The organism is Mycolicibacter kumamotonensis (assembly GCF_002086285.1).
GTDB classification, from domain to species: Bacteria; Actinomycetota; Actinomycetes; order Mycobacteriales; family Mycobacteriaceae; genus Mycobacterium; species Mycobacterium kumamotonense.
The window spans coordinates 57,672-112,291 of record NZ_MVHU01000013.1 but is presented as its reverse complement, the minus strand read 5'-3'; the positions used below and the strand labels follow the sequence as shown (position 1 = coordinate 112,291).

The window sequence follows — 54,620 nt, the reverse complement described above, 5'->3', positions numbered from 1 at the left end:
ACCCTGCACTCACCAAGGGTCCCAGGCACCGCCAACCACAAGGCGAAGCCACGCGGGATTATTCAGCAGAGTCCTAGCGGGCGGCCAGCTCGGCGACTCGGCGGACCGCGGCCTCCAGCGCGTAGTCGGCGTCGGCGGCGGCGCCCTTGACGTCGGCGTTGAGCCCGGCCACCAGCCGCACCGCGGCGGCCACGGACTCCCGCGACCAATAGCGGGATTGTTTCTGCGCCTTCTGCACCCGCCAGGGCGGCATACCCAATTCGCCGGCAAGTCGGTAGGGGTCGCCGGACTTGGGGCCGACCCGGGCGATGGTATGGATCGCCTCGGCCAGCGCGTCGGCGAGCACCACGTGCGGTTCGCCGCGGATCATCGCCCAGCGCAGCGCCTCGGTGGCGCCTTCGACGTCGCCGACCACGGCCCGATCGGCGACATCGAAGCCTTTCACCTCGGCTTTCCCGCTGTGATAGCGGCGCACCGCCAGGGCGTCGACGTGGCCGCCGGTGTCGGCGACCAGCTGCGAACAGGCTGAGGCCAGCTCACGGATGTCGGAGCCCACCGCGTCCAGCAACGCCGTCACGCAGGCATCGTCCACCCGCACCTTGAGCCGGCGGAATTCGGCACGAACGAAATCGGCGCGTTCGCCGGGCTTGCTGATGCGGGCGCACGGGTGCTCCTCGGCGCCGAGTTCTCGCAGCTGCCCGACCAGCGCCTTGGCTCGCCCGGCGCCGGAGTGCACCACCACCAGCACGGTGCCCGCCGGGACATCGGCGGCCGTCGACGCGATCAGGGTCGCGGCATCTTTGCCGGCTTCACCGGCGGCTTCCAGCACCACCACACGTTCGTCGGCGAACAGTGACGGGCTCAGCAGCGCGGCGAGCTCACCCGCCTCGACCTCGCCGGCCCGCAGTCGGTCCACCGGGATGTCGGTGCTGCCTGCCTGAGTCCGAACCGCCGCCAGTACCTGCGCCACCGCCCGCTCGACCAGCAGTTCCTCATCACCGAGGATCAGGTGCAGCGGCGAAACCGGTGGGCTCACCCGCCAATCGTGTCACGCAGCCCCGACATCCGCCCAGCCGGTCAGCACCTCCGAGACCGACCAGGCCAGCACGCACAGCGCCAGTGCGGCCAGCACCCGCCGGCAGCACCGCCACCGCCAACAGGCCACGATCAGCACCCCGAGGCCGCCCACGCCGAACACCCCGGCCACCCCCGCGGGCACGGGCACGGCGGCCGCCGGGACCCCGCCGGTCCAGTGCGCGACGTGGCAGACCCACCACAGTTCGGGCCCGGTGAAGCGGATCAACAGTTCGGCGGCCGCCGGCCACCAGCCGCACAGCACGGCCGCCGCGCTGCCCAGCACGGTGATCGGCGCCACCAGCACCGCCACCGCAAGGTTGGCGAGCGTGCTGACCAGGCTGAGCCGACCGGAGATGCCGGCGATCAGCGGCGCGGTGACCAAGTTGGCGGCCCAGGCCACGGCGACCGCGGCGGCCAACGGTTTCGGCCACCCGCGGGCCACCAGACGCGCCGACCACACCGGCGCGATCACCACCAGCGCTGCGGTGGCTACCACCGACAACGCGAATCCGACATCGACAGCCAGGTGCGGGGCCAGTGCCAGCAGCACCAACACGCTGGCGGCCAGGCTCGGAATCGCCTGCCGGCGGCGCGCCGAAAGCACCCCCAGCAGCGCGATCGCCCCCATCACCGCCGCCCGCAATACGCTGGCCGTCGGTTGTACGACGATCACGAACGCCACCAACGCCATCCCGGCCAGCACCGCCGCGGCCCGGGGCCCGACCAGTCGCGCCGAGAACAGCACCGCACCGCAGACGATCGTCACGTTGGCACCCGAGACCGCCATCAGATGTGTGAGGCCCGCGGCCCGAAACTCTCGGCCCGTGGCGGCGGTGATCGCCGAGGTGTCCCCGAGGACCAGGGCGGGCAGCATCCGCGCCTGCTCGCCGGGCAGCACTCGCCCGGCGGCGGCGGCAAACCGGGTGCGAACCTGATGGGCGGTGCGCGCGACGAGCCCGGGCCGGCCGCGCGTCGGCTCGCCGGCTGCGGTCAGCGTCGCGACCGTCAGATCACGCCGGGAGGGGCGGGCGATCTTGGCCCGAAACGCCATCGACTGGCCGACCATCACCTCGCCGTATTCCAGGCCGGACGCGAAAACCACCACCCGGCCTGAGGATTCGGCACCGTCGACACACTGCAGGGTGGCGCGGAACATCAGCCGCCGGGCACCGGCCGGCATCGGGCTTTCGCTCGGGGTGACCGTCACCGCCGCGGTGTGGCCGAACACCGCGGTGATCGGGTGCTCGAGGACCGACTCGGTGCGCAGCGCAACCGCCCACCCGAACCCCGCCCCCACCAACGACGCCGCTGCCAGGGCCGTACCGGCCACTCGCCAACCGGGCCGGCGCCTGCGTCCGGCGTACCGGCCCAGCGCAGCCGACAGGGCAGCCAGTGCTGCGCACAGCATCGCCAGGGTGCCGCCGATCCGCCACTGGATTCCCGCAGCGGTGACCAGCCAGCCGATCAGCGCGGCCGGCACCAGCCGGACATCCAGCCGGGCCGCCGACGGCTGGGCGGCCGCGGGCGGGGTCACCGTCAGACGCGGACCAGGGCACGCAGCTTCTCCAGCCGGGCCGGGCCGATTCCGTCGACGTCGCCGAGTTGGTCCACGGCGGTGAATTTGCCGTGAGCTTCGCGCCAGGCGACGATCGCGGCCGCGGTCACCGGTCCGACACCGGGCAGCGCGTCGAGCTGTTCGACAGTCGCGGTGTTGAGGTTGACCGCCTCGCCGGGTTTGGGCGCCGGGCCGGTTCCCGTCGGCGCGGTGCTGGTGCGAGGGGCTTCCGGCGCCGGCGGTGCCACGCCGACCGAGCTGCCGAGTATCGACGGGCCAGACGGCGGCGCCAGCCCGACCACGATCTGTTCGCCGTCGACCAACGGGCGGGCCAGGTTCAACCCGATCGTGTCGGCGCCGTCGAGGGCACCGCCGGCAGCCCTGAGGGCGTCGGCGATGCGGGAACCGGGCGCCAGCATAGCCAGCCCCGGCTTGTGCACCAACCCGACCACGCTGACCACCACCTGGTCGGCGCCGGTTGCCGCAACGGATTCGTCAGCGCGCGGGCTTGCGGTCGAAACCATCTCCACCGCAGGAAGATTGGCACTGCGTACCGGCGCGGGCCGGTCGCCGATCACGGTGAACACGGTGATGAGGACCGCGACCGCGGCGATCACCGCCAGAGCGATCGCGCCGGCCCGTCCCGGGTCGGCCCGCACCTTGGCGAGCAACCCGGCATCGGCGGTACCGTCGGGCAGCCAGCGCGGCAACAACGAATTGGGGTCGGCGTCGTCATCCGGTTCGGGTGCGTCGACGCCGCGGTCGGGCTCGGGCAGCAGGCCGAGGCGACGCTGCAGCCGCTCGCCGGGTAGTTCTGGGGCCATGGGCCGACGCTAAGGCCTCACCCCGGCAGTGGAGTCGGTCCGACGGCGGCCGCGGCCGGAACTGTGGATCAACGCGCGACTGTGCAGAAGTCGCTACGGGTTCAGCCACTCCCCGACGTCATGGGAGATGCCCGAGGACGGTGCATAGCGCACCTTCGTCGCGGTGACCCCCGCCGGCAGCGCGAACACGACGCAACCGGTGCTCGATGAACCCGCGGCGATCAGGAACCAGCCGTAACCGAAGTCCTGGCACTCGGTCACGGTGGCGAAATCTGCCTCATAGCGCTGGTCGTCGGAGCCGACCACCGAGACATCACTGTTGCTGTTGCCGACGATGGTCGTCGTCCCGGCGTTCTCGATCCGCAGCTTGGTCGCGATGTAGGTCTTGCCGGGTTCGCCCCAGCCGTTGGGGACGGTGGCCGGATTGATGACGTCGGTCAACGTCACCGCGATCTTCTGCCCGCCGATCCGCATCAGGTCCAACGTCTGGCCGATGTGCGCGGCCGGTCGGGCCGGCGCGCTCGGCTGCGCCGAAGCCGACGGCGCGGATCGGGATTCCTCGGCCGGCTCCGCCGAACACGACACCGCGCAAAACAGCAGGACACCCAGTGCGACGAGCGACCGTCTCATAACCCCTAGCGTACAAAAGCGCACGGTAGCGCCCGCGGCCGCGGGTTTCCGCGCAGTTTCCCGACCGGGACCGCACCCCGCAGCGGGTTCGGATTAGGGTGCATACCAACCGTGAGTTCACCCAACCAACCGGGAGGTCGACGTGAGACTGGCACTGACCGCCGAGGAGGCTGCGTTCCGCGATGAGATGCGCGCCTTCTTCACCACCGAGATCCCCGCGGACATCCGGGAGCGCGGCCGGGCGGGCCACTCGATCTTTCCCGACGACATCGTCGCCACCCAGAAGATCCTCAACGCCAACGGTCTGGCGGTGCCCAACTGGCCGGTGGAATGGGGCGGCAAGGACTGGACCCTGACCCAGCACCAGATCTGGCTCGACGAAATGCAATTGGCATCGGTGCCCGAGCCACTGACCTTCAACGCCAAGATGGTCGGCCCGGTGATCGCCGAGTTCGGTTCCCAGGCCATCAAGGAACGCTTCCTGCCGGCCACCGCCAACCTGGATATCTGGTGGTGTCAAGGGTTTTCCGAACCGGACGCCGGTTCCGACCTGGCGTCGCTGCGCACCACGGCGGTACGTGACGGCGACAGCTACATCGTCAACGGGCAGAAGACTTGGACCACGCTCGGACAGTACGCGGACTGGATCTTCTGCCTGGTGCGCACCGACCCGCAGGCGCCCAAGAAGCAGGCCGGCATCTCCTTCCTGTTGTTCGAGGTGAACACGCCGGGTGTCACCATGCGGCCGATCAAGCTCATCGACGGCGGCTATGAGGTCAACGAGGTCTTCTTCTCCGACGTGCGGGTGCCCGCCGATCAGCTGGTCGGCGAGGAGAACCACGGCTGGACCTATGCGAAGTTCCTGCTGGGCAATGAGCGCACCGGGATCGCCGGGGTGACCCGCACCAAGGTGCGGCTCGCCGAGGTCAAGGAACGCGCCAAGGCGCTCGGCGCACTCGATGACCCGTTGTTCGCGGCGCGGCTGGCCGAGGTCGAAAACGATTTGCTCGCACTGGAACTCACTCAGATGCGGGTGTCGAGTGACTCGGCCGACGGCAAGCCCAACCCGGCTTCGTCGGTGCTCAAGCTGCGCGGTAGCCAACTGCAGCAGGCCGTCACCGAATTGTTCGTCGAGGTCGCCGGTGCCGACGCGCTGCCGTTCGAGGCCGGTGAGGGCATCGCCTCGCCGGAGTGGGCGCAGCACGCCGCTCCGACCTACCTGAACTACCGCAAGACATCCATCTACGGCGGGAGCAACGAGGTGCAACGCACCATCATCGCGTCCACCATTCTGGGCCTGTAGGAGGTACGACGGTCATGGACTTTCAACTCAGCGACGAGCAGGTCCTGCTCCGCGACACCACGCGTTCGATGTTGTCGGGCTACGACACCGAGACCCGCAACAAGGTCGTCGACACCGATCCGGGCTACAACCCGCAAGTGTGGAAACAGCTGGCCGACACCGGGATTCTCGGCCTGGGATTCGACCCGCAGGAGTCCGGTCCGCTGGAGATCATGGTGGTGCTCACCGAGATCGGCCGCCGAGTGGCCCCTGAGCCCGTCGTGCACGGAGCGCTCGGGCCCGGTGCGCTGATCGCCGAACGCGGCGATGCCGAGCAGCGCAAACTGCTCGACGCGGTCGCCGAAGGCGATCAGATCCTGGCGTTCGCCCACACCGAGCCGGGTATGCGCGGCGAGACCGACAAGGTGACCACTACGGCGGTGCAGCAAGGCGATTCGTGGCTGTTGAGCGGGCGCAAGAACCCTGTGCTGGCCGGAGACCGCGCCGACACGCTGGTGGTCAGCGCCGCGCTGCCCGACGGTGGGACCGGGCTGTTCCTGATCGACGGAAGCGCCGAAGGATTGACCCGCCGGCCCTACCGGACCTTCGACGGCCGGCGCGGCGCCCAGATCGATTTGGACAAGACAGCGGGCACCCCGCTCGGTGAGTCCACCGACGCCACCGGTGCCATCGAGCACGCGATCATCCGCATCTCCTCGGCGCTATGCGCGGAGGCGGTCGGCGCGATGGAAGAGGCTCTGCGCCTGACCACCGAATACCTCAAGACGCGCAAGCAGTTCGGGGTCACGCTCAACACCTTCCAGACCCTGACCCAGCGCGCCGCCGACATGTACGTCTCGCTGGAGTTGGCCCGCAGCATGAGCCTGTACGCGGCCATGTCGATCTCCGACGGCAACCTCGACCCGGTGATCGCGGCCCGCGCCAAGCTGCAGATCGGCCGCTCGGGGCGGCACATCGCCCAGGAGGCCATCCAGTTGCACGGCGGGATCGGGATGACGTGGGAGTACCCGGTCGGCCACTACGCGGCCCGGCTCACCGCGATCGAGCACACCCTGGGCTCGTCGCAGGATCAGCTGCACGTGCTGATGCATAACCTGGACAGCTACGACCTGGCGAAGCTGTAGCCGCGTCAGAAGAAGAAGCCGAGCTGAGCCGGCACCGCGCTGGCGAACGCCGCATCGAGCCGCGGTGCCAGCCCGCCCTGGCAACGCAACCGGTTCGCTGCGGCCAGCGCCGATGCACGGTGGGTTCCCAGATAGAGGCTGCCCAGCACGTCGAGATCCAGTTCGGCGTCCGCGGGTGCGTCGCAGCGGGTGCACTGCGCCTGGCCGCCGCGGATTTCCAGCGCGAATCGGCCACCATCGCCGCGGAACCGGTCGGACACCTCCAGCACCACGCTCAGGTCTGCGGCGTAGCTGCGGGCCGCCAATGCGGCCGGGACGTCCATCAACCGCAGCCAGCCCTCGTCGGTGCGTGCGGTGGTGCGGGCCAACCGGGTGTCGGTCAACAGATAGGGCAGCGGATCGTCCGGGTAGGTGCCGATGACGACGGTCTGCATCAGATCCATGCCCAACAGCGCACGCCACAACGCGGCGTGCGCCTCCGGCGTGACGGCCCGCAGCTCCGTCACCCGCACCGTCGTGGGCTTCGTCCCGTGCACCCGGTACAGGGCGTAACCGTCGGGGTGCAGCAGCGCCATCCATGCGGTGCCGCCGTCGCGGTCGCCTTCCCGGTCGGCGAGCAGGTCGCCCCAGAGCGGGGTCGGGCGTACCAGCCCACCGGGGGTGCGCTCGCGGCAACGGTCGTAGATCGCGGCGAACTCGTCGCGGTGGTCACCGGCCCGGACCAGCCGGACGCCGCCGGGGTCGGGTGCGTCGGGGTGGAACACCGCGAACCGCCGGTCGATGGTCAGCTCCTGGTCGACGGTGGCCGGGCCGTAACCGAAGCGCCCGTAGATTCCGCCTTCGCTGGCAGTCAGCGCCGCCACCGGATACCCGGAATCTGCGATGCGCCGGTGCAATTCGACGTACATGGCGCGCAGCACGCCGCGCCGGCGGTGGGTGGGCGCAACGACCACGCCGCTGATGCCTGCGGCCGGCAGCACCGCCCCGCCGGGAACCGTGAGCCGCAAGTCGAGGTAGAAAGCCACGCCGATCACCTCGCCGCCTTCGCAGGCCACCACCGCTCCTTCGGACGGGACCAAGGTGCGAATGGCCTCGATCTGGTCCGGGTGGGTGAACGACCCGAAGCCGGCGGCCTCCAACAACAAGATCGCCGGCCAGTCGTCGTCCCTAGCGGTCCGCACGGTCACATCGGTCACGGAATTCGACGGTGCCACAACCGGCGGCACGCCGCATCCCAATAAGGTGTGCAGCCATGAGCACACCGCTGCGCGTCATCCAATGGACCACCGGCAACATCGGGCAGCGCTCGCTGCACGCCATCATCGGCCGTCCGGACATGGAACTGGTCGGTGTCTACGCCCACGGCAAGGACAAGGTCGGGGTGGACGCCGCCGAGTTGGCCGGCTGGCAGGAGCCGACCGGGGTCACCGCCACCGATGACATCGACGCCCTGATCGCACTCAAACCCGACGCGCGCTGTTACAACCCGCTGTGGCCGAGCATCGACGAGTTGGTCCGCCTGCTGGAAGCCGGGGTCAACGTGTGTTCCACGGCCGCCTGGATCACCGGCGGCAAGCAGACCCGTGAGGACCTCAAGCGCATCGAGGACGCCTGTCGGGCCGGGAACTCCACGATGTTCGGCAGCGGCGCGCACCCGGGCCTGACCAACATGGTCGGCATGGTGCTGTCGGGGGCGTGCGAACGCGTCGACGAGATCCGGATCACCGAATCGGTGGACTGCTCGACGTATGAGTCGGCGGCCACCATGGCGGCGATGGGATTCGGGCAGGCTCCGGCCACGCCCGGCCTGGCCGAAAGCGTCCGCCGGGAAAGCGAGGTGTTCGCCGAGTCCGCGGCCATGATGGCCGACGCGATCGGTGCGCAGCTGGACAAGATCACCTTCGACGTGCAGTTCACCGCCGCGACCGGCGACAGCGACCTGGGCTTCATGAAGATCCCGGCCGGAACCGTGGGCAGCGTGTTCGGCTATCACCGCGGCTGGGTCGGTGAGCGCAATGTGGTGAGCGTGGGATTCAACTGGATCATGGGCAGCCACGTCACCCCACCCAAGCCGGTGGCCCACGGCCATGTGATCCAGCTGTTCGGGCTGCCGAACATGCGCACCGTGATCAACTGCCTACCGCCGAAGGACTGGAGCGAGCCGAACCTCAACGGTCTGGGTTCGATCTACACGGCCATGCCGGTGACCAACGCGGTGCCGGCGGTGGTCGCGGCCGCGCCGGGAATCGTCACCCTGGCCGACCTGCCACCGATCACCGGCCGCAGCGTCGCAAGCTGAGCGAACCGATCACACCGGCCGGTTGGTGGTGACCGCCCCCGACGCAGCATCGATGGTGACGTCGCGCTCGACCAGGTCGGTGTCCCACACGTCGGCGTCCCACACCACGGTGCCGTTCATGTCGAGCAGACTCAGCTCGGTGATCGAGCCGTTGGGCACCTCGGCCAGCACCTTGTGCACCGCGGCCCGGTAATCCAGGTGGGCGCCGTCCACGTTGGCGCGACGCTTGGCCTTGTCGGCGTCGCTGTCATCGGTGACAGTGGGTCCTACCAGCACCGACACCCCGTCGGATCCGATCTTGAGTTGCCGTTCGGTGCCGTCGGAGGTGACCACTCGCGCCTTCCAGGCGTCGCCGTCGTTGGTCTGGCTCTCGATGAAGATCAGCACGCTGGCGGGTACCTGGGAAACGGCGAGGTCACCCGCACGCAGCAGGGTGTGCGGATCCGGCGGGGCCTCCGGGCGCGACCAGGACGCCCCCGGCGTGGTCGACTCCCCTGACTTCGCGCCGGACCTACCATTGCCGCTGCAACTGGCCAGTGCCAGTGCTACCACGACGACCACTGCGCCGAATCGGACGCCATTCACCAGTCCCTGCATCAGCGGCCATGCTACTGAAACCCCGGCGACGCTGCCGCCCGACCGGGCACGTAGCCGGTCGGCACGCCCGGCCCGGGCACCCCTTGCGATCCTTAGCCAAGCAAAGGTTATGCTGCCGGGGGCGAAATTCGTGGCAGCCTTCGACGGCTCCGGCCAGGCCGGAACAAACTGTCCGCTGTCGGCGTTCGACCGCACTATGGATCAGCAGAAGGCGGTGATATGAAACGAATCCCGATCACCGCCATACTCAAAAGGCACTGGATTCCACTGGTCTTCATCGTGGTCATCGTGATATCGACGGTGATCGTCACCCGGCTGCACAAGGTGTTCGCGTCCCAGGACCTCAATCCCCACGCCGGCGCCGGTATCGAGATCGTGCAGTTCAACCCCAAGTACGTCGCCTACGAGGCGTTCGGCCCGCCGGGCACCCGCGCCGACATCAACTACTGGGACGCCGAGGCCAACGTCCATCAGCTCAACGACGTGCCGCTGCCGTGGTCCTACACCGTCGTCACGGTGCTTCCCGCCGTGCAGGCCAACATGATCGTGCAGGGCAACACCGGTGAGATCGGCTGCCGGATCAAGATCGACGACCGGCTGCTCGACGAGCGACGCGCCTCCGGGCTCAACGCCCAGACCTTCTGCTTGGTGAAATCCGGATGATCAAACGTATCCGGGCGCAGCTCGACAAGAAGCAGGACCCGCACGTCAAACGGCCTTTTTTTGCGCACATGCTGCGCATCTTCGCGGTGCCGATCATCATCGTCTGGATCGTGTTCACCGTTCTGGTGAATGTGCTTGTGCCCCAGCTGGAGGTGATCTCCGAGGAGCACTCCGCGCCGCTGGCGCCGATAGACGCGCCGTCGATGATCGCCAGTCGGCTCGTCGGCGAGAACTTCCAGGAGTACAACTCCAACAGCACCGTGATGATGGTGGTGGTCGGCGAAGACGAGCTCGGCGAGGACGCTCACCACTACTACGACGAGATCGTCAAAAAGCTGGTCGCCGACAAAGAGCACGTCGAGCACGCGCAGGACTTCTGGAGTGACCGGCTGACCGCGGCGGGCGTGCAGAGCTCGGACGCCAAGGCCGCCTACATCATGCTGAACCTGGTCGGTAACCAGGGCATGACCGAAGCCAACGACTCGGTGGTGGCGGTCCGTAAGCACATCGACGACACCCCCGCCCCGCCCGGGGTGCAGGCCTACGTCGCCGGACCGGCAGCGCTGACCGCGGATCTTCGGCAGATCGGCGACGCCAGCCTGGTGAAGATCACCCTGTTCACCATCGCCGCGATCGCGATCATGCTGCTGATCGTCTTCCGGTCCATCGCGGCGATGCTGACCCAGCTCTTCCTGACGTTGCTGGAGCTGATCTGCGCCCGCGGCGTCGTCGCGGTCCTCGGGTTCAACAACGTGATGGGGCTGACCACATTCGCGGTCAACATCATGGTGATGCTCGCGATCGCCGCCGGCACCGATTACGGCATCTTCCTGATCGGCCGTTATCGCGAGGCCCGATTGGCCGGCGAAGATCGGGCCGACGCGTACTACACCACGGTGCGCAGTGTCACCCCCGTCGTGCTGGGGTCAGGACTCACCATCGCCGGGGCGTCGGCGGTGTTGTACTTCACCAGGCTGCCCTACTTCCACACCATGGGGATCCCGGTCTCGGTCGGCATGATCGTCGTGGTCTCCGCGGCGCTCACCCTGGGACCGGCCATGCTGGTCGTGGTCAGCAGCTTCGGGCTGCTGGACCCCAAAAAGGCCAAGCCGGGCGGGTTCTGGCGCCGCGCCGGAGTCTCGGTGGTGCGCTGGCCGGGTCCGATCGCGGTAGCCAGCCTGGCGATCATCATGGTCGGGCTGGTCGCCCTGCCGGGGTTCAAGCCCGGCTACGACGACCGCAAATACCTGCCGAAGGAAACTCCGGTCAACGTCAGCTATGCCGCTGCCGAGAAACACTTCTCGGCCGCGCGGATGGCCCCCGATATCACCATGGTGACCTCGGATCACGACATGCGAAACCCGGCGGACATGCTCGTGTTGGATCGGGTCGCCAAGAACATCATGCGGGTGCGCGGCATCGCCATGATCCAGGACATCACCCGCCCGTTGGGGATTCCGCTGCAGCACAGTTCGGTTCCCTTCCAGCTCAGTGCGTCCAATCAGCTGATGATCCAGAACATGAAGACGCTCAAGGACCGGATCAAGGACATCGACACGATCTCCCAGCAGCTCGACAAGGACATCGAGTTGCTGATCCAGATGTACGGCTACCTGCAGGAGGTCGACCGGACGTTCGACGACACCGCCGAGGTCACCGAACGCACCGTGGAGGTCTCCGACCGGATCCGCGACCACCTGGCCGACTTCGACGACCAGTTCCGGCCGCTGCGCAGCTACTTCTACTGGGAGCCGCACTGCTTCGACATCCCGATGTGCTGGGCGCTGCGGAGCACCTTCGACACCACCGACGGCGTCGACCAGCTCACCGAGCATCTGCACGAGCTGTCCGCCGACATCACCAAGACGGCGCGCCTGCTGCCGCAGGCGGTCGAGTTGCTCCCGGCCGTGGTCGACACCATGAAGATCATGCGCGGGCTGGTTCTGACCGTGCATTCCACCTTCTCGGCGTTCGTCGACCAAATGGAGGATCTGAGCAACACCCAGATCATGATGGGCCAGAGTTTCGACGACTCGAAGAACGACGATTTCTTCTACCTGCCCGCGGAAGCGTTCGATAACAAGGACTTCCAGACCGGGCTGCGGCTGTTCATGTCACCGGATGGCAAGTCGGCGCGCTTCTTCGTCACCCACCAGACCTATCCGGCCACCGAGGAGGGCATCGCCCGGGTGGAGCCCGAGCGTATCGCCGCCCAGGAGGCTCTCAAGCAGTCCTCGCTCTCGGATGCCAAGGTGTACGTCGGCGGGATGGCTGCGCTGTATGAAGACATGAGCAACGGCGCCAAATACGATCTGCTGATCGCGGTGGTGGCGTCGCTGACGCTGATCTTCCTGATCATGATGATGATCACCCGAAGCCTGGTGGCCGCGGCGGTGATCTTGGGCACCGCATCCAGTTCGATCGCCGCGTCCTTCGGTATCTCGGTGCTGATCTGGCAACACATCTTCGGCCAGCACATCTACTGGGTAACCCTGGTGCTGGCGGTGATCGTGCTACTGGCGGTCGGCTCGGACTACAACCTGCTGCTGGTCTCCCGGTTCGAGGAGGAGATTCACGCCGGGCTCAAGACCGGCTATATCCGGGCGATGGCCGGCAGCGGTGGCGTGGTGACCTCGGCCGGAATGGTGTTCGCCGCCACCATGGGCATCATGTTCTTCAGTGATCTCAAGGCGATCGGCATGTACGGCACCACCGTGGCGATCGGGTTGTTGCTCGACACCTTCGTGGTCCGCGCGTTCTTCATGCCGTCGATCGCGACCCTGCTGGGCAAGTGGTTCTGGTGGCCTCAGGTGGTCCGGCCGTGGGGGCCCAACAAGAACATCCGCGGGATCGCGGCACACACGCCACACGATGGGCCGTCCAGCGCCGACACCGACAGGTTCGCCGCACAGACGCCGTAGCGGTTCAGTTGGGCAGGGTCAGGCCCGGCTCCAAATCCACGCACACCGCCACCGCGCCTGCCCCGACATGTAGCGCCAACGTGGGGCCCAGGTCGGTGATGATGGCCGGATCGCAGGCCGGCAACCGCTCGGCCAGCGCACCGGCCACATCCTGCGCCCCTTGCGGATTGGCGACGTGATGCACGGCCAGCGCGGCCCGGCGGTCACCCACCACATCACAGACCCGGTCGATCATCGATGCGATGGCTTTGCTGACGGTGCGGATGCGTTGGGCCAGCACGAGTTTCCCGTCGTCCACGGCCAACAGCGGTTTGAGGGACAACGCGGTGCCCAGCCAGGCCGCCGCACTACCGATCCGGCCGCTGCGCCGCAGGTTGTCCAGCCGGTGCACGACAAGGTAGGCGCGACTGCGCTGCACCGCCGCATCCGCGGCGGCCGCCACCCCGTCCAGATCGGCGCCGCCGACGGCGGCTCGGGCGGCGGCCAGCGCTACGAACCCGGTACCCATCGCCGCAGATCGCGAGTCGATAACCCGCACACCTGACCCGATCTGGGCGGCGACATGCTCGGCCGCACCGAACGTGCCCGACAACGCCGCGGAGATGTGGATCGCCACCACACCGGCACCGTCGCTGTCCGCCAACCCGTTGCGGTAGGCGACGGTCAGTTCCTCCGGGTTGGAACCGGAGGTGCTGACGCCGTCGCGGGCGTAGAGATCCTCCGGCACGTCATCGATGCCGTCACGCAGGTCGGCGCCCTCGAGCAGAATGTGCAACGGCACCACCCGGATACCCCACCGCTCGCGCAGCTCGGCAGGCAGGCACGCCGACGAGTCGGTGACGACGACGACGGCCGGGCCGGTCATTCCGCCTGTCCGGTCACGCCGGCCTCGGCCAGCGCTTTGAGCATCAGTTCGGCGACGGCACGGTGCGCTTCGAAATTCCAGTGGATGCCATCGGGGTTCGCCCGCCCGCTCATGACCTCTTCACCCACCGCCAGCTTCAGGTCGACCAGCTCGACGTCGTGCCGCTGCGCCCACTGGGTGATCGCCCGCACCGTGGGCTCGCGCCCCTGGTGGGCGCGACCATAGGTCTCGGCGATGTGAACCGAAGGCAGGCAGGCCACAATCGGGATCCCAGGACGGTTGAAATCGATTGCTCCCCTAGTCATTTCCAGATAGTCGGCGGTCAGGTGCGGCGGCAGCGCGGCTCGGGCCAGCGGTGACAGCCGGGGCTGCAGCCAGCCGTATCCGTCGCGTATCCAGCGTCGCAGCCGGGGCGGGCGCACATACCGGATCAACTCGCGTAGCGCGGTCGGCCATACCGAGGGCAGCGAATCCATCCCGCTGGTGGCGATGATGACGGCCCCGGCCCGCGGCAGCGCAGCCCAGGCGCGCGGGTCCTGGGTGGCCGCCCACCACACGTCCCGGCTGGTCCAGCCGATCCGTCCGATCAGCTCGACGTCCCAGCCCAGCTGCGCGCCAACGATGTTCGGCCATATCCGCGGATCGTCGGCGGGCAACCCGCCGGTCGGCCCGTAGTACGACAGCGAATCAGCGAAGATCAGCAGCGTCCGGCGCGCTTTGGAGGACATCGGGGGCTCCGGGGATGATTCAGAATTCACAGCCGGCCACCTGCGCTGAAGCGTTCCAGACGTCCAGGCGCCATCGCACCTGGGCGAAGCCGCCGGCGTCGGATTCGTCATCGGAGTACCCGCTGAGCTGGGTCCAGCTGGCGTTGGCCATTCCGCCCAGCGCCGGCCAGTTCTCGACCGGAAGGCGTAGCAACGCCGCGGTCAGGGCGGCGATAAGGCCGCCGTGGGCGACCAGCACCGCCGGCCGGTCGCCGTTGTCGGCGCTCCCCCAGGTCGGCTCGTTGGCCACCAGCTCGGCGACCAGCGGTTCGCTGCGCGCGGCCACATCAACTCTGCTCTCTCCGCCGTGCGGAGCCCACCGGGCGTCGTCACGCCAGGCCAGCCGTGCACCCGGCGCCAGGGCGTCGACCTCCTCGTGGGTCAGGCCCTGCCAGTCACCCAGATGCGTTTCACGCAGGCGGGTGTCCACTCGGACCTGCAGACCGTTGTGCTCGGCCAACACTGTGGCGGTGTCGTATGCGCGCCACAGATCCGACGAGACGATCAACAGCGGGTGCCGCTTGCGCAGGACATCGGCCGCCGCGACCGCCTGCGCACGGCCCAGGTCGCTCAGAACGGTGTCCAGCTGACCCTGCATCCGGCTGTCGGCGTTGAACTCGGTCTGGCCGTGCCGCAACAGGATCAGTCGGCGGATCCTCACGAGGCATCCTCGGGCGCCGACTGACCGGCTGAGTCCGCTGAGTCTTCTAAGTCCACCGGCACCAGTGGGCAGTCCTTCCACAGCCGGTCCAGCGCGTAGAAGTCCCGCTCGTCCTGGTGCTGGATGTGCACCACGATGTCGACGTAGTCCAGCAACGTCCAGCGCCCCTCCCGGGTGCCTTCGCGGCGCGCCGGCTTGTACCCGGCCAGCCGCATCTTCTCCTCCACCTCGTCGACGATCGCGTTGACCTGGCGTTCGTTGGACGCCGAGGCGATGACGAAGCAGTCGGTGATGACCAGCTGGGCGGAGACATCGATCACGACGACGTCGGCGGCGAGCTTGGAGGCGGCGGCCGCCGCGGCCACCGTCGCCATGTCGATCGCTTCCGGGGTGGCGGTCATGTGTTGTTCCCGGCGGCCAGGCGGGTCGATTGGCCGACTGCCTTCTTCCCGCCGTCGTCGCCGCGGTAGAGCCTGCGCTTGGACACGTACTGCACGACGCCGTCGGGCATCAGGTACCACAGCGGTCGACGCTGCTCGGCACGCTGGCGGCAGTCGGTCGACGAGATTGCCAATGCCGGGATCTCCACCAGGGTCAACGCGTGCTCCTCCAGTTCGCCCAGCGCGCCGGTGATGTGGTCGTGCCGCAGCTCGAATCCGGGTCGGCTGACCCCCACGAAACGCGCCAGGTCGAACAGCTCCTCCCAGCCTTGCCAGGACAATATCGAGGCCAACGCGTCGGCCCCGGTGATGAAGTACAGCTCCGAATCGGGGTTCAGCGCGTGCAGGTCCCGCAAGGTGTCGCGAGTGTAGGTGGGGCCGGCGCGGTCGATGTCGACCCGGCTCACCGAAAAGCGGGGATTGGACGCGGTGGCGATCACCGTCATCAGGTACCGGTCTTCGGCCGCCGAGACGTGCCGGTCCTTTTGCCAGGGCTGTCCGCTGGGCACGAACACGACCTCGTCCAACGCGAACTTGTGGGCGACCTCGCTGGCTGCGACCAGATGGCCGTAGTGGATGGGATCGAAGGTCCCGCCCATCACCCCCAGCCGGCGTAGCCCGTCATGCATGGTTCGCCAGCTTACTGGACCAGCGGAAACGGTCGTCGCCAGCCGGTCACCGATAGCTCGGCGCGATTGCTGAGGCAAAACACCGCGCGATCGTGTAGAAGAGGGCTGTGGAAAATTTTCCGCCGGCACGGGGCGATGTCGCACGGGCGGCCAGGGACGCCATGCTGCGGCGTTTCTACACCCGGGCGCGGATCGGTGGCCAGATCGTGCTGCCCGCCGTCCCGAGCATGCTGGACGAATACGTCTCGATGTGCGACAAAGTGTTCGCCGGCCTGGGCAAGCGCTTCAACGACGCCGAGCTCGCCCATCTCCGCGAGGTGCTGGAGGGCCAACTTACCGCCGCCTACACGGCATCGCCACGCTCGAACATCATCATCTCCTACGAGGCTCCGATCGGTCCCACCCTCAGCTACACGATCCGCGCCGAATGGGCCTCGATCTCCGAGGCCTACGAGCGCTGGCTGGCGACACGGGAGCCACCGCTGTTCGGCACCGAACCCGACGCCCGGGTGTGGCAGCTGGCGTCCGAAGCGGGCGATCCGGCCGCTGTCCGCGTGCTCGAAATCGGCGCCGGCACCGGGCGTAACGCCTTGGCGCTGGCACGTCGCGGGCATCCTGTCGACGTGGTGGAGATGACCCCGAAGTTCGCCGAGATCCTTACCGGTGAGGCGGTCCGGGATGCGTTGGACGTGCGTGTCATCGTGCGGGACGTCTTCGTCGACGCCGACGACCTGCGCGACGACTACCAGCTGATCGTGCTCTCAGAGGTGGTGACCGATTTCCGGTCGACACACCAGGTGCGCAGCCTGTTCGAACTCGCCGCGCGCCGCCTGGAGCCCGGTGGGCGGTTGGTATTCAACGTGTTCCTGGCGCGTGAGGGCTACCACCCCGACGCGGCCGCGCGCGAATTGTGCCAGCAGGTGTACTCGAGCCTGTTCACCCGGGACGAAGTCTCCGCCGCGGCGGCAGGCCTACCGCTTGCGCTCCTTGCCGACGACTCGGTGTATGAGTACGAGCAGGCGCATCTGCCCGCCGGCGCCTGGCCACCCACCAGTTGGTACACCGACTGGGTCAGCGGACTCGATGCCTTCCGGACCACACGCGAACAGAGCCCGATCGAGTTGCGCTGGCTGGTCTTCGAGCGGACCCGCTGACCCGCCGGCGAGTAGCCGCCTTTAAGGCCTGGCGCGCATCGTATTTGACGCTCTCGTAACGATTTATTTGACGCTGGAAAAATCCTCGCCCCGAGGGAACCGCGGGTAACTTGGTTCACACGCAATTGTCCGGGGAGGTGGAAAATTTTGCGCACGACGGCTGAATCTTCTACCGCGTGGCCGTTCATTGGCCGCGACAGCGAGCTGCGTGAGTCGTTGGCGGCCCTCGAACCGGATTCGGGGTTTCAGGGCGTCGCACTGGTCGGCGATAGCGGGGTCGGCAAATCGACGCTGGCCCGTGCGCTAGGGGCCCGGCTCACCGCGGAGGGGCGCACCGTCCGATTCGTGCTGGGCACCCAGACCGGGCTTGATGTACCGCTGGGGGCGTTCTCCCGGTCGGTGACCGTCGATGTCGCCCACGAGCCGGCGGCGATGTTGGCGACGGCACACCAGAATTTCGCCGTCTTGGACAATCCGCTGATCGTCGTCGACGACGCTCAGCTGCTCGATCCGTTGTCGGCCACCCTGGTCTACCAGCTTGCCGCCGAAGGCACGGCGCAACTGATCCTGGTGGTCCGATCGGGCGAGAGGCTTCTCGATGCGGTGACCGCACTGCTCAAAGAACGGCTGCTGCGGAACATGCGTATCAACCCGTTCACCCGCGAACAGACCGGCGAGTTGGCACGCCGGGTCCTCGGTGGTGTGGTCAGCCCGCAAGTGATCAGCCGGCTGCACGACCGAAGCGGCGGAAGTCCACTGTATCTGCGCGGGCTGCTGCGGGGCGGGCGGCAGAACGGCGTCCTGGTGGAAGACGAGTACGGCTGGCAGCTCAAGGGTTCGCTGCACCCGGACCAGGAACTGTCGGTCCTGCTTGAGTTGCGACTCCAATCCCTCACTCCGGAACAACTGGAGGCACTAGAGATCCTGGCGACCGCCGAGTTGCTGGATTGGGAGGTCTTCCGCGAACTCTGTTCTCCGGAAGTCGTCTCCGAGTTGGAACATCAGCGACTGATTCACCTGGCTTCCGACGGCCGGGGAACGCTGGTGCAGGTGAACCATCCCATTCTCGGCGAAGCGGTGCTGGAGCGTGTCGGGGTGGTGCGCGCGCGCCGCCTCAACGGTGTGCTGTTCAATGCCTTCGACAAATATTTCCGCAAAGGCGGCCGACGCCTGCGGTTGCCTGACGTGCGTGGCAAGATCCGGATGGCCCAATTCATGATTCACAGTGACCTGGAACCCGACGTTGATCTGATCTTGGGCGCGGCGGTGAAGGCGGCGGCTATGTCCAACTTGGGTCACGCAGAAGAACTGGCCCGCTTCGTCTTTGACCGCGACGGCGGCTTGCCCGCAGCACTCGTTCTCGGGCACGCACTGTGTTGGCAGGGCCGGGGCGATGACGCCGAAAAGGTACTGACCGATGTCGCAATCGACGGCGTCGATGAATCATCGGTAGTCCAGTGGGCCTGTGTTCGCGCGTCTAACCTTTTTTGGAACTGCGGTGAAATCGATTCCGCGGGGCGGGTTCTTGCTGAGGTACGGGATCGTGCCCACTCGGAGGTGGGGGTCGAGCTGATCCACGCCCTCGAAACGGCCTTCGCGTTCTTCACCGGCGATCTCACCATGACGATGCGGTCCGAACCGCCGTTATGCGCGGAGGAATTGTCGCCGGCGGCAACGGCATTGCTTGCCCTGGCAACCGCGCACGCGCTGGCCAAAGCGGGGCGCTTCGATGAGGTCGCCAGGATCGCCGACATAGGTTTGCGGGCCGCCGCACGCGGTCGCGCGGGCACGATTCGGTTCAGCCTCGGTATCGCCGAAGTCATGGCGCTGGTCACCGCTGGTGACTACTGCAGGGCCGAGACGGTCGCTGAACGCTATGCCACCATGGCCGCCGGCGTGCCCGAACCGGATGCGATGGCCGGGGTACTGTTCGGCTTGGTGCACCTGGCACGGGGCCAATTGCCCTTGGCGTGTTCGGTGCTTGAGGATTCGGCGCCGGTGTTGTCGGGTGCTGCCCCTTCGATGTGGCCGATGCTGGCTTCCGCTTGGTCGGCCCAAGCCGAAGCGGCCCGGGGCAACGCTGTGTCGGCTTCGGTCGCACTACGGCATTGCGAAAACGCCTACGGGCCGCAAATCGCCGCATTCCAGCCGGAACTCGAGCTGGCCCGAGCTTGGGAACGGGCATCGCACGGCCAGACGTCTGAGGGGCGAGCCCACGCGCTGCGGGCGGCGCAGCGCGCCCGGCGATTCGGGATGCTCGCTGTGGAGTTGCGGGCGTTGCACACCGCGGTTCGATTCGGCGACCCGACACATGCGGATCGGTTGGCAGAGCTCGCCGAGACGTTGGCCACCCCGTTGGCGGAGGCGATTGCTGCCCACGCTCGCGGCCTGGCCGACCAGAACGGCGACCTGTTGAGCACCACGTCGGACAGATTCGCGGCCATGGGGGCGTTCGCATTCGCCGCCGATGCGGCGGCCCAGGCGTCGGCCGAGTACGCACGCAGCGGCCAACGCAGCAAGCAATTGGAGGCATCGACCCGAACCCAGTGGTTGGCCGGTCAGGGCGATATCCATACTCCGGCAGTCGCGGCGGCGGCCCAGCCCCTGCCGATAACCGCCCGCGAGCGCGAGATCGCGATGCTGGTCGCCGCGGGCCTGCCCAACCGTGAGATCGCCGCCCGGCTCTCGGTCTCGGTGCGCACCATCGATGGGCATCTGTACCGGATGTTCGCCAAACTCGGGATCGAGCGGCGCGACCAGCTGATCCGGCTGCTCAACTGCGTCCAGTCGGAGGCCTGAACCCGATACCGCCGGCACTCATGATGCGACCACGGTCGCCGGATTCGAGTTTCCGACGACCGTGGTCGTGTTGCCGGCCTCAGCCGACCATCATGCGGGCGGCGGCGGTGTGCCGTCAGGACCGGCCGCGCCGTTGTCACCCGGCGTGGCACCGGAACTGCCGCTGGAACCGTTTCCACCCCCGTCGGTCCCGGTTCCGCCCGTACCGCCGCCGCCGACCGCACCCCCGGCACCGCCCGAGCCGCCGTGACCGCCGACCCCGCCGAGCGCGGCGTTGACGGCGTCCCCACCGGCGCCACCGTCCCCGCCGTTGCCACCGTCTTGGCCGTCGCCGCCGTTGCCGCCCTTGCCGCCGCCGGTGCCGTTGACGCCCGCACCGCCGGTGCCCCCGGCACCGCCGCTACCTCCGGCGCCACCGGTGCTGCCGGTACCGCCGTCGCCACCGTTACCGGTGCCATAGGCGTCGCCGCCGTCACCGCCGGTGTTGGCGCCTCCGGCCGCACCGCCGTCACCGCCCCGACCGCCGTCACCGCCGAACCCGGTCCCGGCCGCGGCCGCACCACCGGTGCCGCCGTTACCGCCGTTACCCCCGGCGCCGGACTTCCCAGCGTCGCCGCCGGCCCCGCCGCTACCGGTCGAGGAGACCGTGGTGCCGGTGGTGTTACCGCCACCGCCGCCGGCACCTCCAGCGTTGCCGGCGCCGCCGCTGCCGCCAGCGCCGCCGGTGCCGGCCGCCTGCCCGCCGCCCCCGGCGTTGCCCTCGCCGCCGGTTCCGCCGTCACCGCCGAGCCCGCCGCTGCCGACGTTGCCGCCATTGCCGCCTGCACCGCCGTCACCGTTAACCGAATCGCCGCCGGTTCCGCCGTTGCCGGTAGGCGCGATAGGCACATAGCCGACGTTGCCGCCCTGGCCGCCGGCTCCGCCGGCGCCGGCGACCTGGCTGGCGGAGGCGTCGCCGCCGTTGCCGCCTTGGCCGCCGCCTGCTGCGATTCCGGAGTCACCGCCGTTACCGCCGGCACCACCGGTACCGGATCCCGCGGCGCTACCCCCGTTACCGCCGTCGCCGCCGAGACCGGCGAATCCGCCGGCGCCGCCCTGGCCGCCGTCAGCACCCGGGCTGAGTGCGGTGGCTGCGCCGCCGTTGCCGCCAGTGCCGCCGGTGGCCACACCGTTGCCGCCCTTTCCGCCGTTACCGCCTGCTCCGCCGTTACCGGTCGCGCCGAGGGCGTTGCCGCCATCACCGCCCTTCCCGCCGATTCCGCCGGCGTTGGTACCGCCGTCGCCGGCCGCGCCGGCCTGGTCGCCGCCGTTGCCGCCATTGCCGGCGACCGCGGCGCCGTTGCCGCCGTTGCCGCCGTTGCCGCCGGCCCCGCCGTCACCAGCGACGGAGTCGCCACCGGTACCGCCGTTGCCGCCATTGACGATTCCGATGACGTCCCCGTTGTTCAAGCCCAGACCGGCATTGCCGCCAGAGCCGGTGCCGGTGCCGTTTCCGCCGTCACCGCCGCTACCGAACTGACCGCCGTTACCGCCGAGGCCGCCCTGCCCGCCGGTTCCGGTGCCGTTGGCCTTGCCACCGGTACCGCCGGTACCGCCAGTACCACCATCACCGGAGCTGCCGCCTGAGCCGCCGTTGCCGTTGGCGTTGGTGGCGCTCGAGCCGTTGCCGGCGTCGCCGGCCTTCCCACCGTCACCACCGTCGCCGCCGGCACCGCCGTTGCCGGAGCCCAGTGCCTGACCGCCGGTGCCGCCACCGCCGCCGGCGCCGCCGTAACCGCTGTCACCGCCGTCCTGGCCGGGCCCGTTGGCACCGGAGTTGCCGTTGCTGCCGTTGCCGCCGAGACCGCCGACGCCACCGTTCCCGCCGGCGCCACCGTTGCCGGTGCCCGCGCCATCACCGCCGGTACCGCCGGCACCGGCAGCGCCGCCTGTGCCGCCGTTGTGTCCGGCGGTGCCGGCCGCGACCGGACCGCCGTTGCCGCCGGATCCGCCGTCACCGCCGTCACCGGCAGCGCCGCCATTGCCTTGGATACTGACGTCACCGCCGTCACCGCCGCCGCCGCCGGTGGCACCCAGCGCGCCATCCCCGGTGATCGAGTTGAAGCCGGTGTCGCCGCCGTTGCCGCCCTTGCCGCCGGACCCTCCGTTGCCGGTGGCGGTACCGCCGCCGGCACCACCGGTGCCCCCGGCGCCACCGAAGCCGCTCACGCCGCCGTCGCCGCCGGCACCGCCGTCCCCGCCGGCGCCGCCGTTGCCGGTGGTGGTAGCGCCGCCGGCACCGCCGTTAGCGCCGGGTCCGGCGTTGCCGGTGCCGAATCCGTGACCGCCGGATCCGCCGTCACCACCGTCACCGCCGTTGCCGACCACCGCGGTCCCGCCCTGGCCGCCGATGCTGCCGGCAGTACCGTTGCTGTTGCCCGCAGTGCCACTGCCGCCGTTACCGCCGTTGCCGCCGTTGCCGCCGTTGCCGGTCGTGGTGTTCCCGCCGGCACCGCCCGCCGCGCTGGCGCCGGCGACACCGCCGGCGCTGTTGCCGCCGGACCCGCCGTCACCGCCGTTGCCACCGTTACCGGTCACGGCGCCGCCGCCGGCACCACCGATTTTGCCGTCGCCACCGCCCGCGCCGCTGACGCCCCCGCCGCCGGACCCGCCGTCACCGCCGTTGCCGCCGTTACCGGTGCCGACGGTGCTCCCGCCGGCGCCGGCGCCACCGCCGTCACCACCGCTGCCACCGACGCCGGTACCCACCCCGCCGTCACCGCCGTCACCGCCGTTACCGGCGTTGCCGTGGATGCCCGACCAGGTGATGTTGCCGCCGGCGCCGCCGGTGCCACCGGCGCCACCGGTGCCCACGCCGCCGTTGCCGAAGCCGTCGCCGACGCCGCCTGCACCGGCGTCACCACCGTTGCCGGCGTTGCCCGGGTTGAACCCGTCGTTGTAGCCGCCGTCACCGCCGTCGCCGCCTTGGCCGCCGAGGGCACCACCAACGCCGCCGCCGCCGCCTGCGCCGCCGTTGCCGGCGTTGCCCAGCCCGAAGGTGTCGATGTAGCCGCCGTCACCGCCGTCACCGCCATTACCGCCGGTGGCCCCGCCGTTGTCGCTGGCGCCGTTGCCGCCGTCGCCGCCGTCGCCGGCGTCACCGGCGGTGGTGACGTGTCCGCCATTACCGCCGTTGCCGCCGTTGCCGCCGTTAGCGCCAGGTGTCGGTAGGCCTATGGCGCTGCCGCCGTCACCACCGTCACCGGCGTTGCCGATGTCGGTGCTGCCGCCGTTGCCGCCGTCACCACCGTTGGCGCCGTTGACACCGGTACCGCCGTTGGCGCCGTTGCCGCCGTTACCGTTTTGGCCCAGGGTGCCCCCGGCACCGCCGTCGCCGCCGTCGCCGCCGGCACCGGCGGTGTTACCGGTCCCGGAGTTGTTTGCGCCCACCGCGCCGTTACCGCCGTTACCGGCGACGTGCGAGACTCCGCCAGCGCTGCCATCGCTGCCGCCGTGCTGACCGTGGATACCGCCCGCACCGCCGGTCGTGCCGGCGTCCCCGCCGTGACCGCCGCTGCCGCCGTCACCACCCGGGGTGGCGTTGGTGGCACCGTCCCCACCGTTGCCGCCCGCGCCGGCATTCCCGCCGTTGCCGCCGTTGCCTCCGATCCCGAGCCCACCGGTGAGATTGGTGACCGGAATGCCGCCGCCATCACCGCCATGTCCACCGGCCCCGCCGATCCCGCCGTTGCCGCCGTTGCCGCCGTCATCGCCGGTCCCGGGCTGACCGTTGGCGCCGGTCCCGCCGGTGCCGCCGGTACCGCCGTCACCGCCGTTACCGCCGTGGCCGCCGGAACCGGCCAAGGTGCCGGCCAGACCACCGTTACCGCCGTCACCGCCGGTGCCCCCGGTACCGCCGTCCATGCCGTTGCCGTTGGAGAAGACCCCACCGGTCACGCCCTGGAACCCGTCACCGCCCTCGCCGCCGGTGCCGCCGTTGCCGTAGGTCCCACCCGTGCCGCCGTCACCGCCATGGCCGCCATTGAGATGTGCGGCGTTGCCGGCGGCGCCCGCACCACCGGCACCACCGTGTGCCAAGCCCGGTGTCGGCACGCCGCCGTCGGCGCCGTCATTACCGGCACTGCCGCCGACGCCGCCGGTTCCGGCCGCGCCGCCTTGACCGCCGCTACCGGCAACGGTGCCCGGCGTGCCGGCGTTACCACCCGCACCGCCCGACCCGTCGCCGTACTGCCCGTTGACACCCCAGATGCCGGCCGCGCCGTCGCCGCCGTTGCCGGCCGCGCCGGCATTACCGCCGGCACCGCCGTCACCGCCGTCGCCGTTGAGGCCGTCGCTGTACCCGGCGGCCTGAGCCTGGCCGCCGTTGCCGCCGGCACCACCGGCACCACCATCGGCGCCGTTACCGCCGGCACCACCGTTACCGCCGGCACCGTTGTTCACGCCGGCCACGCCCTGGGTGCCGGTGTTGCCCTGCATGCCGTCACCGCCGGCGCCGCCTTGACCGCCCGCACCGGCGTTGCCGCCATTGCCGGCTAGCGCGCCGCCCAGACCACCGTCGCCGCCGGCACCACCGGCACCACCGATCTGCCCTGCTGCACCATCTGCACCGTCGCCACCGGCACCACCGCTACCGCCGTTGCCCTTCGAGCCACCGTCACCGCCGTCACCGCCGGCCCCGCCAGCGGCGCCTGGAGTGGTCGGGCTGAAGCCGTCCTGACCATCACCACCGTTACCCCCGCCGGTTCCGTCCGCGCCGGCCGTCCCGGCCTTGCCACCGCCACCGGCGCCGGCCGCCCCACCGGCCCCGCCCTTACCGACCTCGCCGCCGTCACCGCCGTTACCGCCGTTGATGTGAGCGGCGGTGGCGAGCGCGCCGTCGCCGCCGTTGCCGGCCGAGCCACCCATACCGCCGCTGCCGCCGTTGCCGGCGTGGCCACCGAGGAAGTTCAGCCACCCGGTCGCGGCGCCGCCGGCACCACCGGCACCGCCGTTACCGCCGTCACCACCGTCTTGGCCGGCGCCATCGACACCGCCGCTGCCGGCGACACCCCACACGCCGTTGACGCCATCGGTACCGGCGATACCGGCACCGCCGTTGCCGCCGTCGCCACCGCTGCCGAAGATCGAGCCGCCGGCGCCGCCGTCACCGCCGTCCGCGCCAGCACCGCCGTCACCGCCGTTACCGCCGTCGCCCCAGAAGTTGGCGTCGCCGCCGTTGCCGCCGGCGATACCGGCCATCGTGCTGTCCCAGCCGTCACCACCATTGCCGAACAGCCAGCCACCGTCCTGGCCGTCCGGGTCCGCGGCCGTCCCGTCCGCGCCGTTGCAGATGAACCCGCAGCTGTCCGCGGACGCCCATGCCGCACCCAGCGGGTTGATCAGGTTGTTGTCCACCCAGTCGCCGAACTCGGTGCCGATCCAGTTGGTGCTGATCCACGAGTTGACGTCACTCATGAACGAGTTGAACGCAGCATCCAGCCCGAATGGGTCGGCCGCCGCGGCTCCTGCCGCGACGTCGTCGAACGCCGCGGCGTCGAACAACGACGACCAGGCCACCGGGTCGACGAAGGAGCCCCAGTCGATGCCGTCATATGGCAGGGCCCACAATGAGGGGTCGAACAGGTCATCCAGACCGAAGTCGTCGGCGTGGGCCTGCGGTGTGAGCGCCAATGGCGTCATCCCGAAGGTCAGGAACGCACTTACCGCCGCGCCAGCACCGGCGACACGGCTGGCGCGACGCGCCTTGCCCTTGCATGTGGCGTTCCGCTTCCCCGTGCGGTTCCTGTCAGACATCACAGACCTCCCCATGACAACGAGATGCTTAAAGCTCGCTAAGACGCCTTAGGCTATTTCGATGCTCTGGGGGGTTCATAGAGTAACGGACTACTCTATTTTCTCGGAGAAAGCCCGCTTGCTTACCCGTCCCCGGGGAGAGAGCGCGGTTGTCCGGCCCGCCGGCCAAGGGGTTCAGACCGGCAGGAGCTGGTCGATGACCCCGGCCAGTTGCTTGGCCGACCGGCACTCGTGCATGGCGATGACATCCTCATATCGCGGCACCGCGGAATCCCCACTGCCCCACAGATGCCGAGGCTCGGGGTTGAGCCAGTGCGCATGGCGGCTCGCGGTCACCAGGTGGCCCAGCACGTCCGCCCCGGGGTCCCGATAGTTGGTGCGACCGTCGCCGAGCACCAGCAGCGCACTGCGCGGCGAGACCACGCTCGGGTATTTCTCGACGAACGAGCCGAAGGCGTGACCGTAGTCGGAGTGGCCGTCGCGGGTGTAGACCCCGGATTCCCGGGTGATCCGCTGGATGGCCACCGCCAGGTCGGCCTCCGGACCGAACAGGTGCGTCACCTCATCGGTGGTGTCGATGAACGCGAAGACACGGACCCTGGAAAACTGTTGCCGCAGAGCATGTACCAGTAGCAACGTGAAGTGACTGAACCCGGCGACCGAGCCGGACACGTCACACAACACCACCAGTTCGGGCCGGGCGGGACGCGGCTTGCGCAGCACCACGTCGATCGGCACCCCACCGGTGGACATCGATTTCCGCAGGGTCTTGCGCAGGTCGATGGTGCCCGCACGTGAGCGTCGGCGGCGCGCGGCCAGCCGGGTGGCCAGCGTGCGGGCCAGCGGCGCCACCACCCGGCGCATCTGACGCAGCTGATCACCGGAGGCACGCAGGAACTCGACGTTCTCGCTCAGCTGCGGGATGCCGTACATCTGCACATGCTCGCGGCCCAGCTGTTCGGCGGTGCGCCGCTTGGTTTCGGCGTCGACGAGCTTGCGCAGCTGCGTAATCCGCTGCGCGGCCATCGCTTTGGCGATCTGCTCCTGGGTGGGGGTGGGCTCGTCGCCGTAGGGCGCGAGCAGCCCGGCCAGCAGTCTGCCCTCCAGCTCGTCGAGCGCCAGCGCCTTGAGCGCCTGGTAGGCCGAGTAGGACGGGCCGCGGCTGGAGCGGTACTGCCCGTAGGCGCCGACGATCGCGGCGATCATCGCCGACAACCGCGGATCGGTATCGGCGAGATCGGGATTAGCGGTCAGCAGGTCGACCAGCATCGCCCGCATGTCCTCGGCGTCCTCCGGCAGCGGCACGTCGTCGGCCGACTGCGGATCGTCGGACACCACCACGGTGCGTCCACCCAGCGCGGCGGGGAACCACAGGTCGAACATGGCGTCGTAGGTGTCGCGATGGTCGGGCCGGCGCAGCACCGCGCAGGCCAAGCCTTCGCGCAGCACCTCCCGATCACCCAGCCCGAGCGCGGCCAGCACCCGCCCGGCGTCGACGGTCTCGGACGGGCCCACCGAAATTCCTTGCCCCCGAAGAGCTTCGACGAACTCCACCAGGTGCCCCGGGATTCCGTGCGGGGCAAGGGGCTGCAGTGGGTGGACGCGGCGAACCATCAGTTCAGCCGCAATTCCCCGGATGCGCGCACTTGATCGGATTGGTGTTTGAGAACCACCCCCAGGGTGGCGGCCACGGTGGCGTCGTCGATGGTGTCCATGCCCAGCGCCAGCAGCGTTCGACCCCAGTCGATGGTCTCGGCCACCGACGGCAGCTTCTTGAGCTGCATGCCGCGCAGTACGCCGATGATGCGCACGAGTTCGGCGGCCAGGTGTTCGGGCAACTCCGGCACCCGGGAGAGCAGGATGCGCCGTTCCAAATCCGGGTCGGGGAAATCGATGTGCAGGAACAGGCAGCGGCGCTTGAGGGCCTCGGACAGTTCCCGGGTGGCGTTGGAGGTCAACACCGTGAACGGCGTCCGGGTCGCGGCGATGGTGCCCAGTTCCGGGACGGTGACCGCGAAGTCGCTCAACACCTCCAGCAGCAGGCCCTCGATCTCGATGTCGGCCTTGTCGGTCTCGTCGACCAACAGCACCGTGGGATCGGTGCGCCGGATCGCGGTCAGCAGCGGGCGCGACAGCAAGAACTCCTCGGAGAACACGTCCATCTTGGTGGCGTCCCAGTCCCCACCCGGGCCACCTGTGTTACCGGACTGAATACGCAGGATCTGTTTGGCGTGGTTCCACTCATAAAGCGCCCGGGCCTCGTCGACACCCTCGTAACACTGCAGCCGCACCAGCCCGGAACCGGTGGCGGCGGCCACCGCGCGGGCCAGTTCGGTCTTGCCGACCCCGGCCGGCCCCTCCACCAGCAGGGGTTTGCCCAGCCGGTCGGCCAGAAACACCGCGGTGGTGGTGGCGGTGTCGGCCAGGTAGCCGGTCTCGGCCAGGCGCCGGGCTACGTCGCCGATATCGGCGAACAGCGAGGAATGCTGAGCGGGGCTGGCGGGAACGGCAGGTTTTTCCATGCGGGTTACGGCTCCTTAGACGGGACGGGTGTGGCCGTCACCCCACACGATCCATTTGGTCGACGTCAGCTCCGGCAGGCCCATCGGACCGCGTGCATGCAGTTTCTGGGTGGAGATGCCGATCTCGGCGCCGAAGCCGAACTGCTCGCCATCGGTGAACGCCGTCGAGGCATTGACCATGACCGCGGCGGCATCGACCTGCTCGCTGAACCGCTGCGCGGCGGCCATGTTGGTGGTGACGATGGCCTCGGTGTGGCCGGTGCCGTATTCGTTGATGTGATCGATCGCGTCATCGAGGCCGTCGACCACGCTCAAGGCGATGTCCATCGCCAGGTACTCCCGGCGCAGGTGGTCCTCGGCGGCGGCGGCGTCGGCGTCGCCGTGCACCGTGACCCCGGCAGCGGTCAGCGCGTCCACCAGCCGTGGCAAGGCGGTTTCTGCGATGGCCCGATCGACCAGCAGGGTTTCGGCGGCATTGCAGACGCTGGGCCGGCGCGTCTTGGAGTTCAGCAGCACCTGTTCGGCGACGGCGAGGTCGGCGGCCTCGTGGACGTAGACGTGGCAGTTGCCGACACCGGTCTCGATGGTCGGTACCAGCGCGTCGCGCACCACGGCGTCGATCAGCCCGGCCCCGCCCCGTGGGATCACCACGTCGACCAGCCCGCGGGCCTGGATCAGGTGGGTGACGGTGGCGCGGTCGACAGCCGACAGCAGCTGCACCGCGTCGGCGGGCAGGTCTTGGGCCTTCAGGGCGCCGCGCAGCACGTCGACCAGGGCTTGGTTGGAGTGCGCCGCCGACGAACTGCCGCGCAGCAGCGCGGCGTTGCCCGACTTCAACGTCAGCCCGAACGCGTCCACGGTGACGTTGGGCCGGCCCTCGTAGACCATGCCCACCACGCCCAGCGGAACCCGCTGCTGGCGCAGCTGCAGCCCGTTGGGCAGGGTGTAGCCGCGCAGCACCTCCCCGACCGGGTCCGCCAGCCCGGCGACCTGGCGCAGTCCGGCGGCGATGCCCTCGACACGCTGGGCGTTCAGCGCGAGCCGGTCCAGCATGGCCTCCGGGGTTCCGGCGGCCTTGGCGGCGGCCAGGTCCTCGGCGTTGGCGGCCAGGATGTCGTCCGAGTGGGCCAGCAACGCGTCGGCGGCGGCGTTCAGCGCAGTGTTCTTGGCCGCGGTCGACAACGACGCCAGCGCCCGGGAAGCGACCCGGGCCCGGCGGGCGGCGTCGTGGACCTCTTGGCGCAGGTCGGGAAGCACGGGGACGCTCATTGTCCCAGGGTATCGGCGAACGCCGAATCCGACGAAACTGCCCCGACCGAGGACGTCCGGCGGCGCTGGTCGATGATCCGCCCCAACTCCTGCAGCAGCAGCGGCTTGGCCATCACCAGTTCTTCGATGTGTTCACGCTCGATCACCACCGCGGTCACTTCCTCCAGCGCGTAGGCGTCGAACTGGCTGGCCTGCCGGGTCAGCGTGGTGACGCCGAGAAAGGCGCCGTGCCGCAGCGTCGCGTCCGGTACGGCCGGATCCGCGCAGGTGATCCGGACACTGCCTTCGGTCAGGAAGGTCATCGCGGTCGGCACATGGCCCGCCTGTTCGAGTGTTTCGTCGCTGCCGTAGCGCACCACGGTGGCGTAGGGCGCCAGGGCCTGCTGATCCTCGTCGGTGAGCCGCAACGCGGGTGCCACCACCGTCCGCAGCGCCGCGGCCACCCGCTCGGCGGTGGAGAACTCGTCGTCGCAGTCATCGAGATGCAGGCCTTCGCGCCGGGCGGCGTACCAGAGCCACCGCAGGAAGGTGGCCTGCGCCGCACCGTCCTCGCCCGGGCTGTCGAGCGCGATCGTGGTCCGGTATTCGCCGCCGCCCAGCGCCACCGCAGCGGGCATCTCCCCGGTGGTTCGCATCGGCAGAGCCGTGGCGACCCGCGACAGCAGCGCACAGACCCGGTCCGGCGGGTCGCCGACGGCGAACGTCGTCGTGACCGCTACCCGGTGCACGCCGCCGGATCGGCTGATGTTGGTGAACGAGGTTCCGGCCAGCACCGAGTTCGGTGTCACCTGCAGCCCGCTGGCGGTGCTGATGTGCACCGCACGCCAGTTCACCTCGACGACCCGGCCGCGCGCGGCGGGGGTGACCAGCCAGTCGCCGATCCGGAACGGCTGCTCGAACAGCATGAACAGACCCGAGACGATCTGACCGACCGAATTCTGCAGCATCAAGCCGATGACGACCGACGTCACACCCAGCGCCGTGAACAGCCCGCCGATCTTGGCGCCCCAGACGTAGGACAGGATCAGCGCCAGACCGGCACCGATCAGCAGGAATCGTGCGACGTCGATGAAGATGGTCGGGATCCGGCCTCGCCAGGATTCTTTCGGGGCGCTTTGGAAGAAGGTGACGTTGAGCCCGGACAGCAACAGCACCAGCAGCATGAAGCCGAACGCGGTATAGACGACCCGCACCATCGGGTCCCGGTCGGACACTTCGGCCACCGGCACCAGCAGTGCCAGCAGCGCCCCCAGCGGCACCAGATAGTTGCGGACCAGCGCCACCGGTCGGGCCAGGTAGCTGCCCCGGCGCGTCAGCGCCACATGCCATTCGGTGAGCAGGATTAGGCTTGCGGGCAGCCCGATCGCCACCCCGACCGCCCAGTAGAACCAGGGCCCCAGGATGCTCACGGCTTCTCCGACAATCGCCAGGTCTGCTCCTCGGCTCCCGCGATCGTCACCGTGCCCGCCGGGACGAACTCCTCGCTGTCACCGAGCATGTCGCGCACCACGGCGGTGACGTAGATTCCGGGTTCCGATGTGGCCCTGCGTAATTCATAGGTGAGGTTGACCGCCGAGCCCCACAGGTCGTAGGTGACGCCGGACCGGCCCACCAGACCGCTGACGACCTGCCCGGTGTTGACGCCGGCCCACAGGCTCAGCCGGTGACCGGTTTTGGCGTCGAACCGATCGACGATGCGCTGCATCTCGCACGCGAACTCGACGATCCGGTGCACCCCGTCCAACCGTGGGGTGGTCAGGCCGCAGCCGGCGAGATAGCCGTTGTACATGGTGCGGATCCGTTCGACGCCAACGACTTCGGCCGCCGCGTCGAATTGCCTGACCAAGTCGTCCACCAGCGTGACCAGTTCGTTCGCCGAGACCTCGGAGGATAATTCGTCGATCCCGTGCAGTTCGGCGTAGACCACGCTGACGTTGTGATGTTCCTGCGCGATGGCTTGTTCGCCCCCGCGGTAACGCTGCACTACCGATTCGGGCATCAGGGACAGCAGCAGTTCGTCGTTCTGCTTTCGCTGCTCGTCGAGCAACGCCTCCTTCGTCCGCAGGCTGCGGCTCATGTCGTTGAATGCCATGGTGAGATCGCCGATCTCATCGTCCGTCCGGGTCGAGATCGCGGCGCTGTAATCGCCGGCACTGATCCGCTGGGCGGCGTACTGCAGCCGCCGGATCGGTCGCAGGAACAGCCGGGCCAGCAGCATCGCCAGCACACAGATGGCGAAGATGACCCCGGTGGTGGCCAGCACCACCCGCTTGCTGAACGAGGTGACCCCGGCGTAGGCGTCGGAGTAGTCCCGGGTCGCCAGCAGCGACCATTGCAGGTCCGAGTTGGGTATGGTCAGCGGCGTATACGCCACTAGTTCGCGCTTGCCCAGATAGTCGTATCCGGTATTCAGCGTGCCGGTTTGGCCGCGTTGCGCGGCACGCAGGCCCGGCGAACCGACCGGTTGCACCAGGGTGGTGGTTCCCAGCTTCAACGCTTTTTCCACCGTCGCCTCCGCGGTCCCGGCGGCCACCGCTTGGTGGCGGTATTCCTCGGGGTCCTCCAGGAACAGTCGCGAGTCCGAGCGCATCAGCTCGTCCGGCCCGGCGAGGTAGGTCTCGGTGGTGCGCCCCAGCCCGGCCGCCTTCCAGTTGCGATTGGCGGTCATGATCCGGTTGACCTTGGCGCTGGGCAGCGGCAGCGCCAACACGCCCTCGACCGTGCCCTTGTTGCCGACCGGCGACACCAGCCAGGCGGTGGGCGCATCCAGATAGGGCTGATACGGCTGATAGTCGGTGATCCACACGAAGTTGACCGCATTGGACGCCAACGCTTTGCGGTACGCGTCGCGCAGCACCGATTCGCGGTAGGGGCCGGTCAACACGTTGGTGCCCAGATCCACACCCTTGTTCACGCTGTAGACCACGTTGCCCCGGGTGTCCAACAACAACGCGTCTTGATACTCGTAGCGCTTGACGATCTCGGCGAAGAAGCCGTCGAACACGGCGTTCGCCGCCGACCAGGCACTGCCGTCGCCGGCGTCGCGCGGCTTCGCCGAGTCGTCGGCGAAGCCCACCGTGTAGTTGGCCTGAAGGTAGCGTTGCGCGGTCGATGTCGGCATCAGCGCGGCGATGTCGGCCTCTTCTCCGGTCCGTTCCCGCAAGGCGCCGACGAACTGATCCCGGTAGTAGGCCACGATAGCCCGTTGCTGGTCGGGAGTAACTGTGGCACTGCTTAATTCGGAGAATGCGGTACTGAACGCCTTGAGCGCATCGGCCGCGGTCGCTCCGCCGCTGAGAACGATCAGCGAGTTCGTCATCTCGGTGAACAAACTGGTCACCGCCCGGCGCTGCGCCTCGCGGGCCTGCACCAATTTGCTGGTCGCTGTGCGCTGCAGTTCGGCTGCGCCGTACTGGAACTCGACGAATCCCACCACCGCGACCGACGCGATGCTGGTCAGCAGCAAGATGAGCATCAGCTTGGTCTGAATGCTCATCCGGGACAGCAATCGCCGACGCCGTCGCTCATCGCTCGTGCTGGTGATCGTCGACGGTGCCGAGTCCACTCGGCCGCTCCCTTCCCCTAGGCGGACGGTTTCTCACCCTAGGGGATATCGCACGTCGGGCGGTCGCGAATGGAAAGCTGACGGCATGGCGGCGCGAGTGTGCGTGGTGGGCAGCATCAATCTGGACACCGTGTTCACCGTGGCCGCCCTGCCGGCCCCGGGCGAGACGGTCTTCGGCTCGGCACCGGTCACTACCCCCGGCGGCAAGGGCGCCAACCAGGCCGTGGCGGCCGCGCGGGCCGGGGCGCAAGTCGTATTCGTCGGCGCGGTGGGCGACGACGATGCGGGCGAGCGGTTGCGCCGGCACCTGCAGGTCAACGGTGTCGGAACCGAGGGGTTGACCGCGGTGCCGGGATCCAGCGGATCGGCGTTCATCACCGTGGACCACGCCGGGGAGAACACCATCGTGGTGACACCGGGAGCCAATGCCGCGCTGACCTTGGATTCCGGCCAGCGCGCCCTGATCGCCGACGCCCAGGTCCTGCTGGTGCAGTTGGAGATCCCCGTTGCCACGGCCACCGTGGCCGCTCGGGTCGCCCGGGCGGCCGGAGCGACGGTGATCGTCAACGTCTCCCCGATCGGTGCCGACCCGGCCGGGCTGATCGACCAGACCGATGTAGCGGTGGTCAACCAGACGGAATCGGCGTGGTTCGATCACCCGGTGCCGCACCGGGTGGTGACACTGGGTGCGCGCGGGGCGCGCTACACCGGGGCCGACGGCACCGTCGAGGTGCCCTCACCGGTGGTCGACGCAGTCGACACCTCCGGCGCCGGTGATGTCTTCGCCGGTGTGCTGGCCGCCGAGTGGTCGCACGGCATCGCGCAGGCGTTGCGTCGCGCCTGCGCTGCCGGGGCGTTGGCGACGCTGGTGCCCGGCGCCGGGGACTGCGCCCCGGATGCCGAGGCGATCAGCGCGGCGTTGACGGGTCTCACACCCGAACGTTGAATCCCAACTCGACGTCGGATGCGGCCTGGCCGCCGCGGATTCCCCAGTTCTGCCGGTCGAACTCGTGCAGGGTGATCATCACGTGGTCACGCGGAATACCCAATGCGGCAAGGCGTTCCACGATTTCGGCGTAGAGGGTCCGCTTGGCGTCCAGGGACCGGCCGGTGAAGCAGTCGATCGAGATCAGGGTGCGGTACTCCGGCTGCACCAGGTGCTCAGGAACCGCGAACCGGTGCGGTTCATGCACGACCAGCCGCACGTTCTTGTCCTTGGCCGGGATCTGGAAGGCGGTCACCAGTGCGGCGTGGACGGCATCGATGATCGCGATTTCTTCGGCCGGCTGGTAGCGGCGGCGGACCTCGATCAGGACGGTGGGCACGGGCCATACCCTGCCAGATGATCAGTGCCGCTTGGCCCGCACCCACTGGATGGTGCCGAAGTTCTTGACCCGCACGCTGGTCAGACCGTGGCGTTCGAGGGTGTCGGCGATCTCGTCGTCGTCGAACACCCGGGCCCCGGCCTTGGGCAGCAGCTTCCACAATCGGGAAGCCGATCCTGCGGTGGGCACCATCAAGGCGATGCGGCCACCGGGCTTGAGCACCCGCGCCATCTCGCGTAGCGCCGCTGTGGGATCGGGGATCAGCTGCAGCACCGCGATCGAGATGACGGCATCGACGGTGTCGTCGCGAAGCGGAAGCCGCTGGGCATCCGCCCGCAGGAACGCGGCCTGGGCACCGGCCTGCACCCGTACCGCCCGGGCCAGCATCGGCTCGGAGACATCGACTCCCAGCGCCAGCCCGTCGGCGCCGACGGCGCAGGCCAATGAGGCGGTGATGCTGCCCGGACCGCAGCCCACGTCCAGCGCCACCCCACCGGCCGGGATGTCCAGCCAGTCGATCGGGTGCTGCCAGGCCTCGAGCATTCGGCGGGCGATCGCCTGAGCGTCGTCGTAGAACATCGCCCCGAACGGCGAGGCCCACAGGCGCTGGATGGCGCCGGTGTTCTGCTGCGGGGCGAGGTCCCCCGCCTCGTCGAGCAGGTCGAGATAACCTCGGCCGGCCTGCGGGTCCGACGGCGGATCGCTGAGCAGTGTCATGGCCCGCTGCAACGCCCGTGACAACGGAAACCTTCGGATTAGGGCCACCCTCGGTGCTCCTCCCTACCGCTGCGGGATCTCCCGTTCGATCTCGTCGAGCCAGATCCGTGCCGACATGTCCGACGGGGCCCGCCATTCCCCCCGCGGCGACAGCGAGCCGCCGTGGGATACCTTCGGCCCGTTCGGGAGCGCCGAGCGCTTGAACTGGCTGAATGAATAGAACCGCTGCACAAAGATTTTCAGCCAGTGCCGGATTTCAGCCAGTGAATAGGCCTGCCGTTTGTCCGCCGGATAGCCGGGCGGCCAAGACCCCGCCTCCGCGTCGTGCCAGGCGTGCCAGGCCAAGAACGCGGTCTTGGCCGGCGTGAATCCGTAGCGCAGCGCCTGAAACAAGGCGAAGTCCTGCAGCGCGTACGGGCCGACCTTGTCCTCGCTGCGCTGAATCTCCTCGGCGTCGCCCGCCGGCACCAGCTCCGGGCTGATCTCGGTGTTGAGCACCGAGGCCAGCACCGCGCACACGTCAGCGTCGAATTCACCGGAGTTGATCACCCAGCGGATCAGGTGCTGGATCAGTGTTTTGGGCACTCCGCCGTTGACGTTGTAGTGCGACATCTGATCACCCACGCCGTAGGTGGACCAGCCCAGTGCCAGCTCCGACAGGTCGCCGGTGCCCAGCACGATGCCGCCGCGCTGGTTGGCGATCCGGAACAGGTAGTCGGTGCGCAGGCCGGCCTGCACGTTCTCGAAGGTGATGTCGTAGACGGCCTCCCCGCGTGCGAACGGGTGACCCAATTCGGTCAGCATCAGCTTCGCGCTGTCGCGGATGTCGATCTCGGCGAACGTCACCCCCAGCGCCTTGCTCAGCGCGGCCGCGTTGGCCTTGGTGCGCTCACCGGTGGCGAAGCCGGGCATGGTGAACGCCAGGATGTCACTGCGCGGCCGGTTTTCCCGGTCCATGGCCCGCGCGGCGACGATCAGAGCGTGGGTCGAGTCCAGCCCGCCCGACACTCCGAGGACCACCTTGGGGTAGTTCAGTGCCCGCAGCCGTTGCTCCAGACCGGACACCTGGATGTTGTAGGCCTCGTAGCAATCCTGTTGCAGCCGCTGCGGATTCGATGGCACGAACGGGAACCGCTCGATCAGCCGTCGCAGTCCGATGTCTCCGGGCGGCGGGTTCAGAACGAACTCCACCCGCCGGAACGCCTGGACCGCATCCCGGTGGTGGCGACGGTTGTCGTCGAATGTGCCCATTCGCAGCCGCTCCGAGCGCAGCAGCCCGAGGTCGACGTCGGCGACGGATCGGCGGGGTCCGTTGGGAAAGCGTTCGCTTTCGTCGAGCAGCGTGCCGTTCTCCCAGATCATGGTCTGGCCGTCCCAGGCGAGGTCGGTGGTCGACTCCCCCTCCCCCGCGGCGGCGTAGACGTATGCGGCCAGGCATCTCGCCGAGGCGGACCGGGCCAACAGGCAGCGGTCGTCGGCACGGCCGACGGTGATCGGGCTGCCGGACAGGTTGGCCAGCACGGTCGCACCGGCCAGGGCGGCCTGGGCGCTGGGCGGCACCGGCACGAACATGTCCTCGCACACCTCGGCGTGCAGCACGAACCCGGGCAGGTCGGCCGCGGCGAACAGCAGATCCGGCCCGAACGGGACCTCGGCGTCGCCCAGCCGGATCGAGCCCCGCTCACCGGCGCCGGCGGCCAGCTGGCGGCCCTCGTAGAACTCCCGGTAGGTGGGCAAATAGGACTTGGGCGCCACCCCGAGGATGCGCCCGCGGTGGATGACGACGGCGGTGTTGTAGACGCGATGCGCATAGCGCAGCGGCGCCCCGACCACCAGCACCGGCAACAGCTCCGCCGACGACGCCACCAGCTCGAGCAGCGCCGCCTCGACGGCACCGAGCAGGCTGTCCTGCTGCACGATGTCGTCGATGGAGTACCCCGACAGCGTGAGTTCGGGAAAAACGGCCAGCGCCACGCCGTCGTCGTGGCATTCGCGCGCCAGCCGCAGTACCGACTCGGCGTTGGCGGCCGGGTCGGCGAGCGTCGTTCGGTGCGTGCACGCGGCGACCCGCGCGAACCCGTGCCGGTAAGCGTTGTAGAAGTCCCCAGAATGCTCCATTGCTCCTATTGTTGCCCGGGCGGTGTCAACATGCAGCTTTCGGGTATCACCAACGGCATGACCGATACCGCGCTGATAGTCGTCGACATGCTCAACTCCTACCGGCACGACGACGCAGACGAATTGGCCGGCAACGTCGCGAACGTCATCGAACCGCTCGCCGATCTGGTTGAACGCGGCCGCGCCGACGACGACGTCGACCTCGTCTACGTCAATGACAACTACGGCGACTTCACCGCCGGATTCGTCGAGATCGTCGCGTCGGCGCTGCACGGCGAGCGCCCCGATCTGGTTCGCCCCATCGTCCCGGCGGCCGGCGACCGGAAGATGACAAAGGTACGACACAGCGCTTTCTACGCCACCCCGTTGGAGTACCTGCTCGGCCGGCTCGGCACCCGCCGGCTGATCCTGACCGGCCAAGTCACCGAGCAGTGCATTCTCTACACCGCCCTGGACGCCTACGTCCGTCGCCTTCCGGTGGTGATCCCGGTCGATGCCGTCGCCCACATCGACGCGGGACTGGGCGCCGCCGCACTGGAGATGATGTGCCGCAACATGGCTGCAGAGCGGTCGACGGCCGCGGAGTGCCTACGCTAGTCCGATGAGCGCAGCCGAACCTACGGTCTGCGACCTGCTGAGGCTGCTGATGGGCCGGCGGGTCGCGGTGCTCACCGGTGCCGGTATCTCCACCGACTCGGGCATTCCGGACTATCGCGGCCCGGACTCCCCGCCGAGCAACCCGATGACGATCACCCAGTTCACCGGCGACCCGGCCTTTCGTCAGCGCTACTGGGCCCGCAACCACATCGGCTGGCGCCACATGGCCGACACCGCGCCCAACCTCGGGCACGTGGCGCTGGCCGCCTTGGAAGAGGCCGGGGTGGTGAACGGGGTGATCACCCAGAACGTCGACCTGCTGCACACCAAGGCCGGCAGTCGCCGCGTGGTCGACCTGCACGGCAGCTATGCCACGGTGGTCTGTTTGAGCTGCGGAAAGTCGGTGAGCCGAGCACAGCTGGCCGAGCGGTTGGAGGAGCTTAATCCGGGCTTCATCGAACGGGCGGGACGGCTCGGCGGCATCGCCGTGGCGCCCGACGCGGACGCCGTCGTCAGCGATACCGCGTCGTTCCGGTTCGTCGATTGCCGGCATTGCGGCGGGATCCTCAAACCCGACATCGTCTACTTCGGTGAAAGTGTTCCTAAAGACCGTGTCGCCCAGGCTTATTCAGTGCTCGACGAAGCCGACGCTTTGTTGGTGGCGGGCTCGTCGCTGACGGTGTATTCCGGCTTCCGGTTCGTCCGGCATGCCGCAGCGCGCGGTATCCCGGTCGGGATCGTCAACCGCGGCACCACCCGCGGCGATGAGCTGGCGACAGTCAAGATCGACGGCGGCTGTTCGGCGGTGCTTGCGCTACTTGCCTCCGAGCTGGTCCCGGCGGTTCAGCGAGGCTCGACGGAGGAGAGGCGAAGCTGGGACCGCCGTATGGGCCGAGCGGTTCAGCGAGGCTCGACGGAGGAGAGGCGAAGCTGGGACCGCCGCATGGGCCGAGCGGTTCAGCGAGGCTCGACGGAGGAGAGGCGAAGCTGGGACCGCCGCATCAGCCCGGCGAATTCGGCACGGTAATCGTCGCCGAGAACGCACCCGATCGCGCCGGAATCCGGCACGATGGCTCAGGTGAAACAGCGCCTCACCGCCGATCAGCGCAACTCGTTCCTGGCTGCCCTGCTGGGCTGGTCGATGGACGCCTTCGATTACTTCATCGTGGTGTTCGTCTACGCCGACATCGCCAAGACCTTCGGCCACACCAAGACCGAGGTCGCGTTTCTGACCACCGCCACGCTGGTGATGCGCCCGGTGGGGGCGCTGGTGTTCGGCCTGTGGGCCGACCGGGTCGGCCGGCGGATACCGCTGATGGTGAACGTGATCTTCTACTCGACGGTGGGGTTCTTGTGCGCGTTCGCCCCCACTTTCACCGTGCTGGTGATCCTGCGCCTGCTCTACGGGATCGGCATGGGAGGCGAATGGGGACTGGGCGCCGCGCTGGCGATGGAGAAGATCCCGCCCGAGCGACGCGGATTCTTCTCCGGGCTGCTGCAGGAGGGCTACCTGTTCGGTTACCTGGCCGCCACGGTGGCCTCGTTGTTGGTGAACGACTGGCTGGGGTTGTCCTGGCGCTGGCTGTTCGGGCTGTCCATACTGCCGGCCATGGTCAGCCTGCTGATCCGCTACCGGGTCACCGAGTCCGAGGTGTGGCAGGTCACCCAGGATCGGATGCGGCTGACCCGCACCAAGATTCGCGACGTCTTCACCGACGCCAAGGTGATCCGCCGGTTCTGTTATCTGGTGTTGCTGATGACGGCGTTCAACTGGATGAGCCATGGGACCCACGACATCTATCCGACATTTCTGACCTCGCCCGACGGGGCGGGCCTGTCGCATGTCACGGCCAAGTGGATCGCGGTGATCTACAACATCGGCGGCATCATCGGCGGGCTCATCTTCGGCTCACTGTCGCAGCGGTTGGGCCGGCGCTACGCGATCATCTGGGCCGCGGTGATGGGCCTGCCGATCGTGCCGCTGTTCGCGCTGTCGCACAGCGCGGGCATGCTGTGCCTCGGCTCGTTTCTGATCCAGATCTGCGTGCAGGGCGCCTGGGGTGTGATCCCGGCCCACCTCACCGAGATGTCGCCGGACGCGATCCGCGGCTTCTATCCGGGCGTGACCTATCAGCTGGGCAATCTGTTCGCCGCGTTCAACCTTCCGATCCAGGAGCACTTGGCGGCCGCGCACGGCTACCCGTTCGCCCTGGTCGTCACGGTGGTGCCGACCCTGATCGCCGTCGTGGTGCTGACCGCGATCGGCAAGGACGCCACCGGCCGGCACTTCGGCGTGTCACCGGCGCAGCTTCGTGAAGCGACCGAACCCGCTTGACAGCTGCTTTTGAGCAGTGACCCTGTTCGAATTCCCCGCCGTCGACGCCGGAATGTCGGCATCGGAATCGGGCGACGGATTCGCGCAACTGCTGGCAGAATTCGCGGGCATCACACCGAGCTTGTAGGTCCCCGACGAGTCCGGCCTCACCGTCAGAACGTGCAGGGCATGGCGCGAATGCCGTGGATGAAGCTGCCCGCCACGTACTCCGGCTCACCGGCCTCGATGTCCGGCAGCTGGTGGAGTAGTTCGCCGAAGATGGCGCGCAGCTGGGCCCGCGCCACGTGTGTCCCCAGGCAGTAGTGCTGCCCGCCGCCACCGAAACCGACGTGCGGATTGGGGTCACGGCTCAGATCCAGGCGGTCCGGGTCCTCGAACACCGTCTCGTCCCAGTTGCCGGACGCATAGAACATCGCCACCTTGTCGCCGGCCCGGATGGTCTGGCCGCCGAGCTCGTAATCGGTTGCGGCGGTACGGCGGAAGGTCATCACCGGGGTGGCGTAGCGGATGAACTCCTCGACGGCCATCCCGATGCGCCTGTCGAAGTCCTCCAGCAGCCAGGCCCGTTGCTCGGGGAAGTCGGTGAGTGCCTTGAGCGCATGGCTGGTGGTCTGCCGCGTGGTGTCGTTGCCGGCCACCGAGAGCAGCACGAAGTAGGCGGCCACTTCTGCGTCGGTGAGCCGATCGCCGTCAACCTCGGTGTTCACCAGGCTGCTGAACAGGTCGTCGCCGGGGTTCTCGCGGCGCTGGGCGGCCAGCGTACCGGCCACTTGGTGGAGATAGGTCACGGATTCGAACATGACCTCCATCGGGTTGCGGCCGGCCAGACAGACCGGATCATTGGCCGTGACCAGTGCATCTGCGGCCTCAGCGACCCGCTCCCGCTCGGACTCGGGGATGCCCATCATGTCCGATAGCGTGCGCAGCGGCAGTTCCTTGGCACAGTGGTCGACGAAGTCGGCTCCGCTGCCGGCGGCCTTCAACTCTTGCACGATCGCCGCGGCACTGGCCTTGATCGAGTCCTCGATGCGCCGAACCTGCCGGGGGGTGAATGCCGCGGTGGCCAGCTTGCGCAGCGTGGTGTGCCGGGGCGGATCCATGGCCAAGAAGGATTGCGTCGTCTCCAGCAGCTCCGCGGGAAAGTTCTCGAACTGCACGCCCTTGCCGGACAGGAACACCTCATTGGTGCGGCTCACCGTGACGATGTCGGCGTGGCGGGTGACGGCCCAATAGCCCGGATCGTCCGGATCGTCGAGCATGGCGTCTTCGACCGGGGGATGCCAGCTCACCGGCCGCTCGGCTCGCAGCACGGCGAACGAGCGTTCGCGATCCTTGGCGGTACCGGACCAGAACGCCCGCGAGGACAGGTCCACCGGGTCATAACCGCGGGTCGTGGCTGGCGTTGCTGTCATGGGGCCTCCTCGGTTTATGACGCCGATCACAGTCGCGTCCAGGCGACGATAAGTCTAGACACTATGTCTAGTCAAGATGTCGCATCAGCAGCTAGGCTCGGCAAGGTGGCCACGGTGACCCGCAAGCCCCAGATCAGCCGCCAGGAGCGGCGTGAGGAGATCGAGCGTCGTCTACTCGACGCCACCGAGCGGCTGATGGGCGAAGGCGCCAGCTTCACCGAGCTGAGCGTGGACCGGCTCGCCACCGAGGCCGGGATGTCGCGCGCCAGCTTCTACATCTACTTCGAGGACAAGGGCCATCTGCTGCGCCGGCTCGCCGGCCAAGTGTTCGGCGATCTGGCCTCGGGCGCCGAACGCTGGTGGAGTGTGGCGCACCGGCACGATCCCGACGATGTCCGCGCCGCGATGGCCGCGATCGTCGCCAGTTATCGGCGACACCAACCGCTGCTGATCGCGCTCAGCGAGATGGCAGGCTACGACCCGCAGGTGGCAACCACCTACCGGGAGTTGCTGGCCGCCATCTCGGACCGGGTGGCGCAGATCATCGAAGCCGGCCAGGCCGACGGCTCCATTCGCCGTGCGTTACCCGCCGCCGCCACCGCCAGTGCACTGACCTGGATGGTGGAGCGGACCTGCCAACAGAACCTACCGGGGCGAGCTGTCGACTACGATTCCGAGCTCACCAGCGCGCTGACCGAAATCATCTGGGCCGCATTGTATCTGAGTCCCGCAGAGAAATAACGCGGGCGCTACGCCCCGGCCGGGCCGGTCCACGCCGAGCGGTCATAGGATTTCTCGATCCTCTGCCGCCGCCTTGTGAACCGGGCGGGGAACAGCACGCTGAGGCCGCAGGCCGGCGGCACGCGCGTCGGAGCGAAGACGTAGCTGACGTTGCCGCGTCGGGTGCGAACGTTGTCGGGGTGGCCGATATCGAGCCTGAAGTAGTTGTTGTGGATGGTCACCAGGCCCAGCAGGGCGTTGCTGATCGCGAGCCTATCGACCTGTGCGGCAGGACGATTCGGGAAGTCGGCCATGCCGTCGTACTGGCGGCACAGGTCCGTCACCCCGAAGGGGGTGTCCACCGGCACACCGACCCCGCCGTAGTCGGGCAACTTCATGAACGTGACCAGCGTGGGATCGGCCTGGTAGATGCCGTGGAAGGGCTGTTCCGGGTTGGCCAACAGCAGAAACGACACCCTGCCGGCAGGGACCACCGACGTCGGGCCGTACTCCCGCAGCCATTTGCAGGCGACCTGTGCCCCCATACTCACCGCGTAGACCAACACATCCTCGGCTTCGGGGTGACCGTTGAAATGAGCGGCCAGCATGTCATCGAGGGCCCGCGCACCGCGTTGTACCGCGGCAACCGCGGGCACGTAGCGCAGGCCGTCGAAGTAGGTGTTGGGGTATTTGACGCGCCGGACCGTCTTGCCCTTGGTAACCGCGCCGCGGCACATGAACCGCAGAAATCCGCTCCACCCCGCCCCATCGATGGTGAATACGGTGCTCATGCGGCAGGGCCTACACCGCCACCAGGTCATCGGCATGGACCACCGGGCGGCGAGCATCCGGCGCCAGTTCGGCCGTGGAATGACCGATCATCCCGGCCAGTTCCACCGCGTCGTAGCCGACGACTCCACGGGCCACCACCGACCCGTCCGGCCCGCACAGTTCGACCACGTCACCGCCGTGGAATCGGCCTGCGACCGCGGTGATTCCGGCCGCCAGCAGGGAGCGCCGCCTGCTCAGCACCGCCTCGACCGCGCCGGCGTCCAGCGTCAACGTGCCGGAGGCGTCGGCGGCGTGGCGCACCCAGAATCTGCGCGCCGACAACCGTTGTGACCGCGGGGCGAAAACGGTCCCCACCGATGCGTCCGAAAGTGCCGCCGCGGCATCATCGGCGGCGGCCAGCAACACCGGAACGCCCGCGTCGGCGGCCAGCAGCGCCGAGGACAGTTTCGACACCATGCCGCCGGTGCCCCGGTGACTGCCCTCGCCGGCCACCACGCCGGCCAGGTCGTCCGGACCGGCCACCTCGGGAACCAGCCGGGCCGGCCCCTTGCGCGGGTCGGCGTCGTAGAGGCCGTCAATGTCGGAGAGCAGCACCAACGCGTCGGCACCGACCAGGTGCGCCACCAGCGCCGAGAGCCGGTCGTTGTCGCCGAACCGGATCTCATTGGTGGCAACTGTGTCGTTCTCGTTGACGATCGCCACGGCGTGCAGTGCCCGCAACCGGTCCAGGGTGCGAGCGGCGTTGGTGTGTGACACCCGCATCGACACGTCCTGCGCGGTGAGCAGCACCTGCCCGACGGTCCGGCCGAACCGGCCGAAGGCGGCGCTCCATGCATTGACCAGCGCCACCTGACCGACGCTGGCTGCTGCTTGCTTGGTCGCCAGATCCGTTGGCCGCCTGGATAAACCGAGCGGCTCCAGACCCGCGGCGATGGCCCCGGACGACACGATCACCACGTCCGAGCCGGCCTTCATCCGCGCTTCGATGGCCTCGGCGAGCCCGGCCAGCCGCGCCGCGTCGAACATACCGTTCTGGGCGGTCAGCGCGGTGGTGCCGATCTTGACGACGACGCTGCGAGCGGCGCGAATCGCTTCGCGCGCACCGCCGCCCGTCACGGCTCCTCCGAACGTTCGCGGCGCTGTTTGCGCGCGACTTTGCGTTCGGCAGCGCCGACCCGGTCGCTACGTTCCACCCGGATGTCGGTGCCTCTCCCGGACAACGGCGTGTCCACCCCGGCCGGCGTGGCCGGTTCCCAGTCGAAGGTCATCTCCCCGATCGTCACCGCGCAGCCCGGTTTGGCACCCAGCCGCAGCAGCTCGTCTTCGACCCCGAGCCGGGCCAGCCGGTCACCGAGGTAGCCCACCGCCTCGTCGTTGTCGAAGTTGGTTTGGTGCACCCAGCGCTCGGGACGTGTCCCCCGCACCACGAAACCGCCGTAGCCGTCCGCTTCCACGGTGAATCCGGTCTCCCCCGCGGGTATCGGCCGGATCACCGGCCGGCGCGCCACCGGCTCCGGCTGCGCCGCCCGGTACGCCGACACCATATCGGCCAGCGCGAACATCAACGGGCGCAAACCTTCCCGACTCACCGTGGACACCATGAACACCGGCCAGCCGCGCTCAGCCACGATGTCGTCGCGCACGAACTCGGCCATCTCCCGTGCTTCGGGCACGTCGATCTTGTTGAGCACCACCGCGCGCGGCCGCATCACGAGGTCGCCGAGGGCCGAATCCCCTTGCATGGTGGGTGTGTAGGCGGCCAGTTCGGCTTCGATGGCCTCGATGTCGGAGAGCGGGTCACGGCCGGGCTCTGCGGTCGCACAGTCCACGACGTGCACCAGCACCGCGCAGCGTTCGATGTGGCGCAGGAAGTCCAAGCCCAGGCCGCGCCCAGCCGAGGCGCCCGGGATCAGGCCGGGCACGTCGGCGGCGGTGAAGGTGTTCTCCCCGGCGGAGACCACGCCCAGGTTCGGCGCCAGCGTGGTGAAGGGGTAGTCCGCGATCTTCGGTTTGGCCGCCGAGATCACCGACACCAGCGCCGATTTGCCCGCTGAGGGAAACCCGATCAGGCCGACGTCGGCGACGGTCTTGAGTTCCAGAATGAGGTCGCGGCTCTCGCCCTTCTCCCCCAACAGCGCGAAGCCCGGTGCCTTGCGGGCCCGCGACACCAGCGCGGCGTTGCCCAGCCCGCCGCGTCCGCCGGCGGCGGCCTCGAAGCGGGCCCCGGTTTCCACCAGATCGGCCAGCAGCCGTCCGTGTTCGTCGAGCACGACGGTGCCGTCCGGCACCTTGATCTCCAGGTCGGCCCCGGCGGCACCGTCTTTGTTGCTGCCCTGGCCCTGCTTGCCGGACGCGGCGCTGATGTGCGGGCGGAAGTGGAAGTCCAGCAGGGTGTGCACCTGGGGGTCGACGACCAGCACGACGCTGCCGCCGCGGCCGCCGTTGCCGCCGTCCGGGCCGCCGAGGGGCTTGAATTTCTCCCGGTGAATCGACGCGCAGCCGTTGCCCCCGTCGCCCGCGCGGACATGGATGACGACGCGGTCGACGAACCGGGACATGGCGTTACTACCTATCCGGCGCCAGAGGGCGCCCAGTTACGCCGGCGACTAGTCGCGGGCGACAGGCACGATGTTGACTGTCTTGCGGCCACGCTTGAGGCCGAACTCGACCGCACCGGGTGCCGTGGCGAACAGCGTGTCGTCGCCGCCGCGACCGACGTTGATGCCCGGGTGGAAGTGGGTGCCGCGCTGCCGGACCAGGATCTCGCCGGCCTTGACGACCTGGCCGCCGAACCGCTTGACACCGAGCCGCTGCGCGTTGGAGTCGCGCCCGTTGCGTGAGCTGGAAGCGCCCTTCTTGTGTGCCATCTCGTTCGCTCCCCTACTTGATTCCGGTGACCTTGAGCACGGTCAGCTGCTGACGGTGACCCTGCCGCTTGTGGTAGCCGGTCTTGTTCTTGAACTTGTGGATGCGGATCTTGGGGCCCTTGGTGTGCTCGAGCACCTCCCCGGTGACCGCGACCTTCGCCAGCTTGGCGGCGTCGGTGGTGACGGTGGTGCCGTCCACGACCAGCGCGACCGGCAACGAAACCGATGCACCCGGCTCGGAATCGAGCTTCTCGACCTTGAGCACGTCACCGACGGCAACCTTGTACTGCTTGCCGCCGGTTTTGACGATTGCGTACGTCGCCATCGTTGGTGTCTACCTCTACTTCTCGAGTACTTCTCGGGTGCCGCTCGCAGCGCACGCCATCGGGACTTGCGCAGGTGGTTGGGGTTCTGTCCGCCGAGCCGGGTCATTTCCGCCTGGCGACAACTGGTCTAGGGTACTTGACCAGCGACTAAGGGGTCAAACCGGCCCTGCCCGGCCGCTTTCAGCTCGGTGGCCCCGCCGGGCGGGCCGCAGCACGGCGCCGCCGGGGCCGCTCGTAGGCCATCGCGGAGGCCATGGTTTCCTGGTCGGAGTCGTCACCCTCGTCGGACTCGTCGGACTCGTCGGACTCGTCGATGACGTCGAGGTCGTCGTCGAAGTCGTCGTCATCGTCGTCGAGGTCCACTTCGACCTCTTCATCGACGTCCTCATCGACCTCGTCGTCGGTGTCGTCGGTGTCCTCGAGGTCCTCGCCGTCGTAGGTGTCCTCAGAGTCGCTGTCGTCCCCAAGCTCCGCACCGGCCGGCTGCCGCTCCGCCTCGGCGACCGCCTGCGGCTCCTCGACCACCGACTCCGCGGTGGCCTCGGCACCCGCGCCGTCCTCGGACTCCTCGTCCTGGCGGTCGCTGGCAGCCGCCATCGCCTTGAACATCGGATGGTCACCGGGGGTGTGCACCGGGACCTTGGCCACCACGGGCTCATCGCCCTTGGGCTTCTTCGATCGCTTGCTGCGCCGGCTGCTGAGATCGGACTTGCGCCCCGGCGCGGCCGAGTCGACCGGGTCGGCGTGCACCATGATGCCGCGCCCGGCGCAGTGCTGGCACGACGTCGAGAACGCCTCGATCAGCCCGGTGCCCAGCCGCTTGCGGGTCAGCTGCACCAACCCCAGGGACGTCACCTCGGAGACCTGATGGCGGGTCCGGTCCCGGCCCAGCGCCTCGGTCAGCCGGCGCAGCACCAGGTCGCGGTTGGACTCCAGCACCATGTCGATGAAGTCGATGACGATGATGCCGCCGATGTCGCGAAGGCGCAGCTGCCGCACGATCTCCTCGGCGGCCTCCAGGTTGTTCTTGGTCACCGTCTCCTCGAGGTTGCCCCCGGATCCGGTGAACTTGCCGGTGTTGACGTCGACCACCGTCATGGCCTCGGTCCGATCGATCACCAGGGTTCCGCCCGAGGGCAGCCAGACCTTGCGATCCATTGCCTTGGCCAGTTGCTCGTCGATGCGGTGCACGGCGAACACGTCCGGTCCGGATTGCCCCTCCGGACCCTCGGGTGCTGTGTAGCGGGTCAGCTTCGGCAGCAATTCCGGCGCCACCGATCCCACATAGTCGTTGATCGTCGCCCAGGCGTCGTCACCGGAGACCACCAGCTCGGAGAAGTCTTCGTTGAAAAGGTCGCGGATCACCTTGACCAGGACATCGGGCTCCTCGTAGAGCGCCACCGCAACGCCGGCCGCTTTCGCCTTGGTCTCGGCCGCCGTCGCCTCGATCTGGTTCCAACGTTCCTGGAGGCGCTCCACGTCGGCGCGGATGTCCTCTTCTTTGACGCCCTCCGACGCGGTGCGGATGATCACGCCGGCGTCGGCGGGCACCACCTCACGCAGGATCTCCTTGAGCCGCTGACGCTCGGTGTCGGGCAGCTTGCGGCTGATCCCGGTCGATGACGCCCCCGGCACATACACCAGGTAGCGACCGGCCAGCGAGACCTGCGTGGTCAACCGGGCGCCCTTGTGCCCGATCGGATCCTTGCTGACCTGCACCACGACGTAGTCGCCCGGCTTGAGCGCCTGCTCGATCTTGCGGTTGGCGCCGCCCAGGCCGGCGGCCTCCCAGTTCACCTCGCCGGCATAGAGCACCCCGTTGCGGCCGCGGCCGATGTCGACGAAGGCGGCCTCCATCGACGGCAACACGTTCTGCACGATGCCCAGGTAGACGTTGCCGACCAGGGAGGTCGATGCCGCCGAGGTGACGAAGTGCTCGACCATCACGCCGTCTTCGAGCACGGCGATCTGGGTGTAGCGGGCGCCGATGTGCGGCGGCTCGGTGCGGACGCGGTCGCGGACCACCATCCGGCGCTCGACCGCTTCGCGGCGGGCCAGGAACTCGGCCTCGCTCAGGATCGGTGGGCGGCGGCGGCCGGCGTCACGCCCGTCGCGGCGACGCTGACGCTTGGCCTCCAGGCGCGTCGACCCGGTGATGCCCTGGATCTCGTCGTCCGACGAACTCTTCTCGCCCTTGGCTCCCCGGGCGGACTTGGCGCGCGGCGTCCGTTCGTGCACGACCGTGTTGGGCGGGTCGTCCGGGGCCCCGGTGTCGTCATCATCGCCGGTGCCGGACTTGCGCCGACGGCGCCGGCGCCGGCGCCGGCTGCCCGACTCGTCGGTGGCATCGGTGTCGTCGCCACCGTCCTCGGCCTCCCCGGCCTCGTCGGATTCCGTGGCGGAGTCGTCGTCCTCGGTGTCGTCGTCGGAGTCGGCGGAGTCGGCCGCATCGTCCGTGGAGCCGCCTTCGGAGCCGCGGCCCCGACCGCGCCCGCGCCGCCCGCGGCGGCGCCGGCGATTGGCGGGACGGTCCCCGTTTTCGTCATCGCCGTCGGGACCGAGGTCGTCGTCATCGTCGGACCCCTCGTCGTCGTGGGACGCCGCCGGCTCGAAGGAGACCGGCTGGGGTGCCACGAACAGCGGCATGTAGTCGACCCGCGCGCCGGTCGCCTCGGTCTCCAGCAGCAGCCGGGACTCGGGCTCCTGGGGAACCTCGCCGGACTCCGCGGAATCGGGGGCCGCTGCCTCGGCGGTGGGCTCCTCTGCCAATCCCAGCAGGTCACGGACTCGGACCGCCTCGACGCGATCCACGCTGGAATGGGCGCTGCGCGCCCGGCCGTCCAGCTCGGTCAGGGCATCCAGCACCCGCTTGCTGGTGGTGCCCAGCACCCGGGCCAGGGAGTGGACCCGGAGACGGTCCGGCAACTCCTCATGCTCGGTCGGCACCGCCGGTACATCCGAATCAGGGCCTGTGAAAAAAGACGGGTCTGCCACGTACGTCTCCTCAAGCCCCCGGGCGCGTCGCGACGACGCGGCCACGCGAGGGCTTCTCGTTATTCGCCCGGCTCACTTCTCCGGGCTTGTGGTGGTCTCGCTCCGAGGGGCTCGGGTGGAACCGACTCGGTGCCTGGCTGAATGAGGACCGGCGATCGGCGCCGCATCACATATCGCGACCGTCGCACTCGCCTAAGCCTTCATTCGGGTGGCGGACACCGGTCCGGTGACGTTCACCCGTTGGCCAGTATCCCACACAACCGGCGCAAGCCGGTCGAAAGGCATTAACTGCGACGTCAGGCCAGTGTCATGGGAGATGTGGGTGCCGACGGCTTCAGGTCGGGGAACCACAGCGCGATCTCACGCTCGGCCGACTCCGGCGAGTCGGAGCCGTGCACCAGGTTGAACTGGGTCTCCAGCCCGAAATCACCCCGGATGGTGCCGGGAGTGGCCTTGGCGACCGGGTCGGTACCGCCGGCGAGCTGCCGGAAGGCCTCGATGGCCCGCGGCCCCTCCACCACGGCGGCGACCACCGGGCCGGAGGTGATGAACTCCAGCAGGGAGGCGAAGAACGCCTTGCCCTCGTGTTCGCCGTAGTGCTGGCGGGCCACCGCCTGCTGCACCGGCCGCAGTTCCAGCGCCGCCAGGGTCAGGCCCTTCTTCTCAATCCGGGCGATGATCTCGCCCACCAGCCGACGGTTGACACCGTCCGGTTTGATCAGCACCAAAGTCCGCTCAGTCACCGCGACAGCGTACCGAATAGCCGCGTCGCTATGAGCGGCGCAATACCTCGGCACGGAAGTAGGCGATCAATGCCCACACCGCGGTGAACACCAGGCCCATCACCCCCACGCCCGGATAGATCACGAACCCGGCGACCAGCACCGACTGCAGCGCCAGATTGGCCCAGATCGCCCACGACCGGCCTTGGATACCGGTGAACAGCAACAACACCAGAGCCAAGCCGAGCAGGTACGCCAGTGACACCGGTGTCAGCCCACCTCCGACCACGTGGACCACCGGCAGCGCCAACAGCACCACGATCGCCTCGAGGATCAGCGTCGCCGCCATCACGCCGCGGAAGCTGCGCCACGGATCGGGCGCCGCGGTTTGGTCGGTCATGCCGGGTCCCTCCCGAACAAGCTGCGTGCGGCCCCGGCCGTGACCACCGAGCCGGTGATCACGATGCCCGTTCCCGCGGTGTCACCGTCGGAGTCGAACTCATCCACCAGCGCGGTCGCGGCGTCGATGGCATCCCCGAGTGTCTCGGTGGTCACCACCCGGTCGTCGCCGAACCACCGCACCGCTGCCGCGGTCAGCGTCTCGATATCCAAGGCACGCGGAGAACCGTTGTGGGTCACCACGATGTAGTCGAACACCGGTTCCAGGGCGGCGAGGATGCCGTCGACGTCCTTGTCGGTCAGCACGCTGACCACCCCGACCAGGAACCGGAAGCCGAACTCCTCGGTCAGCGCTTGGGCCAGCGCCGTTGCGCCGGCGGGGTTGTGCGCGGCGTCGATGAAGACCGTCGGCGAGCTGCGCATCCGCTCCAGCCGGCCGGGGCTGCGGGCCGCGGCGAAGCCGGCCCGAACCGTCTCGACGTCGAGCTGACGCTCGGCGCCCGCCCCGAAGAACGCCTCCACCGCCGCTAACGCCACCGCCGCATTGTGAGCCTGGTGCTCGCCGTGCAGCGGCAGGAAGATATCCGAGTACACCCCGCCCAGGCCCTGCAGTTCCAGCAGCTGCCCGCCCACCGCGAGCTGGCGGCTGCGCACCGCGAACTCGGAGTTCTCCCGCGCCACCGCGGCATCCGCGCGCACCGTTTGGGCCAGCAGCACCTCCATCACCTCGGGCACCTGACCGGCGCTCACCACGACGGTGTCCACGAGCTCGTCCGAGGAGCGGTGAATGATGCCGGCCTTCTCCGCCGCGATGCCGGCGAGGTCGTCACCGAGATAGTCGACGTGGTCGATGCCGATCGGGGTGATGACGGCAACCGGCGCCTCGACGACGTTGGTGGCGTCCCAGCGGCCGCCCATTCCGACCTCCACGACCGCGACATCGATCGGGGCGTCGGCGAATGCGGCGAACGCCATCGCCGTGACCACCTCGAATTTGCTCATCGCCGGCCCGCCCTGCTCCTGCGAGGACGCGTCGACCATCTGGACGAACGGCTCGATCTCGGCGTAGGTCTCCACGTACTTGGCCGGGGTGATCGGCACACCGTCGATCGCGATGCGCTCGACCGCCGATTGCAGATGCGGGCTGGTGGTGCGCCCGGTACGACGGCTGAACGCCGTCAGCAGCGCATCGATCATCCGGACCACCGAGGTCTTGCCGTTGGTGCCGGCGACGTGAATCGAGGGGTAGCTGCGTTGCGGGGAGCCGAGCAGCTCCAGCAGGGCGTTGATCCGGGTCAGGCTGGGCTCGATCTTGGTTTCACCCCACCGCTGGTCGAGCAGGTGCTCGACCTGCAGCAGGGCCGCGATCTCGTCCGGGGTCGGCTCGGTGGTGCCGACCGGGTGATCGGTCATGTCAGGCCCGCGAGTCGCCCGGTGATCCGGTCCACTTCGTCACGGGCCACCTGCTGGCGGGCCCGGATCTTGTCGACCACCGCTTCGGGTGCCTTGGCCAGGAAGGCCTCGTTGTCGAGCTTGGCCGCGGTGGCCACCAGCTCCTTCTCCGCAGCCGCCAGATCCTTCTCCAGGCGCCGTCGTTCGGCGGCGACGTCGACGGTGCCGGAGGTGTCCAGTTCCACCACGACAGTGTTTCCCCTGTCGCCGCGCCCCAACCGCACCTCCACGGTGGCCGACGGGGTGAAATCCGCTCCCGGTTCGGTCAGCCAAGCCTGCGACGTCACCGCAGCCACCTGGGTGGCCAGATCCGCACCGTCGATCCCGGTCAACCGGGCCGGAACCTTCTGCCGGTCGCGTAGGCCCTGATCGCTGCGGAAGCGACGCACCTCGGTCACCAACTTCTGCATGTCGGCGATCCGTTGTGCGGCAACCTGGTCCAGAATGATTCCGGACGGCTCCGGCCACTCGGCGATCACCAAAGACTCTTCACCGGTGAGCTCCTGCCACAGGGTTTCGGTGACGAACGGGATCACCGGATGCAGCAACCGCAGCAGCGTGTCGAGCACCGCGGCCAGCACCGCTGTGGTGCGCGAAAGACCCTCTCCCAACTGAGTTTTGGCCAGCTCGACATACCAGTCGCAGAACTCGTCCCAGGCGAAGTGGTAGAGCGCCTCACAGGCCCGGCCGAACTCGTAGCCGTCGAACGCCGAATCCACTTCGGCGCGCACCTCTTCCAGCCTTCCCAGAATCCAGCGGTCGGCATCGGTCAGCTCGTCAAGCGACGGCAGCGGTGCCAGACGCGCGCCGTTCAGCAACGCAAACCGGGTGGCGTTGAACAGCTTGGTGACGAAGTTGCGCGACGCCCGGGCATGGTCCTCGCCGATCGACAGGTCGCCGCCCGGGCTCGCACCGCGGGCCAGGGTGAACCGCAGGGCGTCGGCGCCGAAGACCTCCACCCAGTCCAGCGGGTCGATGCCGTTGCCGCGGGACTTGCTCATCTTGCGGCCGTGCTCGTCGCGAATCAGGCCGTGCAGGAACACGTTCCGGAATGGGACCTGGGCGCCGCGGGTCCCCCCGGCGGTGAGCGCATCGTCACCGCCGACGAACGTGCCGAACATCATCATCCGGGCCACCCAGAAGAACAGGATGTCGTAGCCGGTCACCAACACGGTGGTGGGATAGAACTTCGCCAACTCCGGGGTGGCATCCGGCCAGCCCATCGTGGAAAACGGCCACAGCGCCGAGGAGAACCAGGTGTCCAGCACGTCGGGGTCCTGCTCCCAGCCTTCCGGCGGGGTCTCATCCGGTCCGACGCACACCTTCTGGCCGTCCGGGCCATGCCAGATCGGGATGCGGTGGCCCCACCACAGCTGCCGGGAGATACACCAGTCGTGCATGTCGTCAACCCAGCTGAACCAGCGCGGTTCCAGGCTCTTGGGATGAATGACGGTGTCGCCGTTACGAACCGCGTCACCGGCCGCCTTGGCCATCGACGACACATTGACCCACCACTGCATCGACAGCCGTGGTTCGATGACTTCGCCGCTGCGCTCGGAATGGCCGACGCTGTGCAGATAGGGCCGCTTCTCGGCCACAATGCGCCCCTGGGCGGCCAGCGCTTCACGCACGGCGACTCGCGCCTCGAAGCGGTCCATACCGTCGAACTGCGTGCCGGTTCCGGCGATCCGGCCTTTGGTATCCAGGATGGTCGGCATCGCCAACTGGTGCCGCAGACCGATCTCGAAGTCGTTGGGGTCGTGGGCGGGGGTGACTTTGACAGCGCCGGTACCGAATTCGGGGTCGACGTGCGTGTCGGCCACCACCGCGATCTGCCGGTCCAGGAACGGGTGATCCAGACTGGTCCCGACCAGGTGCCGGTACCGGTCGTCGTCGGGATGCACCGCGATCGCGGTGTCACCGAGCATGGTCTCGAGCCGGGTGGTGGCCACCACGATGTGAGGCTGTGCGTCATCGAGCGAGCCGTACCGGAACGACACCAGCTCGCCTTCGATGTCTTCGTATTTGACCTCGAGGTCGCTGATCGCAGTCTGAAGCACCGGCGACCAGTTGACCAATCGTTCGGCCTGGTAGATCAGGCCGGCGTCGTAGAGCCGCTTGAAGATGGTGCGGACCGCACGCGACAGGTGCTCGTCCATGGTGAACCGTTCCCGGCTCCAGTCCACGCCGTCTCCGATCCGGCGCATCTGCGCACCGATGGTGCCGCCGGACTGGCGTTTCCAATCCCACACCTTCTCGATGAACAGCTCACGACCGAAGTCTTCCTTGGTCTTGCCGTCGACGGCGAGCTGGCGCTCGACGACGCTCTGGGTCGCGATACCGGCGTGGTCCATGCCGGGCAGCCACAGCACCTCGAAGCCCTGCAT

General features: G+C 68.8%; 42 protein-coding genes and 1 pseudogene (1 of these 43 only partly in view). 12 read left to right on the top strand and 31 right to left on the bottom strand.

Translation table 11 applies throughout. The features are described 5' to 3' along the window. Positions 1 to 73 precede the first annotated feature (73 nt). The 4 genes from holA to BST28_RS11030 all read right to left on the bottom strand — a co-directional run bounded on the left by holA (position 74) and on the right by BST28_RS11030 (position 4,086). Entirely contained in the window at positions 74 to 1,036 is a 963-nt protein-coding gene (gene holA / locus BST28_RS11045) for a DNA polymerase III subunit delta (protein WP_019738429.1), read from the bottom strand. Between the two features lie 12 nt (positions 1,037 to 1,048). Further along, entirely contained in the window at positions 1,049 to 2,611 is a 1,563-nt protein-coding gene (locus tag BST28_RS11040) for a ComEC/Rec2 family competence protein (RefSeq protein WP_234808252.1), read from the bottom strand. A gap of 2 nt (positions 2,612 to 2,613) precedes the next feature. Next, positions 2,614 to 3,456, bottom strand: a complete 843-nt coding sequence (locus BST28_RS11035) for a ComEA family DNA-binding protein (protein WP_019735189.1) — start codon at positions 3,454 to 3,456, stop codon at positions 2,614 to 2,616. 93 nt (positions 3,457 to 3,549) lie between these two features. Then, positions 3,550 to 4,086, bottom strand: a complete 537-nt coding sequence (locus tag BST28_RS11030; RefSeq protein ID WP_019735188.1) for a DUF4352 domain-containing protein — start codon at positions 4,084 to 4,086, stop codon at positions 3,550 to 3,552. Between the two features lie 142 nt (positions 4,087 to 4,228). On the opposite strand from BST28_RS11030, the gene BST28_RS11025 reads away from it, so the two are divergent. Next, positions 4,229 to 5,389 (top strand): acyl-CoA dehydrogenase family protein, encoded by a 1,161-nt coding sequence (locus tag BST28_RS11025; RefSeq protein WP_019735187.1) that lies wholly within the window; start codon positions 4,229 to 4,231, stop codon positions 5,387 to 5,389. A gap of 14 nt (positions 5,390 to 5,403) precedes the next feature. Then, positions 5,404 to 6,513: an acyl-CoA dehydrogenase family protein gene (locus BST28_RS11020; protein WP_083080997.1), complete on the top strand. Its 1,110-nt coding sequence runs from the start codon at positions 5,404 to 5,406 to the stop codon at positions 6,511 to 6,513. Between the two features lie 5 nt (positions 6,514 to 6,518). On the opposite strand, the gene BST28_RS11015 is transcribed toward BST28_RS11020, so the two are convergent. Next, on the bottom strand, positions 6,519 to 7,727 hold the full coding sequence (locus BST28_RS11015) for an enhanced intracellular survival protein Eis (RefSeq protein WP_165758072.1): 1,209 nt from the start codon (positions 7,725 to 7,727) through the stop codon (positions 6,519 to 6,521). A gap of 38 nt (positions 7,728 to 7,765) precedes the next feature. Here BST28_RS11015 and BST28_RS11010 point away from each other — a divergent pair, with 38 nt between their 5' ends. Next, complete coding sequence (locus BST28_RS11010; protein WP_083080995.1) at positions 7,766 to 8,812, top strand: NAD(P)H-dependent amine dehydrogenase family protein; 1,047 nt, start codon at positions 7,766 to 7,768, stop codon at positions 8,810 to 8,812. A 9-nt stretch (positions 8,813 to 8,821) separates the two neighbouring features. Here the strand turns inward: BST28_RS11010 and BST28_RS11005 are convergent, their stop codons facing one another. Further along, positions 8,822 to 9,409: a PepSY domain-containing protein gene (locus BST28_RS11005; protein WP_019735183.1), complete on the bottom strand. Its 588-nt coding sequence runs from the start codon at positions 9,407 to 9,409 to the stop codon at positions 8,822 to 8,824. A gap of 219 nt (positions 9,410 to 9,628) precedes the next feature. On the opposite strand from BST28_RS11005, the gene BST28_RS11000 reads away from it, so the two are divergent. Both BST28_RS11000 and BST28_RS10995 read left to right on the top strand, forming a co-directional pair. After that, complete coding sequence (locus tag BST28_RS11000) at positions 9,629 to 10,072, top strand: MmpS family transport accessory protein (protein WP_019735182.1); 444 nt, start codon at positions 9,629 to 9,631, stop codon at positions 10,070 to 10,072. After that, positions 10,069 to 12,993 carry an MMPL/RND family transporter gene (locus tag BST28_RS10995; RefSeq protein WP_019735181.1) on the top strand — a complete coding sequence of 975 codons (2,925 nt, stop codon included), beginning with the start codon at positions 10,069 to 10,071 and terminating at the stop codon, positions 12,991 to 12,993. Before BST28_RS11000 ends, BST28_RS10995 begins: the two co-directional genes overlap by 4 nt. A gap of 4 nt (positions 12,994 to 12,997) precedes the next feature. On the opposite strand, the gene BST28_RS10990 is transcribed toward BST28_RS10995, so the two are convergent. The 5 genes from BST28_RS10990 to nadD are packed head-to-tail and all read right to left on the bottom strand — an operon-like array spanning position 12,998 to position 16,355. Beyond that, positions 12,998 to 13,858 (bottom strand): DegV family protein, encoded by an 861-nt coding sequence (locus BST28_RS10990; RefSeq protein WP_065289491.1) that lies wholly within the window; start codon positions 13,856 to 13,858, stop codon positions 12,998 to 13,000. Further along, a complete protein-coding gene (octT, locus tag BST28_RS10985) occupies positions 13,855 to 14,586 on the bottom strand; it encodes a diglucosylglycerate octanoyltransferase (RefSeq protein ID WP_019735179.1) in 732 nt (243 codons plus the stop codon). The genes BST28_RS10990 and octT overlap by 4 nt, the downstream gene beginning before the upstream one ends. A 19-nt stretch (positions 14,587 to 14,605) precedes the next feature. Further along, a complete protein-coding gene (gene gpgP / locus BST28_RS10980) occupies positions 14,606 to 15,286 on the bottom strand; it encodes a glucosyl-3-phosphoglycerate phosphatase (RefSeq protein WP_019735178.1) in 681 nt (226 codons plus the stop codon). Next, on the bottom strand, positions 15,283 to 15,687 hold the full coding sequence (rsfS, locus tag BST28_RS10975) for a ribosome silencing factor (protein WP_019735177.1): 405 nt from the start codon (positions 15,685 to 15,687) through the stop codon (positions 15,283 to 15,285). Before rsfS ends, gpgP begins: the two co-directional genes overlap by 4 nt. After that, positions 15,684 to 16,355, bottom strand: coding sequence for a nicotinate-nucleotide adenylyltransferase (gene nadD, locus BST28_RS10970; RefSeq protein ID WP_019735176.1), 672 nt, complete (start codon positions 16,353 to 16,355; stop codon positions 15,684 to 15,686). Before nadD ends, rsfS begins: the two co-directional genes overlap by 4 nt. Positions 16,356 to 16,516: 161 nt before the next feature. Between nadD and BST28_RS10965 the strand changes: the two genes are divergently transcribed. Continuing rightward, positions 16,517 to 17,509 carry a class I SAM-dependent methyltransferase gene (locus tag BST28_RS10965; RefSeq protein WP_109511007.1) on the top strand — a complete coding sequence of 331 codons (993 nt, stop codon included), beginning with the start codon at positions 16,517 to 16,519 and terminating at the stop codon, positions 17,507 to 17,509. A gap of 147 nt (positions 17,510 to 17,656) precedes the next feature. After that, positions 17,657 to 20,308, top strand: a complete 2,652-nt coding sequence (locus BST28_RS10960) for a helix-turn-helix transcriptional regulator (RefSeq protein WP_109560682.1) — start codon at positions 17,657 to 17,659, stop codon at positions 20,306 to 20,308. Positions 20,309 to 20,398: 90 nt separating this feature from the next. Here BST28_RS10960 and BST28_RS25085 read toward each other — a convergent pair whose 3' ends face one another. The 6 genes from BST28_RS25085 to BST28_RS10920 all read right to left on the bottom strand — a co-directional run bounded on the left by BST28_RS25085 (position 20,399) and on the right by BST28_RS10920 (position 33,388). Further along, positions 20,399 to 26,101: a PGRS repeat-containing protein gene (locus BST28_RS25085; protein ID WP_165758070.1), complete on the bottom strand. Its 5,703-nt coding sequence runs from the start codon at positions 26,099 to 26,101 to the stop codon at positions 20,399 to 20,401. A 174-nt stretch (positions 26,102 to 26,275) separates the two neighbouring features. Continuing rightward, positions 26,276 to 27,715: a vWA domain-containing protein gene (locus BST28_RS10940; protein WP_083080994.1), complete on the bottom strand. Its 1,440-nt coding sequence runs from the start codon at positions 27,713 to 27,715 to the stop codon at positions 26,276 to 26,278. Next, positions 27,715 to 28,623, bottom strand: coding sequence for an AAA family ATPase (locus tag BST28_RS10935; RefSeq protein ID WP_083080991.1), 909 nt, complete (start codon positions 28,621 to 28,623; stop codon positions 27,715 to 27,717). Before BST28_RS10935 ends, BST28_RS10940 begins: the two co-directional genes overlap by 1 nt. A gap of 15 nt (positions 28,624 to 28,638) precedes the next feature. Next, complete coding sequence (locus BST28_RS10930; RefSeq protein WP_083080988.1) at positions 28,639 to 29,892, bottom strand: glutamate-5-semialdehyde dehydrogenase; 1,254 nt, start codon at positions 29,890 to 29,892, stop codon at positions 28,639 to 28,641. Further along, positions 29,889 to 31,301, bottom strand: a complete 1,413-nt coding sequence (locus tag BST28_RS10925; RefSeq protein ID WP_065288309.1) for a mechanosensitive ion channel domain-containing protein — start codon at positions 31,299 to 31,301, stop codon at positions 29,889 to 29,891. The genes BST28_RS10930 and BST28_RS10925 overlap by 4 nt, the downstream gene beginning before the upstream one ends. Beyond that, positions 31,298 to 33,388 carry an adenylate/guanylate cyclase domain-containing protein gene (locus BST28_RS10920; RefSeq protein ID WP_234808254.1) on the bottom strand — a complete coding sequence of 697 codons (2,091 nt, stop codon included), beginning with the start codon at positions 33,386 to 33,388 and terminating at the stop codon, positions 31,298 to 31,300. Before BST28_RS10920 ends, BST28_RS10925 begins: the two co-directional genes overlap by 4 nt. A 154-nt stretch (positions 33,389 to 33,542) precedes the next feature. On the opposite strand from BST28_RS10920, the gene BST28_RS10915 reads away from it, so the two are divergent. Continuing rightward, positions 33,543 to 34,403 (top strand): ribokinase, encoded by an 861-nt coding sequence (locus tag BST28_RS10915; protein WP_019738277.1) that lies wholly within the window; start codon positions 33,543 to 33,545, stop codon positions 34,401 to 34,403. On the opposite strand, the gene BST28_RS10910 is transcribed toward BST28_RS10915, so the two are convergent. The 3 genes from BST28_RS10910 to BST28_RS10900 form a co-directional block, all read right to left on the bottom strand. Then, on the bottom strand, positions 34,387 to 34,782 hold the full coding sequence (locus BST28_RS10910; RefSeq protein WP_019738276.1) for a tautomerase family protein: 396 nt from the start codon (positions 34,780 to 34,782) through the stop codon (positions 34,387 to 34,389). The two genes, BST28_RS10915 and BST28_RS10910, sit on opposite strands and share 17 nt — an antisense overlap. A 21-nt stretch (positions 34,783 to 34,803) precedes the next feature. Further along, positions 34,804 to 35,499, bottom strand: coding sequence for a class I SAM-dependent methyltransferase (locus tag BST28_RS10905; RefSeq protein WP_083080983.1), 696 nt, complete (start codon positions 35,497 to 35,499; stop codon positions 34,804 to 34,806). Between the two features lie 63 nt (positions 35,500 to 35,562). Continuing rightward, positions 35,563 to 37,617 carry an NAD(+) synthase gene (locus BST28_RS10900; RefSeq protein ID WP_083080980.1) on the bottom strand — a complete coding sequence of 685 codons (2,055 nt, stop codon included), beginning with the start codon at positions 37,615 to 37,617 and terminating at the stop codon, positions 35,563 to 35,565. A 57-nt stretch (positions 37,618 to 37,674) separates the two neighbouring features. Between BST28_RS10900 and BST28_RS10895 the strand changes: the two genes are divergently transcribed. The 3 genes and pseudogenes from BST28_RS10895 to BST28_RS10885 all read left to right on the top strand — a co-directional run bounded on the left by BST28_RS10895 (position 37,675) and on the right by BST28_RS10885 (position 40,549). Then, positions 37,675 to 38,214: a cysteine hydrolase family protein gene (locus tag BST28_RS10895; RefSeq protein WP_083081002.1), complete on the top strand. Its 540-nt coding sequence runs from the start codon at positions 37,675 to 37,677 to the stop codon at positions 38,212 to 38,214. Positions 38,215 to 38,218: 4 nt separating this feature from the next. After that, positions 38,219 to 39,052, top strand: a pseudogene (locus BST28_RS10890) (NAD-dependent protein deacetylase); the annotation flags it as partial. Between the two features lie 231 nt (positions 39,053 to 39,283). Beyond that, complete coding sequence (locus BST28_RS10885; protein ID WP_065288305.1) at positions 39,284 to 40,549, top strand: MFS transporter; 1,266 nt, start codon at positions 39,284 to 39,286, stop codon at positions 40,547 to 40,549. 152 nt (positions 40,550 to 40,701) lie between these two features. Here the strand turns inward: BST28_RS10885 and BST28_RS10880 are convergent, their stop codons facing one another. After that, complete coding sequence (locus BST28_RS10880) at positions 40,702 to 41,961, bottom strand: cytochrome P450 (protein WP_019738396.1); 1,260 nt, start codon at positions 41,959 to 41,961, stop codon at positions 40,702 to 40,704. A 105-nt stretch (positions 41,962 to 42,066) separates the two neighbouring features. Here BST28_RS10880 and BST28_RS10875 point away from each other — a divergent pair, with 105 nt between their 5' ends. After that, positions 42,067 to 42,702: a TetR/AcrR family transcriptional regulator gene (locus tag BST28_RS10875; protein ID WP_065288304.1), complete on the top strand. Its 636-nt coding sequence runs from the start codon at positions 42,067 to 42,069 to the stop codon at positions 42,700 to 42,702. A gap of 8 nt (positions 42,703 to 42,710) precedes the next feature. Here the strand turns inward: BST28_RS10875 and BST28_RS10870 are convergent, their stop codons facing one another. The 10 genes from BST28_RS10870 to BST28_RS10825 form a co-directional block, all read right to left on the bottom strand. Continuing rightward, a complete protein-coding gene (locus tag BST28_RS10870) occupies positions 42,711 to 43,472 on the bottom strand; it encodes a PE-PPE domain-containing protein (protein WP_019738398.1) in 762 nt (253 codons plus the stop codon). A gap of 10 nt (positions 43,473 to 43,482) precedes the next feature. Continuing rightward, positions 43,483 to 44,589: a glutamate 5-kinase gene (gene proB / locus BST28_RS10865; protein ID WP_019738399.1), complete on the bottom strand. Its 1,107-nt coding sequence runs from the start codon at positions 44,587 to 44,589 to the stop codon at positions 43,483 to 43,485. After that, a complete protein-coding gene (gene obgE, locus BST28_RS10860) occupies positions 44,586 to 46,031 on the bottom strand; it encodes a GTPase ObgE (RefSeq protein WP_019738400.1) in 1,446 nt (481 codons plus the stop codon). Before obgE ends, proB begins: the two co-directional genes overlap by 4 nt. A gap of 48 nt (positions 46,032 to 46,079) precedes the next feature. Next, positions 46,080 to 46,340, bottom strand: coding sequence for a 50S ribosomal protein L27 (gene rpmA, locus BST28_RS10855; protein ID WP_019738401.1), 261 nt, complete (start codon positions 46,338 to 46,340; stop codon positions 46,080 to 46,082). Positions 46,341 to 46,353: 13 nt separating this feature from the next. Next, entirely contained in the window at positions 46,354 to 46,665 is a 312-nt protein-coding gene (rplU, locus tag BST28_RS10850; protein ID WP_019738402.1) for a 50S ribosomal protein L21, read from the bottom strand. A 181-nt stretch (positions 46,666 to 46,846) separates the two neighbouring features. After that, entirely contained in the window at positions 46,847 to 49,660 is a 2,814-nt protein-coding gene (rne, locus tag BST28_RS10845) for a ribonuclease E (RefSeq protein ID WP_474630496.1), read from the bottom strand. A gap of 296 nt (positions 49,661 to 49,956) precedes the next feature. Then, a complete protein-coding gene (ndk, locus tag BST28_RS10840; RefSeq protein WP_019737259.1) occupies positions 49,957 to 50,403 on the bottom strand; it encodes a nucleoside-diphosphate kinase in 447 nt (148 codons plus the stop codon). A 28-nt stretch (positions 50,404 to 50,431) separates the two neighbouring features. Next, complete coding sequence (locus BST28_RS10835) at positions 50,432 to 50,782, bottom strand: DUF4233 domain-containing protein (RefSeq protein WP_019737258.1); 351 nt, start codon at positions 50,780 to 50,782, stop codon at positions 50,432 to 50,434. Beyond that, complete coding sequence (folC, locus tag BST28_RS10830) at positions 50,779 to 52,194, bottom strand: bifunctional tetrahydrofolate synthase/dihydrofolate synthase (RefSeq protein WP_019737257.1); 1,416 nt, start codon at positions 52,192 to 52,194, stop codon at positions 50,779 to 50,781. Before folC ends, BST28_RS10835 begins: the two co-directional genes overlap by 4 nt. Next, positions 52,191 to 54,620 carry the 3' portion of a valine--tRNA ligase gene (locus BST28_RS10825; protein ID WP_019737256.1) on the bottom strand. Its footprint extends 237 nt past the window's final position, so the window shows 2,430 of its 2,667 coding nt (coding positions 238-2,667); its start codon lies off the right edge, out of view — the gene reads right to left on this strand; its stop codon occupies positions 52,191 to 52,193. The genes folC and BST28_RS10825 overlap by 4 nt, the downstream gene beginning before the upstream one ends.

Excerpts from the sequence above, each read along its gene's own strand:
- rpmA (WP_019738401.1), bottom strand. The coding sequence starts at position 46,340 with ATGGCACACAAGAAGGGCGCTTCCAGCTCACGCAACGGGCGCGACTCC.
- BST28_RS10895 (WP_083081002.1), top strand. The coding sequence starts at position 37,675 with ATGACCGATACCGCGCTGATAGTCGTCGACATGCTCAACTCCTACCGG.
- BST28_RS10885 (WP_065288305.1), top strand. The coding sequence starts at position 39,284 with ATGGCTCAGGTGAAACAGCGCCTCACCGCCGATCAGCGCAACTCGTTC.
- BST28_RS10880 (WP_019738396.1), bottom strand. The coding sequence starts at position 41,961 with ATGACAGCAACGCCAGCCACGACCCGCGGTTATGACCCGGTGGACCTG.
- BST28_RS10870 (WP_019738398.1), bottom strand. The coding sequence starts at position 43,472 with ATGAGCACCGTATTCACCATCGATGGGGCGGGGTGGAGCGGATTTCTG.
- BST28_RS10940 (WP_083080994.1), bottom strand. The coding sequence starts at position 27,715 with ATGGTTCGCCGCGTCCACCCACTGCAGCCCCTTGCCCCGCACGGAATC.
- BST28_RS10995 (WP_019735181.1), top strand. The coding sequence starts at position 10,069 with ATGATCAAACGTATCCGGGCGCAGCTCGACAAGAAGCAGGACCCGCAC.
- obgE (WP_019738400.1), bottom strand. The coding sequence starts at position 46,031 with ATGTCCCGGTTCGTCGACCGCGTCGTCATCCATGTCCGCGCGGGCGAC.
- BST28_RS11005 (WP_019735183.1), bottom strand. The coding sequence starts at position 9,409 with ATGCAGGGACTGGTGAATGGCGTCCGATTCGGCGCAGTGGTCGTCGTG.
- BST28_RS10965 (WP_109511007.1), top strand. The coding sequence starts at position 16,517 with ATGCTGCGGCGTTTCTACACCCGGGCGCGGATCGGTGGCCAGATCGTG.
- BST28_RS10915 (WP_019738277.1), top strand. The coding sequence starts at position 33,543 with ATGGCGGCGCGAGTGTGCGTGGTGGGCAGCATCAATCTGGACACCGTG.
- BST28_RS11030 (WP_019735188.1), bottom strand. The coding sequence starts at position 4,086 with ATGAGACGGTCGCTCGTCGCACTGGGTGTCCTGCTGTTTTGCGCGGTG.
- nadD (WP_019735176.1), bottom strand. The coding sequence starts at position 16,355 with ATGCATGACGGGCTACGCCGGCTGGGGGTGATGGGCGGGACCTTCGAT.
- BST28_RS11010 (WP_083080995.1), top strand. The coding sequence starts at position 7,766 with ATGAGCACACCGCTGCGCGTCATCCAATGGACCACCGGCAACATCGGG.
- BST28_RS10905 (WP_083080983.1), bottom strand. The coding sequence starts at position 35,499 with ATGACACTGCTCAGCGATCCGCCGTCGGACCCGCAGGCCGGCCGAGGT.
- BST28_RS10835 (WP_019737258.1), bottom strand. The coding sequence starts at position 50,782 with ATGACCGACCAAACCGCGGCGCCCGATCCGTGGCGCAGCTTCCGCGGC.
- BST28_RS25085 (WP_165758070.1), bottom strand. The coding sequence starts at position 26,101 with ATGTCTGACAGGAACCGCACGGGGAAGCGGAACGCCACATGCAAGGGC.
- BST28_RS10920 (WP_234808254.1), bottom strand. The coding sequence starts at position 33,388 with ATGAGCATTCAGACCAAGCTGATGCTCATCTTGCTGCTGACCAGCATC.
- BST28_RS10990 (WP_065289491.1), bottom strand. The coding sequence starts at position 13,858 with ATGACCGGCCCGGCCGTCGTCGTCGTCACCGACTCGTCGGCGTGCCTG.
- BST28_RS11000 (WP_019735182.1), top strand. The coding sequence starts at position 9,629 with ATGAAACGAATCCCGATCACCGCCATACTCAAAAGGCACTGGATTCCA.
- BST28_RS11035 (WP_019735189.1), bottom strand. The coding sequence starts at position 3,456 with ATGGCCCCAGAACTACCCGGCGAGCGGCTGCAGCGTCGCCTCGGCCTG.
- BST28_RS10900 (WP_083080980.1), bottom strand. The coding sequence starts at position 37,617 with ATGGAGCATTCTGGGGACTTCTACAACGCTTACCGGCACGGGTTCGCG.
- rplU (WP_019738402.1), bottom strand. The coding sequence starts at position 46,665 with ATGGCGACGTACGCAATCGTCAAAACCGGCGGCAAGCAGTACAAGGTT.
- BST28_RS10935 (WP_083080991.1), bottom strand. The coding sequence starts at position 28,623 with ATGGAAAAACCTGCCGTTCCCGCCAGCCCCGCTCAGCATTCCTCGCTG.
- folC (WP_019737257.1), bottom strand. The coding sequence starts at position 52,194 with ATGACCGATCACCCGGTCGGCACCACCGAGCCGACCCCGGACGAGATC.
- BST28_RS11020 (WP_083080997.1), top strand. The coding sequence starts at position 5,404 with ATGGACTTTCAACTCAGCGACGAGCAGGTCCTGCTCCGCGACACCACG.
- rsfS (WP_019735177.1), bottom strand. The coding sequence starts at position 15,687 with ATGACCGCCACCCCGGAAGCGATCGACATGGCGACGGTGGCCGCGGCG.
- octT (WP_019735179.1), bottom strand. The coding sequence starts at position 14,586 with ATGTCCTCCAAAGCGCGCCGGACGCTGCTGATCTTCGCTGATTCGCTG.
- BST28_RS10930 (WP_083080988.1), bottom strand. The coding sequence starts at position 29,892 with ATGAGCGTCCCCGTGCTTCCCGACCTGCGCCAAGAGGTCCACGACGCC.